Genomic DNA, 56365 nt, shown 5'->3' with positions numbered 1-56365 from the left:
GAACCGGCATGCTAGGTGTCTGCCGGGAACGTGGCTGTCGCCCGATCGGCGTCTCCGGCGTCGGTCACTGCTGACGCCAGCTGTCAGCAGGCCCGATTTAAAATGGCCCGTCGCACCCACACATGTAGCCGATGACCGACCGCTTCCAACTCGTTGCTCCGTACCAGCCCTCCGGCGACCAGCCGCAGGCGATCGCACGCCTGGCCGAAGGTTTCGAGGCCGGCTTGGCCGCGCAAACCCTGCTGGGCGTCACCGGTTCGGGCAAGACCTACACCATCGCCAACGTGATCGAGAAGGTGCAGCGGCCCACCATCGTGATGGCGCCGAACAAGACCCTGGCGGCGCAGTTGTATGGGGAATTCAAGGAGTTTTTCCCGCACAACGCGGTGGAATACTTCGTCAGCTACTACGACTACTACCAGCCCGAAGCGTACGTGGTGGCGTCGGACACGTTCATCGAGAAGGACGCCTCGATCAACGAGCACATCGAGCAGATGCGGCTGTCGGCGACCAAGGCGCTGCTGTCGCGCAGGGACTCCATCATCGTCGCCACCGTGTCGGCGATCTACGGCTTGGGCAATCCCGAGGACTACCTCAGCCTGCGGCTGATCCTGGCCAAGGGCGAGCGGATCGACCAGCGCAAGCTGATCCATCAACTGACCGAATTGCAGTACACCCGCAACGAAATGGAACTGCGCCGCGGTACGTACCGCGTGCGCGGCGAGATCATCGACGTGTTTCCGGCCGAGTCGGAAACCGAGGCGTTGCGCATCGAGCTGTTCGATGGCGAAGTGGACAACATGGCGCTGTTCGACCCGCTCACAGGCGAGACGATCCGCAAGATTCCGCGCTACACCGTCTATCCCCGCACGCACTACGCCAGCACCCGCGAGAGCGTGCTCAACGCTACCGAGACGATCAAGGCCGAGCTGAAGGAGCGGCTGGAAGTGCTGTACCGCGACAACAAGCTGGTCGAGGCGCAGCGGCTGGACCAGCGTACCCGCTTCGACCTGGAGATGATGGTGGAGGTGGGTTACTGCCAGGGCATCGAGAACTACTCGCGCCATCTCACCCGCCGCTTGCCCGGCGAGCCGCCGCCGACCCTGTTCGACTACCTGCCGCCCGACGGCATGCTGGTGGTGGATGAATCGCACGTCACCGTGCCGCAGCTCGGCGCCATGTACAAAGGCGACCGCTCGCGCAAGGAAACCCTGGTGGAGTTCGGTTTCCGGCTGCCTTCGGCGATGGACAACCGGCCGCTGAAGTTCGAGGAATGGGAGCAGCGGGTGCCGCGCGCGATCTACGTCTCCGCCACCCCGCGCGACTACGAGCTGCAGAAATCCGGCGACGCGGTGACCGAGCTGGTGGTGCGCCCCACCGGCCTGGTCGACCCGGAAGTGGAAGTGCGGCCGGTGCGTACCCAGGTCGACGACCTGCTCAGCGAGGCGCACAAGCGCATCGCCATGGGTGACCGCGTGCTGGTTACCACGCTGACCAAGCGCATGGCCGAGAACCTCACCGAATACCTGTCAGAGCACGACATCAAGGTGCGCTACCTGCACTCGGACATCGAGACGGTCGAGCGCAGCGAGATCATCCGCGACCTGCGCCTGGGCGAGTTCGACGTGCTGGTCGGCATCAACCTGTTGCGCGAGGGCCTGGACATGCCCGAGGTGTCGCTGGTGGCGGTGCTGGATGCGGACAAGGAAGGCTTCCTGCGTTCCACCGGCTCGCTGATCCAGACCATCGGCCGCGCCGCCCGCAACGTGCGCGGCAAGGCCATCCTGTACGCCGACAACGTCACCCGCTCGATGCGGGCGGCGATGGATGAAACCGCCCGCCGCCGCGAAAAGCAGATCGCCTGGAACCTGGAGCAGGGCATCGTGCCCACCACCATCGTGCGGCGCATCGCCGACATCATGGAGGGGGCGCGCAGCGAGGTCGGCAACCGCCGCGGCAGCAAGACCCGTGTCCGTGCCGTGGCCGAGCAACCGGCCGACTACGCCGGCCTCAGCGCTTCGCAGGCCGCCAGCATGCTGAAAAAGCTGGAGTCGCAGATGTACAAGCACGCGCAGAATCTCGAGTTCGAGGACGCCGCGAAGCTGCGCGACCAGATTCACCAGCTGCGCGAGCAATCGTTGCGTTAGCTTTTTTGCTTCCCTCCCTGCGGGGGACAAAACGGCAGGATTACCGTTTTGTGCGGCGCGAGCCGCCCGTAGGGCGAGTTGCATGGATGGCGCGAGTACAGCTGCCCGAAGGGCTGAAGGGGGCGCTTCTCGCTTGGAAACAAGATCAAAAGCGCCCCCATCCGCCTGCGGCACCTTCCCCCGCGACGCGGGGGAAGGAAGCGTCTGCTTCGCGTCAGTGCGCTGAAGCCGCCAGGCGCCTGGATTTTTACCTGCGTTTGGCGGCGCCTTGCCGTCGGTGCATGGGTTATTGTCGACCGCCGGCCGCTACCGTATACTGCGCGGCTCGCACGGCATGCCGTGGCGAGACGGGCGGTTAGCTCAGCGGTAGAGCACTACCTTGACATGGTAGGGGTCACAAGTTCGATCCTTGTACCGCCCACCAATACCCCGAACGGCGCGGCCCCACAGGCCGCGCCGTTTTTGTTTGTCCACGGAGCGTTGTCATGACCTATCTGTTGATCAAGTCGCTGCATCTGCTGTTCGTGATCGCCTGGATGGCCACGGTGTTCTACCTGCCGCGGATCCTGGTGAACCTGGCCGAAACCGCGAACGAACCGACAGTGCAGGCGCGGCTGCAGTTGATGGGGCGGCGTCTGTACAAGTTCGGCCACAACATGTTCGGCATGGCTTTCCTGTTCGGCGTGACCTTGTGGCAGGGCTGGCGGGTATTTCCGACGGCGCTGCCGAACGTCACCGCGGGCACGCACTGGATCGACGCCAAGCTGACCCTGGTGGCCATCCTGCTGGCGTATTTCATCTGGGCTGGCCGTGCCTTGAAGCGCAAGGCTGCCGGCGGCAACCTTCCATCGGCCCGGGCGCTGCGCTGGATCAACGAACTGCCGGTCTTGCTGCTGCTGGGCGTGATCTGGCTGGTGCTCGCCAAGCCGTTCTGATGCCTTGGCCCTGATGGTGGGAGCGACTTCAGTCGCGATGCCTTCGATCTCGGCAGCACCCGAAGGGCATCGCGGCTGAAGCCGCTCCCACAAGGGTTACGCGTAATACCCGCGATACCACTCCACGAAACGCGCCACGCCATCCTCGATCGAGGTGGCCGGCGCGTAGCCCACGTCGCGGCGCAGCGCGGAAACATCGGCCCAGGTGTCGGCCACGTCGCCAGGCTGCATCGGCAGCAGGTTTTTTTGCGTGGTGCGGCCCAGATTCTGTTCCAGCAGTTCGATGAAGCGCATCAGCTGCACCGGCTGGTCGTTGCCGATGTTGTAGACGCGATAGGGCGCGCTCGACGTGGCGGGGTTGGGCTTTTCGGCGTCATACGCAGGGTCAGGTTCGGCCGGATGGTCGAGCGCACGGATCACGCCTTCCACGATGTCGTCGATATAGGTGAAATCGCGGCTGTGGTGGCCGTGGTTGAACACGTCGATCGGCTCGCCCCGGCTGATCCGGTCGGCAAAAAGGATTGGCGACATGTCCGGTCGGCCCCATGGGCCATACACGGTGAAGAAGCGCAGGCCGGTGGTGGGAAGGCCGTATAGATGGCTGTACGTGTGCGCCATCAGCTCGTTCGCCTTCTTGCTGGCGGCGTACAGGCTCACCGGATGATCGACGGCATCTTCCAGCGCAAACGGCATCTTGCGGTTGGCGCCGTAGACCGAGCTGGACGAGGCGTAGACCAGGTGCCCGACCTTGCCATGGCGGCACGCTTCCAGGATGTTGACGAAGCCGACCAGGTTGCTTTGCACGTAGGCGCGCGGGTTCTGCAGCGAATAGCGCACGCCCGCCTGCGCCGCCAGATTCACTACCCGCTGCGGCTGGAACGCGGCAAACGCCTGATCCACCGCAGCAGCGTCGGCCAGGTCGGCGCGCTGGTGCGTGTAGTTCGGGTGATCGATGAAGCGCGCCAGCCGCGCTTCCTTCAGCGCCGGGTCGTAATAATCGTTGTGGTTGTCGAAGCCATAAACCTCGTCACCGCGATCCAGCAACCGTTGCGCCAGGGCGGCGCCGATGAAGCCGGCGGTGCCGGTAACCAGGATGCGCATGGAGGGGTCCGATGAGTGCAGGTTCGCTCATTCTACCGGCCCCTGCCCGCGCGGAGGGACGCATCGCCACGTGATCGCTCTACAATGTTTGCCTGCGTGCGGCCATTCAGGGGAATGCCATGATCGACAAGCTGCTCCAGCGTCGTCCGATGCTTGCCTGCATGCTCGCGCTTGCCCTGGTGGGCGGCTGCACAGCGCCTTCCGGCGCCCCGGCGGATGTGTCGTCAGCGCATTCGCACGACGTGAAGCTCGCTTATGTGGATTGGTCCAGCTGCTCCGACGCCACCCACGTGGTCAAGGCCGTGCTGGAGCAGGAGGGCTTTCGCGTAAAAACCGTCCTGCTGACTGGTGCAGCGATGTATTCGGCGCTGGCGCAAGGCGACGCCGATGCCACCGTGTGCGCCTGGTTGCCCAGCACGCACGCGGCTTATTACGCGCGTGCCCAGGACCGGTTGATCAACCTGGGGCCGAACATGGCCGGCACCCGGATCGGTCTGGTGGTACCTGATTACGTGTCGATCGACACGATCGATCAGCTGGCCGCGCACGCCGATCGGTTCGGCCACCGCATCGTCGGCATCGATCCCGACGCTGGCGAGATGGGCATTGCGCGCAAGGCGATCGAGACCTACCAGCTGCCGCTGAAACTCGTCGAAGGCACCGACGCCAGCATGGCAGCCGCGCTGGGGCGCGCGATCGGCGCGCGGCAGTGGATCGTGGTGACCGGCTGGACGCCGCACTGGATGTGGGCGCGCTGGAAGCTGAAATATCTGGCCGATCCCAAGGGCAGTTTCGGCGGTGCCGAAGACATCGACACGCTCGTGCGCAAAGGTCTGCAGCACGACAAGCCCAGGGCCTACACGATACTCGATGGCTTCCGCTGGACGTCGGCACAGATGCAGCAAGTGATGGCGACCGGTCGGCAGCCGGGCGCGGATGCCGACGAAAATGCCCGCGCATGGGTGAAGGCGCACCCGGAGCTGGTGTCCGGCTGGATCAGTGGCGGCGTTGACACCCGAACAGGTGCGAAGTAACTTTTTGGTCCCTTCGCGCCTGCCGTGGTGGCCTGCGGGTAACCGCCGGTCGAGTGTGTGACATGGACACTAGCAACGTTTCCGGTTGACCCCATCCTGCAAGGCAGTACCGAAGGGCGCGCTTTGCGCCCTTTTTCGTGGCCGTTACCCGGTCTGTTGCGGCCAGTGAGCACGCTTGCAGTCATACTTCGTTTTTCGATCCGCCACTGGGGCGGGTCATCAGGTGCCATCCATGATTGAGATCACGCTACCCGACGGCAGCAAGAAGCCGTTCGATCATCCCGTTACCGTGCAGGACGTGGCCGCCTCCATCGGCGCCGGCCTAGCCAAGGCCACGCTGGCCGGCAAGGTCGACGGCCAGCTGGTCGATGCCGGTTTTTCGATCGATCACGACGCCAGCCTGCAGATCGTGACCGACAAGAGCCCCGAGGCGCTGGAGATCCTGCGCCATTCCACCGCGCATCTGATGGGCCAGGCCGTGCAGCGACTGTTTCCGGGCGCGCAGGTGACGATCGGTCCGGTGATCGACAATGGCTTCTTCTACGATTTCGCCTACGAGCGCCCGTTCACGCCCGAGGATCTGCCGAAGATCGAGGCGGAGATGCACAAGATCGTGGCCGAGCAGTTGCCGGTGACGCGTACGGTGAAATCGCGCGACGAGGCGGTGGCGTTCTTCCGTGCACTGGGCGAGGAATACAAGGCCGAGATCATCGAGGGCATTCCCGCCAACGAGGATCTTTCGCTGTATTCGCAGGGCGAGTTCACCGACCTGTGCCGCGGTCCGCATGTGCCGAACACGGCCAAGCTGCGCTCGTTCAAGCTGATGAAGGTGGCCGGCGCGTACTGGCGCGGTGACTCCAACAACGCCATGTTGACCCGCATCTACGGCACCGCGTGGCTCAACGACAAGGACCTGAAGGCGTACCTGTTCCAGCTGGAAGAGGCCGAGAAACGCGACCATCGCAAGATCGGCAAGCAGCTCGACCTGTTCCACCAGCAGGAAGAAAGCCCCGGCATGGTGTTCTGGCACCCGAACGGCTGGGCGATCTGGCAGCAGGTCGAGCAGTACATGCGCGGCGTGTACAGGAAGAGCGGCTACCAGGAAGTGCGCTGCCCGCAGGTGCTGGACGTGTCGCTGTGGAAGAAGTCCGGCCACTGGGACAACTACCAGGAGAACATGTTCTTCACCGAGTCGGAGAAGCACACGTTCGCGCTGAAGCCGATGAACTGCCCGGGCCATGTGCAGGTGTTCAACACCACCTTGCACAGCTACCGCGAGTTGCCGATCCGCTACGGCGAATTCGGTGGCTGCCACCGCAACGAGCCGTCCGGCGCGCTGCACGGCATCATGCGCGTGCGTGCGTTTACCCAGGACGACGGCCACATCTTCTGCACGCCGGAACAGATCGAGCCGGAAGTTACCGCCTTCCACGCGCAGGCCATGCAGGTCTACGCCGATTTCGGTTTCGAGCATATCGACGTGGCGCTGGCGCTGCGTCCGGAAAAGCGCATCGGCGATGACGACGTGTGGGATCGTGCCGAGGCAGCGCTGCGCAGCGCGCTATCGGCCGCCGGGGTGAAATGGACCGAGCTGCCGGGCGAGGGCGCGTTCTACGGCCCCAAGATCGAGTACCACATGAAGGATTCGATCGGCCGCGACTGGCAGGTCGGTACCATGCAGGTGGATTTCATGATGCCCGAGCGCCTGGGCGCCGAATACGTCGACGAGCACTCGCAGAAGCGGCATCCCGTGATGCTGCACCGGGCCATCGTGGGTTCGATGGAGCGCTTCATCGGCATCCTGATCGAGCATCATGCGGGCTTGCTGCCCGCGTGGCTGGCGCCAGTTCAGGCGGTGGCGTTCAGCATCACCGATGCGCAAGCCGATTACGCCGCCCAGGTGACGCAAACCCTTGTCGACAAAGGTTTCCGGGTACAATCGGATTTGCGCAACGAGAAAGTCGGCTATAAAATCCGCGAGCATACGATGCAGAAAGTGCCTTACCTCCTCGTGGTCGGTGATCGCGAGAAAGAGACGGGGACGGTTTCTGTGCGTACCCGTTCCGGCGAGGACCTGGGCAGCATGCCGCTGGCCGACTTCATCGAACGACTGGAGACCGAAACCCGGCGCTGAGCCCGAACGCTCAGATTCGGCGGTCTTTTTCATCACTTCTTCTGGAGGATCGTGGTATCGCAACCACCGACAACAAGGGCAATCGTCGTAACCTGGAAATCCGTGTGCCGCGGGTGCGTGTCATCGGTGCCGAAGCGGAGCAGCTCGGTATCCTGACCCGTGACGAAGCGCTGGCACTGGCGCAGGAAGCGGGCATGGACCTGGTCGAGATCCAGCCCAACGGCGATCCGCCGGTCTGCCGCATCATGGATTACGGCAAGTTCAAGTTCGAAGCCCAGAAGAAGGCGCAGGCCGCCAAGAAGAAGCAGAAGCAGGTCGAGATCAAGGAAGTGAAGTTCCGCCCCGTCACCGACGTGGGCGACTACCAGATCAAGCTGCGCAACATGCTGCGGTTCCTCGAGGAAGGCGACAAGGTCAAGGTCACCATCCGTTTCCGTGGCCGCGAGATGTCTCACCAGGACCTGGGCCAGAACCTGGCCCGCAAGATCCAGGAAGACATCGGCGACAACGGCCAGGTGGAGTCCTATCCGCGCCTGGAAGGCCGCCAGATGGTCATGATGATCGGGCCCAAGAAGAAATAATCCCGCGCGACGAGGCCTCCTGGTCTTGTCGGCGCGACCTGTGGGAGCGGCTTCAGCCGCGATGCTCTTGCTCTGGAGGCTCCAGGACAAAGGCATCGCGACTGAAGTCGCTCCTACTGGTATCGGAGGTTCCAACTCCGTATAATCGCCGGTTCGACCCGCCTGGATGGGTCGTGCACCGATCGTGGCAGGACGGAAAGCGCAACCTGCGGTTGCCGCCAGATCAGTCAGAAACGGGGGTTTTCCCCACCCAAGGAGCAGTTTCATGCCCAAGATCAAGACCAACCGGGCGGCGGCGAAGCGTTTTCGCAAGACCGCGTCGGGCAAAATCAAGTGCGGTCACGCTTACCGGTCACACATCCTGACCAAGAAGTCGACCAAGTTGAAGCGCGGCCTGCGTGCCAAGAACCACCTGAAGGCGTGTGACGCCCCGGGTGTCGCCCGCATGTTGCCGTACTGAAGACGAGGAGATAAACCATGGCTCGTGTAAAGCGTGGCGTTACCGCCCGTCGTCGTCACAAGAAAATCATCGGTCGCGCCAAGGGCTACTACAACGCCCGTCGCAAGGTCTTCCGCGTTGCCAACCAGGCCGTCGTCAAGGCCGGTCAGTACGCGTACATCGGCCGCAAGCAGCGCAAGCGTCAATTCCGCGCGCTGTGGATCGTCCGCATCAACGCCGCTGCGCGCATGTTCGGCCTGTCCTACAGCCGCCTGATCAATGGCCTGAGCAAGGCCGGCATCACGGTGGACCGCAAGGTCCTGGCCGACATCGCCGTGCACGACATCAAGGCGTTTGAAGTGATCGCCGAGAAGGCCAAGGCCAGTCTGGCCGCTTGATCGTCGGACGCCTCTGCGTCAGCGCGATATGATGTAAAGCAAGCGGGGAGGAGGCTTTGGTCTCCTCCCCGTTTTTTTTGGTGGGGAATGGAGAATGGGGAATCGGGAATGGCAAAGCGCGGCCGTTCCGATTCCCGATTCCCGATTCCCATGACAACCCGGAATCGCATCGATGGATGATCTGGAAAGCCGCGCCAAGCAGGCGCTGGCCGATATCGGCAACGCTGCCACGCTCGACGCGCTTGACGCGTTGCGCGTAGGTCTGCTGGGCAAGAGTGGCATCGTCACTGCCGCGCTGAAGTCGCTGGGCGCGCTGGCGCCGGACGAACGCAAGGCACGCGGCGCCGAGGTCAACACGGTCAAGCAAGGGCTGGCCGACGCGCTGGCCGCGCGCAAACAGCAACTGGAGCAGGTGGAGCTTGATCGTCGCCTGGCCTCCGAGAAGCTGGACATCAGCCTGCCCGGACGCGACGGCGAGCGTGGTGGCATCCACCCGATCACCCGCGCGCTGGAGCGCATCGCCTCGATCTTCGCGCGGCTGGGTTACCAGCGTGCCGACGGCCCCGAGATCGAGGACGACTGGCACAACTTCGAGGCGCTGAATTTCCCGCCGCATCATCCGGCGCGCGCCATGCACGACACGTTCTATTTCGGTGATGGCCGCCTGCTGCGCACGCATACCTCGCCGGTGCAGATCCGCGCGATGGCCGGCCGCCAGCCGCCCATCCGCATCATCGCGCCCGGCAAGGTTTACCGCAGCGATTCGGACCAGACCCATTCGCCGATGTTCCACCAGATCGAGGGTCTGCTTGTCGATGAAACCTCGAGCATGGCCGATCTCAAGGGCACGCTGACGGAATTCCTGCGCGCGTTCTTCGAGCGCGATTTCGAGATGATGTTCAAGCCCACGTATTTCCCGTTCGTGGAGCCCGGCGCGGACGTGATCATCCGCTGGGAGCAGGAGGACGGATCGAGCCGCTGGCTGGAGGTGCTCGGCTGCGGCATGGTGCATCCCAACGTGCTGAAGAACGTGGGCATCGATCCGGAACGCTACACCGGTTTCGCGTTCGGCATGGGCGTCGAGCGCCTCGCCATGCTGCGTTATGGGGTGAAGGACTTGCGTGCGTTCTTCGAGAACGACCTGCGTTTTCTGAAACAGTTTGCTTAAACGGGAATCGGGAATGGGGAATGGGGAATCGTAAAAGCGGCCGCCGCGCCACGGCTTTTGCTCTTCCCGTTCACCACTCCCCATTCCCCATTCCCGGGTCCGAACAATGAATTTTTCCGAGAACTGGTTGCGTGAACTGGTCGAGATCGATGCCGATCGCGATACCCTGGTTCGCGCGCTGACGATGGCTGGCCTGGAGGTCGAGGACGTCACTCCCCTGGGCGAATGCCTTGAGCACGTCGTCGTGGCGCAGATCGTCGCCGCCGAAAGACACCCGCAGGCCGATCGCCTGCAGATTTGCCAGGTGGACGCGGGCTTGGGCCAGCCGTTGCAGATCGTGTGTGGCGCGCCGAATGCCCGCACCGGTATCAAGGTTCCGTTGGCGATGGTGGGCGCGAAACTGCCCAACGGCATGGCGATACAGACAGCGAAACTGCGTGGCGTCGAATCGAACGGCATGCTTTGCTCGGCCAAAGAGCTGGCGATCGATGCCGACGCATCCGGCCTGCTGGAATTGCCGTCCGATGCGCCGGTGGGGCAGCCGTTGGTCACCTATCTGGGCTTGCCCGATGCCAGCATCGAGCTCAGCCTCACGCCCAATCGCGCCGATTGCCTCAGCCTGCACGGCCTGGCCTACGATGTGGCGGCGCTGTTCGGTAGCGCCGTGAAGCTCCCCACTGCGGTCACGGTTCCCGTCAGCTCCGACGCACGCCGTGGGATCCGGCTGGAGGCAGGCAAGGATGCGCCGCGTTACCTGGGGCGCGTCGTCGAGGGTATCGATCCTTCCGCACGCACGCCGCTCTGGATGGCCGAGCGTCTCAGGCGCGCCCATCTGCGGCCGATCAGTGCGGTGGTCGACATAACCAACTACGTGATGCTGGAACTGGGCCAGCCGATGCATGCGTTCGACAACGACGCGTTGCATGGCGACATCGTGGTGCGCCATTCGCGTTCGGGCGAGACGCTGAAGCTGCTTGATGGCAGCGATGCCCGTCTCGACGAGGGCTTTGTGCTCATCACCGACGAGCAGCAGGTGCTGGCCGTTGCCGGCGTCATGGGCGGCCACGAGTCGCGTGCCACCGAGACCACGCGCAACGTCTTTCTGGAGTCGGCCCATTTCGCCCCGGCCGCGATCATGGGGCGCGCACGCAAGCTGGGCTTGCACACCGAGGCCTCGCATCGTTTCGAACGCGGCGTGGATCCCGAGTTGCCGCGTCGTGCCCTGGAGCGCGCCACCGAATTGCTTCTGGCGATCGCCGGCGGCAAGGCTGGCCCGATCCTGGTTGCGGAGAATATCGCCGACCTGCCGCGGCCCGCTCCGGTGGCGCTGCGCCGCGCACGGCTGAAACGCGTGCTCGGGGTGGATGTGGACGATGGCGAGGTGACGCGCATCTTCACCGCGTTGGGCATGCAGGTCACCATCCTTCCCGATGGCTGGCAGGTCATCGCGCCGAGCAGTCGCTTCGACATCGAGCGGGAGGAGGACCTGATCGAGGAAGTGGCGCGCATCTTCGGCTACGACAACATCCCCACGCTGCGCCCCAGCGGTGCGCTTGCGCTGGCGGTCGAGCCGGAAACGCGCATCGGCGAGCTGGCCTTGCGCGAGCAGTTGGCGGCGCGCGGTTATCACGAGGCAATCAATCTATCGTTCTTGCCACTGGAACTGCTGACGCGCTGGGGTTTCACCGACGAGCTGGTTTCATTGGCCAATCCGCTGTCGGCGGATCTGGCGGTGATGCAGCCTTCGCTGCTGCCCGGCCTGATCGAGGCCCTGCGCCACAACCGCGCACGCCAGCAGGAGCGGGTGCGGTTGTTCGAGGTGGCCCGCGTTTTCGCGGCGGGCAACCCGCCGCGGGAAACGCCGAGCCTCGCCATCGTGGCCTGCGGCAACGCTCGCGCGGAGCAGTGGGGCGAACCGTCGCGCGCGCTGGATTTCCATGACCTCAAGGGTGATCTCGATGCCCTGATCGCCTGGGGTGGCGAGCCGTCGCGGTGGTCGGTCGACGCCACCAGCCTGCCGGCCTGGTTGCATCCCGGCCGCGGTGCGCGGGTCATGCGCGATGGCAAGACGGTGGGTTACCTGGGCGCCCTGCATCCGCAGCTGGCCAAGGCGCTGGATCTGGGTGCCGACGTGCATGTGATGGAGCTGGCGCTGGAACCGTTGCTGGCGCGTCGCCTGCCGTTGGCGCGGGCTGTACCGCGGTTCCCCACGGTGCGTCGCGACATCGCCCTGGATTTGCCTGAGGAGGTGCGTTGGTCGCAGGTCGAGGAAGCGGTTCGGCAAGCCTTGGGCGAACGCCTGCAGGAACTGCGCCTGTTCGACCGCTACAGCGGAAAAGGCGTCGAGCAAGGCCGAAAAAGCCTCGCTATGGGCTTGATTTTACAGGACGCTTCACGCACGCTTACTGATGACGACGCGGACCGTTGCATACGAGAAGCGGTAGCTGCGTTGGAGCAAACATGCAAGGCAAAGTTGCGAGGATGAGATGGCGCTGACCAAGGCGGAGATGGCCGAGCGGCTTTTCCTCGACGTAGGCCTGAACAAACGTGAGGCCAAGGAATTCGTGGACGCCTATTTCGAGGTGGTCCGCGAAGCTCTGGAGAAAGGGGAGCAGGTGAAACTGTCGGGTTTCGGCAATTTCGATCTGCGGCTCAAGAACCAGCGACCGGGACGCAACCCGAAAACCGGTGAGGAGATTCCCATCTCCGCCCGCCGTGTGGTGACGTTCCGCCCGGGACAAAAGCTCAAGGTGAGAGTCGAGAGTTATGCTGGATCAGGGGAATAACACCGAGCTGCCCGCCATTCCGGCGAAGCGCTATTTCACCATCGGTGAAGTGGGCGAACTTTGCGGAGTGAAGCCGCACGTGCTGCGCTATTGGGAGCAGGAGTTTCCTGCCCTCAATCCGGTCAAGCGGCGTGGCAACCGGCGCTATTACCAGCGTCATGACGTGTTGATGATCCGGCAGATCCGCTCGCTGCTGTACGAAGAGGGTTTCACCATCACCGGCGCCCGTGCCCGGCTGGAAGGCCCGCAGGCGCGCATGGAGGCCAGCATTTCGCACCAGATCGTGCGTCAGGTACGGATGGAGCTGGAAGAAGTGCTGACGCTGCTGCGTCGTTGAAATTACGGCTACCGGGAACACCCCTGTAGCTGTTAGAATTCCGGTTCTGTCGGGGCGTAGCGCAGCCTGGTAGCGCACTACGCTGGGGGTGTAGTGGTCGCGAGTTCGAATCTCGCCGCCCCGACCAATCATTGAAACGACAACGGCACCCGCGGGTGCCGTTGTCGTTTCTGCGTGTCTGATGTCTTGGGCGCCTGTGCGAGCGGCTCTTGTGGGAGCGGCTTCAGCCGCGATGCTCTTTCCTCGGTCTACAGAACAAGAGCATCGCGACTGAAATCGCTCCTATACACAAGGTTGCCTGCAGCGCGCCTCAGTACAGGATGCGGGTGCGCAGCGTGCCCGGGATGGCGGCCAGTTTCGCCTTCAGCTCGTTCGCCTTCGCCTCATCGGCGGAGACGTCGATCACCACGTAACCCACCTGGGCGTCGGTCTGCAGGAACTGCGCGTTGATGTTGACGTTCTCGCCCGAGAACACATCGTTGATGCGCGACAGGATGCCCGGCACGTTGCGGTGGATGTGCAGCAGGCGGCGGCTTTGCGGATGTTCCGGCAGGCTCACTTCGGGGAAGTTCACGGCCGACAGCGTGGAGCCGTTGTCGCTGTAGCGGATCAGCTTGCTGGATACCTCGACGCCGATGTTGTCCTGCGCCTCCAGTGTGCTGCCGCCGATGTGCGGGGTGAGGATGACGTTGTCCAGGCCGACCAATGGCGACACGAACGCCTCGCCGTTGCCCTTGGGCTCGACCGGGAACACGTCGACGGCGGCGCCGGACAGATGGCCGCTCTTCAGCGCCTCGGCCAGCGCCTCGATGTCGACCACGCTGCCGCGCGACGCATTGATCAGCATGGAGCCCTTGCGCATTTTTTCCAGCTGCTCGCGGCCGAACATCATCTTGGTGGCGGGCGTTTCCGGCACGTGCAGCGTGACTACGTCGGAGCGCTCCAGCAGCTCGTCCAGGCTCGCCACGGCATGGGCATTGCCCATCGCCAGCTTCGCTTCGATGTCGTAGAACAGCACGCGCATGCCGAGGCCTTCGGCCAGCACGCCGGTCTGCGTGCCGATGTGGCCGTAGCCGATGATGCCCAGCACCTTGTCGCGCGCCTCGTAGCTGCCCACCGCCGACTTGTCCCAGCCGCCGACGTGGCATTGGGCGTTCTTGTGCGGGATGCCGCGCAACAACATGATCGCTTCGGCCACCACCAGTTCAGCCACGCTGCGGGTGTTGGAGTAAGGCGCGTTGAAAACCGGGATGCCCAGCTTGCTTGCCTCGACCAGATCGACCTGGTTGGTGCCGATGCAGAAGCAGCCCACCGCCATCAACCGCTTGGCGTGCGAAAGCACGTCGGCGGTCAGCTGGGTGCGCGAGCGCAGGCCGATGATGTGCGCATCGGCGATGCGCTCTTTCAGCTCGGCTTCGGGCAGGGATTTCGCATGCAGCTCGATCTGGCTGTAGCCTGCACGGCGGAAATTTTCGACCGCGGTGGCGCTGAGACCTTCCAGCAACAGCACCTTGATATCTTCTTTCGGGAACGAGGTTTGCATGAGAGCCCTTAGGGTAAATGGACGTCTATACTATGCCACGAATTTGTCCTTTTGTCGCAGCGCAGCACTGGACAGCCCCAACCCGGGCTGCCACGCTTCCGCTGACCACCTGGAATTCTGATGACTGATCTTCGCCTCGCCGGGCTCGCCGCCCGCCTGCCCGGACTGCGCCTGCTGTCGACCCCGGCGGAACTTGAATACTACGGACGTGACTGGACCCGCCGCTGGACGCCGGCGCCGCTGGCCATCGCGTTGCCCGCCAACATCGACGAAGTACAGGCGATCGTGCGCTGGGCCAACGAGGAGCGCGTGGCAATCGTGCCGTCGGGTGGACGCACGGGGCTTTCCGGCGGCGCCGTGGCTGCCAACGGCGAGCTGGTGCTGAGCCTGGAGCGCATGAACCAGGTGCTGGATTTCAATGCCGTGGACCGCACGCTCACCGTGCAGCCTGGCGTGATCCTGCAGAAGGTGCACGAGGCCGCGCAGGAGCATGATCTGATCTACCCGGTGGATTTCGCCGCGCGTGGCTCGTGTTCCATCGGCGGCAACATTTCCACCAATGCCGGCGGCATCCGGGTGATCCGCTACGGCAACACGCGCGAATGGATCGCCGGCCTGAAGGTCGTCGCCGGCAACGGCGAGTTGCTCGACCTCAACCGTGGCCTGATCAAGAACTCCAGCGGCTACGATTTCCGCCAGTTGCTGATCGGTTCCGAAGGCACGCTGGGCATTGTGGTGGAAGCCACTTTGAAACTTGCCGAGCCGCCGCCGCCGTCGCAGGTGATGCTGCTGGCATTGCCGGACATGGATGCCTTGATGCAGGTGTTTGCGCTGTTCCGCCAGCGCCTGAATCTGCAGGCATTCGAATTCTTCACCGATATCGCGTTGAAGCACGTGCTGGCCCACGGCGCGCAGCGGGCGATCGATGGTGACTACCCGTATTACGTGGTCACCGAGTTCGATGCGGCTGACGAGCTGGCGCAGGAGACGGCGCTGGCGGCGTTCGAGCACGCGATGGAGCAGGGGTGGGTCAGCGACGGCGCGATCGCGCAAAGCGAGAGCCAGGCGACCGCCTTGTGGCGCCTGCGCGAGGGCATCACCGAGAGCCTGGCCGCGCACAAGCCGTACAAGAACGATGTATCGGTGCGCATCAGCGCCGTGCCGGCTTTCCTGCACGAAATGCAGGACTTGCTGGGCCGCGAGTATCCGGACATCGAGGTGGTGTGGTTTGGCCACATCGGCGACGGCAACCTGCACATCAACGTGTTGCGTCCTGAGGATCTGGCCGAGGACGCATTCATCGCGCAGTGCGAGCACGTCACCAAGCTGCTGGCCGAAACGCTGCACCGCCACGGCGGCAGCATCTCGGCCGAGCACGGCATCGGCCTGGTCAAGCGCGCCTACCTGGAAAGCACCCGCAGTGCGGCGGAAATCGCCCTGATGCGCGGGGTGCGGCAGGTGTTCGACCCCAACGGCATCCTCAATCCCGGCAAGGTAATGACCGCCGGCTGAGCGCCATTGCCTGCGGCGCGCTGATTCTCGGGATGGTAGCCTGCGAGGCTTCATCGCCTCAGGAGTTGCCATGTCCCCGGAACGCCGTTCGCTGTACCCCGAGATCGAGCCGTTCGATCGCGGGATGCTCAAGGTGTCCGAACTGCATACGCTGTACTACGAGCAGTGCGGCAACCCGCATGGGAAGCCGGTGGTGTTTCTGCACGGCGGCCCGGGCGGTGGCACCAATCCCAAATGCCGGCGTTTCTTCGACCCGGCGGTCTACCGCATCGTGTTGTTCGACCAGCGCGGTTGCGGCAAGTCCACCCCGCACGCGGAACTGAGCGGCAATACCACCTGGGATCTGGTGGCCGATATCGAGCGCGTGCGCGAGCACCTGGGTATCGACCGCTGGCAGGTGTTCGGCGGCTCGTGGGGTTCCACGCTGGCGCTGGCCTACGCGCAAACGCATCCGGAGAAAGTCACCGAGCTGGTCTTGCGCGGCATCTTCATGCTGCGCCGGCAGGAGCTTGAATGGTTTTACCAGCACGGCTGCAACGCGCTGTATCCGGATGCGTGGGAAACCTATCTCGGCGCCATTCCCGAAGTGGAGCGCGGCGACCTGATGAGCGCCTACCATCGCCGCCTCACCAGCGCCGACGCCGACACGCGTGTCGCGGCGGCGCGCGCCTGGTCGGTATGGGAGGGCGCCACCAGTTTCCTGTGGCAGGACGCCACGCATATCCAGTCCAGCGCCGAGGACGAATTCGCGCTGGCGTTCGCGCGGATCGAATGCCATTACTTCGTGAACGGCGGCTTCTTCGAACACGACGACCAGTTGCTGCGCAATGTGGACCGCATCCGTCATATCCCCGCCGTGATCGTGCAGGGCCGCTACGACGTGGTTTGTCCGCTGCGCAGCGCGTGGGACTTGCATCGCGCATGGCCGGAGGCGGATCTGCGCATCGTGCAGGACGCGGGTCATTCTGCGTTCGAGCCCGGCAATCTGCATGAGTTGATCGAGGCGACCGACCGGTTTGGCCGCTGAGGGCTTTGCCGCCCTTTGTGGGAGCGGCTTCAGCCGCGATGCTCTTGTTTTTCGGGAGGCAAAAGCATGGTGGCTGAAGCCGCTCCTACAGGAACGAGGCGACTCCGGGTTAATCGTTCGGTGACAGCTGCTTGGTGCCAAAGATCTTGTCGCCCGCATCGCCGAGGCCGGGCAGGATGTAGCCATGTTCGTTGAGTCGCTGGTCGATCGAGGCGGTGTAGATCTCGATGTCGGGATGCGCCGCCTCGACGCGCGCGAGGCCTTCGGGCGCGGCGACCAGGAACAGGCCCTTGATGCGCGTGCAGCCGGCGGCTTTCAGCATGTCCACGGCGGCGATCAGGGTGCCGGCGGTGGCCAGCATCGGGTCGACGATCAGCGCGATGCGCTGGTCCATGCGGCCGCTGAGTTTTTCGTAGTAGGCGACCGGTTGCAGCGTGTCTTCATCGCGTTGCACGCCGACCACGCTGACCTTGGCCGAGGGGATCATGTCGAGCACGCCGGGCAGCATGCCCAGGCCTGCGCGCAGGATCGGCACGATGGTGATCTTCTTGCCCTTGATGCGGTGCACCCGCAGCGGCCCGGCCCAGCCTTCGATGGTTTCCTCGGCGGTTTCCAGGTCCTTGGTGGCTTCGTAAGTGAGCAGCGCGGCCACTTCGGTGGCCAACTCACGGAAATCCTTGGTACTGACGCCTGCGCGGCGCATCAGGCCCAGCTTGTGCTGGATCAACGGATGCCGGACTTCAACGATCTTCATGTGCGGGCGCCGTTTTGCGTGGCATTCGAGCTTAACCAAGCGGCCCCGCGCATGCACCTGCGCGGGGCCGTGGTTCATTCATTCAATGCGTGGCCGGCGCGGCCTTTTTCTTGAGGCAGGAGCTCATGAACGCCTTGCGCTCATCGCCTTTCTTGCCGGTCGCGCGCTTGTTGCAATCGGCCATGCGCTGCTGTTGCGCGGTGCGGTGCTTGACCGGCGGTGCCTCGGTTTTCGGCGCCGCGGCGAGGGTGCTGCCGGCGAACGCCAGCGCCGCGCTGGCGGCCAGTACACGCAATGAGATCGACATCCTTGAATCCTCCTTGTGACCGGCGGTTGCCGGCCACTGCGAGTCTGATTCGACGGAGGGGTGATGGCCGTGGGAAAAGCCTGATGGCGGCGCCGTATTCCGCAGCGTCGCCTTGTCGCCCGTCGCCGCGTTGCGACTCAGGCGGCCTTGTCCCCGGCGATGCGCGGCCCTTCCAGCAAGGCCTTGCGCACGCTGGCCACCACCAGATCCACCTCGGCGCTGGTGACCTTGAAATGCGGCGTGAAGCGCAGCGAATTGACGCCACCGTGGATCACGCCGACGCCGTGCTCGCGCAGGTATTCCTCGATCGAGCCGGCGCCGTAGCACTTGTATTGCGGCGCCAGCTCGCAGGAAAACAGCAGGCCGGTGCCTTGCACCTTGGTGATCAGGCCGCCCAGCTCGTCCTTCAGCGCGTTGAGCTTGTCCACGAATTCGCGACCGCGGGCGCGGATGTTTTCGCGCACCTCATCGGTCAGCTGGTCGAGCGTGGCCAGCGCCACGTCGAGCGCGCGCGGGTTGGCGGTCATGGTGTTGCCGTAGGTGCCCTTGCGGTAGAGCGCCGCGGTGCGCTCGGTCACCGCCAACACCGACAACGGGTATTGGCCGGCGTTGAGCGCCTTGGAGAACGTCTCCATGTCCGGTGGCGGCAGCTCCTCGAAGCCGGGGTAGGCGGTGATCGACAGCACGCCATGGGCGCGCAGGCCGGCCTGGATGGAGTCGATCAGCAACAGGCTGCCGTGCGCCTCGGTCAATGCACGCGCGGCCTTGTAGAACGCGGGGGTGACCGCGCGGCCGGGGTCGCCTTCACCCATCACCGGTTCCAGGAACATCGCCTCGATGAACCAGCCATGCTGGTCCGCTTCGGCGAATACTTGTTCCAATTGCTCCACGTCGTAAGGCGCCACGGTGAGCACGCTGTCCTCGTGGCGATAGCTGGCGAGGTTCTGCTGGTAGGCCTTGCGGCTGGAATCGGAATACAGCGCCGGCCGGTCGGTGCGGCCGTGGAACGCGCCTTTCACCGCCACCCGCTTGATCGTGCGCCCGGCATGACGCGCGCCGGCGTCGGTCATCAGCTTGGCGTTGACGTCCGCGATGCGGCAGGCCAGCGTCACCGATTCGGAGCCGGAATTGAGGCACAGGTAGCGCGCGTACGGATTGCCGCCGCGGCGACGGCCCAGCTCGTCATCCATGGCCTGCGTGAAGCGCCATTGCGACACGCTGGGCGACATCACGTTGGCCATCACCTGCGGCCGCGCCAGCGCCGCCAGGATCGCGGGGTGGTTGTGGCCGAAACCCAGCATGCCGTAGCCGCCGTTGTCGTGCAGTACGGCGCCCTTCAGGGTCACCACCCACGGTCCGCGCGCGGCGGCCGGTAGATACGGGTTGATGGCGTCGTCCGGGTAGAAGTTGACGAAGCGGGCCTGCGCCCGGGTCAGTTGATCGCCCTCGTCCAGCTTCAGGAAATCGGCCATGTCGGTGCGCAGCTCGCGATGGCGCGCCACCGCTTCGGCGACCGCTTCGGCCAGCGCGGGATCGTTGGCCGCCATGCGCTCGATGCTGGCGTCATCCAGGCCGGTGGTCCGCGGCTTGCCGCCGAATTCGCGCAGCTCGCGCAACTGATCGATCACGCCCATCTGAACTACTCCGTCGATCCGCTGGCCGACGGTTGCCCGGAGTGGCCAGTGGGTGAATACGTATCGGGAAGGGATACGCGGTAACCGGCATTTCCGAGCTTGTTTTTCTGCGTCAGCAGCCAGGTTTCGCGGGGAAAAACCGACATCGTTCCCGGCAGGATAACGTGCGCCGCAGGCGCCCGGTACCCCCGCATGACGTCTGTCACGGGTGATGGCTGACGCCGTCAACTGCCCGGAAATTCTTGTGCCGTGCACGATAAATCACCCTCACGGAGATCGTCATGGACCTTGCCTCACGCCCCGTTGCACGCCTTGCGGGCGCCACCCGGCGCTACGGACAGCAGACCGCGCTGGATGCCGTGGATCTCGTGGTGCAGCGCGGCGAATTGCTGGCCTTGCTCGGCCCCAACGGGGCCGGAAAAACCACCGCCGTCGGTCTGCTGCTGGGGCTGGCGCGGGCCGATGCGGGCACGGTCGAGCTGTTCGGGATGGATCCGCAGCGCATCGGGGCACGCCGGCGCATCGGCGTGATGCTGCAGAGTGCCGAGCTGCCGCCGACCCTGCGCGTGGGCGAATTGCTGCGACTGACGGCCAGCTACTACCCCGCGCCGCGCCGCCTGGAGGAAACCGCCGCCATGGCCGGCATCGGCGACCTGCTGCGGCGTCCCTACGCGAAACTCTCCGGCGGCCAGCAGCGGCGCGTGCAATTCGCGCTGGCGGTGTGTGGCCGGCCCGAGCTTCTGTTTCTGGATGAGCCCACCGTGGGCATGGATATCGATGCGCGCCAGAAACTGTGGGCGGCGATCCGTCAGTTGATCGCCGAAGGTTGCTCGGTGCTGCTGACCACGCATTACCTGGAAGAGGCCGAGGCACTGGCCGATCGCGTTTGCGTGATGACGCGCGGCCGCGTGATCCACGAAGGCACGGTCGACGCCTTGCGCGCGCGGGTGGCGCTGCGACGCATCCGCTGCGCGAGCACGTTGTCGATCGACACCTTGCGCGCCTGGCCGGAGATCGCCGACGTGCAGCAGGACAACGAGCGCCTGCACATCACGGCCGCCGATGCCGAGGCGGTCGTGCGCCGCCTGCTGGCGGCCGACCTGCAATTGCGCGAACTGGAGGTGCAGCGCGCCGGCCTGGCCGAAGCGTTCACCGAACTCACCCGGGATGCCGCCGAAACAGCCGGCACCGACCAACGCGAGGCCGCCTGAATGGAAATCGCCCTGTCTGCCCATGCCCACGCCATGCCGCGTCGCCGTGTCATTGGCGCGTATCTCGAAGAAGCGCGCAGCGAGTGCCTGCGTTACATGCGGGCGCCCGGTTTCATGCTGCCGATCATGCTGTTTCCGGCGATGTTCTACCTGCTGTTCGGCGTGTTGATGGCGAAATCGAACGGTGCCGATGCGGCGCGCTACCTGCTGGCCAGCTATGGCGTGTTCGGCGTGATGAGCCCGGGCCTGTTCGGCTTTGGCGTGTCGCTGGCGCTGGAGCGTGATGGTGGCCTGCTCACTTTCAAGCGCGCGCTGCCGATGCCGCCGGGCGCGTATCTGCTGGGCAAGATGCTGATGGCGATGGCCGCTGCGGGCGTTGTCATCCTGCTGTTGCTGGCGATGGCGTTCTCGCTGGGACATGTGACCTTGAGCCTGGCCCAGGCCGCGGCGCTGCTGCTTACCGGTGTGCTGGGCGTGCTGCCGTTCTGCGCGCTGGGCATGTTCGTGGGCACGCTGATCAAGGGGCAGGGCGCGCCGGGCATGCTGCAGCTGATCTATCTGCCGATGTCGTTCATGTCCGGCTTGTGGTTTCCGCTGCCGATGCTGCCGAAGTTTCTGCAGCAGATCGCGCCGGTGTGGCCGGCCTATCACCTGGACAGGTTGGCGCTGGCGTCGGTGGGGATGAACGACGAGCCGCTGGCGGGCCATCTGATGGTGCTGCTGGGTGTCACTGCGGGCTTCACGCTGCTGGCGGCGCGGCGTCTGCGCCGGCACGGTTGAAGTAGCATGGCAAGGCTCGAACGCTCGGCGAGGGAGGCGGCATGAATCGACGCATTGCGGCATTTTTTCTGCCGGCACCGGACTCGCTGGCGGCGGCTGCCTTTCGGCAGGGCAAATCGCCGTGGGTGCATGCCGTGCACCTGCTCTGGTCGTTCTGGTTGTTTGTCACGCCGTTGTGGAGCAGCGAGGGTTGGAACACACGCTGGCTGGTCTGCACCCTGGTCAGCTACCCGGTGTTTCTTCTGCTGTATTACCAGAGTGTGGTGGCGCCCCGGTCGATGGCGCGCGGCTATGCGCTGGCGATGGTGCTGCTGAGCATGGTGCTGGTGCCGTGGTATCCCAGTGGCCTGACCTATTTCGTTTATGGCTGCGTGATGCTGCGCGTGTGCCGCATGCGGTTCTATTCGTACCTAGGGTGGTTGACGGTGCTCAACGCGACCCTGCTGCTGGAAACGTGGCTGCTGCAGTATCCGTGGCAGGCCATATTCACCATCCCGGTGACTTCGTTCATCGTCGGCATCGTGATCAACGCGGAGCGCGTCAACGAAGAGAAGGATGCCCAACTGCAGCTCTCCCACGACGAGGTGCGCCGGCTGGCCGCGACCGCCGAGCGCGAGCGCATCGGACGGGATCTTCACGACCTGCTGGGCCACACGCTGTCGCTGATCACCTTGAAGCTGGAGCTGTCGCGCAAGCTGTTCGACCGCGATAGCGAGGCGGCCCGGCGCGAGATCGAGGATGCCGAGAAAGTCGCGCGTCACGCCCTGGCCGAAGTGCGCAGCGCGGTAACCGGTATCCGCACCGCCGACCTGGCCGCCGAACTGGCATCGGCGCGGCTGCTGCTGGCGTCCTCGATGGTGCATCTGGATTACGGTTCGCCACCGGCATTGCCCGGCGAGATCGAGCGCGGCCTGTCGCTGGTGCTGCGCGAGGCGGCCACCAATATCGCGCGTCACGCCGCGGCCAGTCGCGCGCGGATCGAGTGGGTGCACGAACACGCCCGCATGTGCATGCAGGTCAGTGACAACGGGCGCGGCGGCATCGACAGCGACGGCAATGGCTTGAGCGGCATGCGCGAGCGGGTGCGGGCGCTGGGCGGCACATTGACGATCGACTCGCCGCGAGGCCGGGGCACGTGCCTGAAGGTGAGCGTGCCGGTGCCCACACTGCGCCTGGTGGAGACATCGTCCGCGTTTACCGACGCGACGCCAGACCATACCGCCACCGCTTCGGAGCAACCGGCCGCATGAGCATCCCCCGCTTGTCGAACTCGAACGCCTCCATCGCCCCACGCCACGCTGCCAGCCGCGGAGTCGCGGCATGATCCGCATCCTGCTGGCCGAGGACCAGGCGATGGTGCGTGGCGCGCTGTCGGCCCTGCTCGGGCTGGAATCAGACATCGAGGTGCTGGGCTCGGCGGCCGATGGCGAAGCCGCCTGGCGTGAGCTGCAGCGATTGCGGCCCGACGTACTGGTTACCGACATCGAGATGCCCGGCCTGACCGGGCTGGAGCTGGCGCAGCGCATCCAGCGCCAGGAGCTGCCGATCAAGGTGGTCATCGTCACCACCTTCGCGCGCCCTGGCTTCCTGCGCCGCGCGCTGGATGCGGGCGTATCGGGTTATCTGCTGAAGGACGCGCCGGCGGAGAACCTGGCCGAGGCCTTGCGCACCGTGCACCGCGGTGGTCGGGCGATCGATCCGCAACTGGCGCTGGAAGCGTGGTCGGAGGCTGACCCGTTGAACGACCGCGAACGCCAGGTATTGCGTCTGGCCGGCGAAGGCCAGGCCGCGGGCGACATCGCCACGCAACTGAATTTGTCGCACGGCACCGTGCGCAATTACCTGTCCGAGGCGATCGGCAAGCTGGGCGTCAACAACCGCATCGAGGCCTATCGGCTGGCGCGTCAGAAGGGCTGGCTTTGAGGTTGGCGCGGGGGCGCATTTGTTTCCGGGCGTGCCGGCCGTCGCCGGCTGCGGGATAATGTCCTGTTTCCCGCCACGCGCGGGCGTTACCCGAGTCCCCAAGTGAAGAAGTCCGATTTCGATTTTGAATTGCCGCCCGAGCTGATTGCGCAGGCGCCGCTGGCCGAGCGCTCCGCCAGCCGCCTGCTGCTGCTGGACGCCTCCGCACCCGCGCTGCAGGACCGCATGTTTCGCGAGTTGCCGCAGATGTTGCAGCCGGGTGATCTGCTGGTGTTCAACGACACGCGGGTATTGCCTGCGCGCCTGTTTGGGCACAAGAGCACCGGCGGCGCGGTGGAGATCCTGATCGAGCGCGTCACCGGTGCGCATGAGGCCACGGTGCAACTGGGTGTCAGCAAGAAGCCGAAGGTGGGCGGCCGCATCGAACTGGCCGATGGCAGCCACGCGGTGGTACTGGGGCGCGACGAGGGATTCTTCCACCTGCGTTTCGAGGCGCCCGAGCCGCTGGAAAAACTGCTGCTCAAACTGGGTGAAATGCCGTTGCCGCCGTATATCGCGCGGCATCCCGACGCCAGCGACCTGGAGCGCTACCAGACCGTCTACGCGCGCGAACCCGGCGCCGTGGCGGCGCCCACGGCGGGCCTGCATTTCGACCAGGCCACGCTGGACGCGCTGCGCGAGCGCGGTGTTGATGCCGGCTACATCACGCTGCACGTGGGTGCCGGCACCTTCCAGCCGGTGCGCGAGGACAATCTCGAAGACCACCACATGCACCGCGAGTGGCTCAACGTGGGCGCGCACCTGATCGAGCAGATCCGCCGCACCCGTGCCGCCGGCGGGCGGGTGATCGCGGTGGGCACCACGGTGGTGCGCGCACTGGAAAGCGCCAGCAAGGATGGCCAGTTGCATCCGTTCGCGGGCGAGACGCAGATCTTCATCTTCCCCGGCTACACATTCACCAGCATCGATGGCCTGCTGACCAACTTCCACCTGCCGCAATCCACATTGCTGATGCTGGTGTCGGCGCTGGCCGGGCGCGAGGTGATTCTCGACGCCTATCGCCACGCGGTAGCGGAGCGCTACCGGTTTTTCTCCTATGGCGATGCGATGCTGATCCTGCCGCGCCCGGCGGGTGCCGGCTGATCAGGCCGGAAACGCCTGGTCCAGCCAGGCCGGTACCGGGATAGCTTTTTCGCGCAGGAACGGCGGGTTGAACAGCTTGGCCTGATAGCGCGTGCCGGCGTCGGCCAGGATGGTGACGATGGTGTGGCCCGGGCCCAGTTCGCGCGCCAGCCGGATCGCGCCGGCCAGGTTGACGCCGCTGGAGCCGCCGGCGCACAGGCCTTCCTCGTGCAGCAGGCGATGCACCAGCGGTACCGATTCGTCATCCGGAATCGACCAGGCCAGGTCGATCGGCGCGTCAGCGAAGTTGGCGGTGATGCGGCTGGAGCCGATGCCCTCGCTGATGGAGTTGCCGCTCGCCAGCAGTTCGCCCGCGTTGATGAAGTGCGCCAGCGCCGAGCCGGCCGGGTCGGCCAGCGCAATGCGCACGGCCGCGTTGCGCGCTTTCAGCGCGCGGCCCACACCGGCCAGCGTGCCGCCGGTACCGGCGGCGCAGACGAAGCCGTCGATCCTTCCCGCCGTGTCCTCCCAGATTTCCACGCCGGTGGTGGCTTCGTGGTAATCGCGGTTGGCGGTGTTGTCGAACTGGTTGGCAAACCACGCGCTGCCGGGCTTGGCGCTGTTCAGCGCCTCGGCGTAGGCGCGGGCGTGATGCGCGTAATGGTTGGGGTTGCTGTACGGCACGGCGGGTACCAGCCGCACGTCAGCGCCCGAAACCCGCAAGGTGTCGATCTTCTCGCGGCTCTGCGTCTCCGGCATGAAGATCACCGTGCGATAGCCGCGGCTGGCACCGATCAGGGTCAGGCCGATGCCGGTGTTGCCGGCGGTGCCTTCCACGATGACGCCACCGGGCAGGAGTTCACCGCGCTGTTCCGCATCGAGGATCAGGCCCAGCGCAGTGCGGTCCTTGATGGAGCCGCCGGGGTTGAGCAGCTCGGCCTTGGCCAGGATATGGCAGCCGGTCAGTTCGGAGGCGTGGCGCAGGCGTACCAGCGGGGTGTGTCCCACGCTGGCGGAAAGGTCGGGACTAATGCTCATGAGCGGTGTGGCCGTGACGAAAGTTTTCATTGTGATGCATGTTCAAGGCAACGCCTTAACGATTGTGCCCCCACCCGCAGGGCGGATGGAGGCACGGGTGTCACGCAGCGATCGCGTTCAGGCGGCCGGCGGCGGCACCAGGCGCAGGTAGGACTTCAGGGTCTTCCAGCCGTTCGGGTAGATGGCCTTGGCCTCTTCGTCCGACACCGACGGGGCGATGATCACGTCTTCGCCAGCCTTCCAGTCGACCGGGGTGGTCAGCTTGCGGCCATCGGTGAGCTGCAGCGAATCGAGGATGCGCAGCACTTCGTCGATGTTGCGGCCGGCGCTGGCCGGGTAGGTCAGCACGGTGCGCACTTTCTTCTTCGGGTCGATGAAGAAGATCGAACGCACGGTGGCGGTGGAATCGGCCTTCGGATGGATCATGCCGTACAGGCCGGCGACCTTGCGCTCCTGGTCGGCCAGCAGCGGGTAGTTCAGCGCGGTGCCGCCGACATCCTGGATGTCCTTGGCCCAGCCGTGATGATCGTCCACGGAGTCGACCGACAGGCCGATCAGCTTGGTGCCACGGGCGTCGAATTCACCCTTGCGGCGGGCGAACGCGCCCAGCTCGGTGGTGCATACCGGGGTGAAATCCTTCGGGTGGGAGAAGAACACCACCCAGTTGTCGCCCGCGTATTCGTAGAAATTGGTCGACCCGGCGGTGGAGTCGATGGTGAAGTCGGGGGCGGTGTCGCCAAGCTGAAGGCTCATGGAAAGGTTCTCCGGTAGTTGGTGCCAACGAGGATGCGTCTACGGGGCGTCAAAGGCTAATGGCATGTTCGAATAAACATATATGCGTTTAGATGTTTAGACGGCTATTGACAGCACCCTATAAAGCATTTAGTGTGCGCTTCACTCATCGAGACCGGCGGAGGGACAGGCCCTTGGATGCCGGGGCAACCTGCGAGGATGTATTTCGCGACGGTGCCAACTCCTGCGGAGGTGCCGGATCGGCATCAACCGGTAGATGGGCGTCATGCGTAACCGGCGATTCCGCCTGTTGCGCCGGGCGGCCCTTCCGGTCTTCGCAAGACGATGATGATCGGAGATCCGCATGACCCGCCAGCCCGAAATCAGCCCGGCCCACACTGCCTCCATCGTGGAGTTTCCGGCGACGCGTGCGCGTGGCGAGCTCGGTGCGCAGCGCAGCAGCCGGCGACTGACGCTGACCCCGAAGTACGGTAACGGCCCTTGTGAAGTCGACGTGCGCTACCTGTGGTGCGGCGCGGCCGATGCGCCGACGGTTGTGGTGCTGGGCGGCATTTCGGCCAACCGCGACGTCACCTCGCTGGATGAGGCCGGCAAGCCCGGTTGGTGGCAGTCGCTGGTATCCGCCGGCGGCGGCGTGGATCTGGATCACTACCGGGTGCTGGCCATCGACTGGCTGACCCCGAACGAATTGAACGCCCAGGCGGTATCCAGCGAAGACCAGGCCGACGCGCTGGCCGCGTTGCTGAAGGCGCTGGGCATTACCCAGTTGCATGCCTTCGTGGGCGCTTCCTACGGCGCGATGACCGCGTTGGCGTTTGCCCAGCGCCACCCACGCGAGGTGGGGCGGCTGGTATTGCTGGCCGGTGCCCATCGCTCGCACCCGTTGTCCACCGCCCAGCGCAGCGTGCAGCGCGGCATCGTGCGCATGGGCCAGTCCACCGGCCAGGTGGATCAGGCACTGTCGCTGGCGCGTCAGCTGGCGATGACCACCTACCGTGGCAGCGCCGAGTTCGGCCGCCGCTTCTCCGGTGAGCCGCAGTGGCGTGGCGACCGCTTTCATTTCCCGGTGGAGGATTACCTCGACCATGCCGGCCAGCGCTTCGTGGAGCGCTTCGACGCCGACCGCTTCCTGGCCCTGTCCGAATCGATCGACCTGCACGAAGTGGCGCCCGAACAGGTCCACGCGCCGTCCACGCTGATCGGCTTTCCGTCGGACCGGCTGGTACCGCTGGCCGATCTGTGCGAGCTGCAGCGTCGGCTGCACGGGCCGGCCACGCTGGAAGTGGTCGAGTCGCCGTACGGCCACGACGCGTTCCTGAAAGAGCCCGAACAACTCGTGCCGCTGTTGCGCCAGGCGCTGCGATGAACGCCGCCACGGACTGCCCGCCTTCAACCTTTTGCGCACCTGCCGCTACACCCGTAATCCGGAGAACCCCATGAGCGATACATCCGCCCCCAGCACGCGCGCGGTGCGTGCCGGCATCGAGAGCGACACCCAGCACGGCGCCGTGGTGCCGGCGCTGCACCTGTCCAGCAACTACAGCTTCGCCGGGTTCGGCAACAAGCGCGTCTATGACTACTCGCGCAGCGGCAATCCCACGCGCGACCTGCTGGGCAATGCGCTGGCCGAGCTGGAGCAGGGCGCGGGCGGCGTGATCACCTCCAGCGGCATGTCGGCGGTGGCGTGCGCGCTGGAGCTGGTGCCAGCCGGCGCGAAGGTGTTGGCGGCGCACGATTGCTACGGTGGCACCTGGCGCCTGCTGGATGCCTGGGCGAAGAAGGGCCGTTTCACCCTCGAGTTCGCCGACCTCACCGATCCGGCGGCACTGGCCCGCGGCCTGGCCACCAAGCCGGCGCTGGTGTGGGTGGAGACGCCGTCCAACCCGCTGCTGCGGATCACCGACGTGCGCCACGTCACCCAGGCGGCGCATGCGGTCGGCGCGCTGGTGGTGGTGGACAACACCTTCCTGTCGCCGGCGCTGCAGCAGCCCTTGCTGCTGGGCGCGGACGTGGTGCTGCACTCCACCACCAAGTACATCAACGGCCACAGCGACGTGGTCGGTGGTGCGGTGGTGGCGCGCGATGCGGCCGTGTTCGAGCAGTTGAAGTGGTGGGCGAACTGCAACGGCCTCACCGGCGCGCCGTTCGACAGCTACCTCACCTTGCGCGGCTTGCGCACGCTGTCGGTGCGCCTGCGCCAGCATCAGGAAAACGCCGCGCGCATCGCCGAACGGCTGGAGGCGCACGGTGCCGTGCGCAAGGTTTACTACCCGGGCCTGGCGAGTCACGCCGGGCATGCGCTGGCGACGCGCCAGCAGCAGGGCTTCGGCGCGATGCTGAGCTTCGAGCTGGATGGCGACCTGCAGCAGGTCGAGGCCTTCGTCAACGGCCTGGAATATTTCTCGCTGGCCGAGTCGCTGGGTGGCGTGGAAAGCCTGGTGGCCCATCCCGCCTCGATGACCCATGCCTCGATGGCGGCGGAGGCACGGCACGCGGCCGGCATCGCCGACAGCCTGCTGCGCCTGTCCGTGGGGATCGAGGACGGTGACGATCTGTTGCGCGATCTCGATGGTGCGCTGGAACGCGCCCAGGCGGTGCTCTCCAAACGTCGGGTCAGCGCATGAGTGTGCCGGCCACTGACGCATCACCGTTCGCCCATCGCAAAACGTCCGATATCGCGCTGGTGCTGCTGGGCACCGGCGTGGTGGGCGGCGCCCTGCTGGAGCTGCTGAAAACCCCGGTGGCGAAACACGTACGCCTGATCGGCGTGGCCAATTCGCGCCAGCAGCAGATCGACGCGGACGGCATCGCTTCGCGCGAATTGAACGGCTCCTGGCAGCAGCATGGCCAGCCGCGTGATGACGACGCCCTGCTCGCGGCGCTGGACGCCAGCGGCAGTGAGCTGAGGGTCGTGGTCGACGCCACCGCCTGTACCACGCTGGCCTCGCGTCACGCCGACTGGCTGGCACGCGGCTATCACGTGGTCACGGCGAACAAGTCGCTGGCCGGCGGCCATCTTTCCGGCTGGCGCGCGCTGCAGACGGCCCGTGCCCATGGCGGCAGCTATGGCGATGCCGCCACCGTCGGCGCCGGCCTGCCGGTGATCTCCACGCTGCGCCGCCTGCTCGGCTGCGGCGACAGCCTGCTCACGCTGGAAGGCGTGTTCTCCGGCTCGCTGTCCTACCTGTTCAACCAGTACAACGGCAGCCAGCCGTTTTCCGCGCTGCTGCGCGACGCGCGCAAGCTCGGCTACACCGAGCCCGATCCGCGCGCCGATCTCTCGGGCGAAGACGTGGCACGCAAGCTGCTCATCCTGGCCCGCAATGCCGGCTTCGCGCTGGGCAGCGAAGAGGTGGACGTGGAGAGCCTGGTGCCCGAATCCCTGCGCGATCTGGACACCGAGCAGTTCCTGACCCGCCTGGAAGAACTCGACGCGCCGCTGGCCGCCCGCCATGCCGATGCGCAATCGCGCGGCAACGTGTTGCGCTACCTGGCCCGTCTCAACCAGCGCGGTCGCGCCCGCGTGGGTCTGGTGGAAGTCGCCGCCACCCATCCGGCCGCCCGCCTCAACGGCACCGACAACCAGTTCGCCCTCACCACTACCCGCTACAACACCACGCCGCTGGTGATCCAGGGCCCCGGCGCCGGGCCGGAAGTGACGGCGCAGGCGCTGCTGGGCGACGTGTTGGCGTTGGGCTGAGCCCCGCCGCGAGCGTCTTTGTAGGAGCGCACCCGGTGCGCGATGCCATTCTGCCACACGCCCACGGAAAGGATTTTCGATGGGGCATATGGCAAGGAGCATCGCGCACAGGGTGCGCTCGTGCAGGGGGCCTCGACTAGCCGCGGGTTATGACTCGTGATCCCGGTGAAGGGGTTGTTCGAGGGATTGTCCACAGGCAAAGAGCCGCTCCCGCGCAAGGCGGGAGCGCTTCGTCAGAACTCAGAACGTGTAGCGCACCCGGCCGTACCAGTAGGCGCCGTTGTTGCCGATCGGCGAGATCACGTCGTACGGGAAATTCTCCGCGTAGTTGATGTCGCTGTTGGAGCGGGTCGGGTACTGGTTGGTGAGGTTGTAGCCGCCCAGCGCGAGGGTGAAGCGAGGCGTGGCGTGGAATGCCAGCTCGGCGTCGAGCTGCCAGCGCGCCGCGTAAGTCTGCGTCGGCTCGTAACCGTCGCCGAAATCGAACACGCGGGTGGTGGCGCCCTGGCGGATCACCCGGCCCAGCAGTCCCCAGCGCGCGGTGTCCCAGCGGGCGCTGAACGAGCCGCACTGGCGTGGCGCGGCGTCGGTCAGCGTGTTGCGCTCCTCGTCGCCGAACAACACGTTGCCGGTGCCGATTGCTGTCAGTTGCGCCGGCGTGTCGCGCACTTTGCGGATATCGGTCTTGTTGTGGCTGTACGCGGCAGTCAGCAGCAATTGCCCGCCGGCCAGCGGCGTACGGTAGTTGCCCACCAGTTCGGCGCCGCGGGTGCGCGTGTCCACCGCGTTGGTGAAGAACGCCACGCTCTGCACGCCCGGTACGCCGAACTGCTGCAGGATGTAGTCCTCCAGGCCGTCGCTGCGGATGGTTTGCGACAGGGTGACGCGGTTGTCGATGCTGATCTGATAGACGTCCAGGCTGGCATCGAAGCCACCGCCAAGCTGCGCGGTAAGGCCCAGGCTGAAGTTGCGCGATTTCTCCGGCGTCAGCGGCACCGCGCCCAGGCCGCGCGCGATCGGGTTGTTCACCGACAGGGTGCGGCCGGTGACCAGCTTGCCGTCGGCGCCGTAGCCGGTGCTGGTGGACTCGAAGCCGATCTGGCTCAACGACGGTGCGCGGAAGTTGTTCGAGGCCGCGCCACGCAGCGCGAAGCCCGGAACGAATTCCCAGCGGGCGCTGAGCTTGCCGCTCCAGTTGCCGCCGAAGTCGCTGTAATGCTCGTAGCGGGTGGCGGCATCGACGAATACGTGATCGGTGAGGTCGCTGGAAACTTCCGCGTATACCGCCTTGACGCGGCGCGAAAGATTGGCCGCATCCTGTGGCTGCAAGCCACCGCCGGCCTGTGCGCCGGCCGGCGCGCCGAGTGCCGGACCGACCGCATAAGAGGCCGGGTCACCCGGATGGGTGACGAAGGTTTCGCGGCGGAATTCACCGCCCACGGCGAGGGTGAACGCACGCTCGCCCACGTCAAAGGCGCGGTTGGCGTCGAAGTTGGCGCTGCCCTGGTTGAAGCGGTAGCTGCCGATGTGGAACGCGGTGGGGCTGTCCGCACCCAGCGAGGCGTTGAGCGAATGGCGCAGGTCGTAATCGAAGGCATTGCTGCCCCAGTTGACGCTGCCGTCGTAGCTCCACTCGCCGGCAGTGCCCTTCACGCCGGCCGCCGTTTGCACGTCGCGATTGTGGCCCAGCGATTCGGGCCGATAACCCTCGGGATAGATCGAGGGAATGTTGGCGCTGCTGTCCGGGTAGCGGAAATAGTTGTCGCCGATGGTGTGGCGCTGGGTATAAGTGCCGAACCAGTACAGTTTGGCCGTGTCGCCCAGCGGGATCTCGCTGTTGAGCCAGCCGTTGTAGCTCTCGCTCTGCGGGTCGCCGGCCGCGTAGTTGCGTTGGCCGCGCAGGGCCAGGTTGGCCGGCGTGGGATCGGCCAGCCAGTCCGGTACGGTGTCCAGGCCGGCGCGGTTGGTGGCGTCGTGGTGGGTCACTTCCACACCTGCGCGCAGGAAGCCGCTGCCGCCCAGTCGGGTGCCGAAATTGGCTGCACCGTAGCTGCTCTGGCCGTCGGTGATGGTTTGCTGGCTGGGGGCGAAATAGGTGTGGTTGGCGCCGTAGCTGCTCTCCAGCTCGCCGCCTTCGGGCGAATCCTTGAGGATGATGTTGACCACGCCTGCGATGGCGTCGGAGCCGTATTGCGCACCGGCGCCGTCGCGCAGCACTTCGATGCGCTTGATCGCGCTGATCGGGATCGCGTTGAAATCCACCGGCGTGGTGCCGCGGCCGATCTTGGTGTCGGTGTTGACCAGCGCCGAGGTGTGGAAACGCTTGCCGTTGACCAGCACCAGCACCTGGTCGGGCGAGAGCCCGCGCAACTGCGCGGCGCGCACGTGGTCGGAGCCGCCGGAGTTGGACTGCCGCGGGAAGTTGAACGAGGGCAGCAGGGTGGCCAGCGCCTGGCCGAGCTCGCCGTTCAGTGCGCCGGCGCTGCGCAGGTCGTCAGGTGTGAGTACGTCGATCGGCACCGGTGATTCCAGCGCGGTACGGCTGCTGGCGCGCACGCCAGTCACCACCACTTGTTGCAGCGTCTGGGCCTGGCTGGCGTTCGCCTGCTGGGCGTGGACCGGTAAGGCGGCAAGGCCGGCCAGCAGCACGGCGGTGTACAGGCGGTGGTGCCGCGGGAGAACGGGGGCGAAGGACATGAGCGTTTCCTTGGATGGTGCGGGGCCATCGACGGGGAAGCGATGGCGGGGATGCGGGTAGGGGAGGCGACGCCCGGACGTCGCAGAGGGGCTCAGCGACAGCAACAGCGCCGCGACGTCATGCACTGGTGCATGGGCGGCTTTTTGTGGCGATGATGGTGATGCATGTCGTGCGGATCCCTGGGGTAGCTGCATCGCGGGCGAGAAATAGGTGTTGCCTCGCGGTGCCGTAGCTGCCAATACTCTATCGCCAAACCCGTCTATACGTATAGACGTCCAAATGATCATCGGGAATGTGCTAATGAAATTTCGTTTGTTTTCGGCTCTTTTGCTGTCGGCGCTGTTGGCGGGTTGCGCGACGCAACCGGGCGTCGCGAATGCCGTCCTGCACGGCGATGCCGCGCATCCGGCGCAGACGCAGGGCTGGGTCGATACACGGCTGTACTTCGGCCTGGGCCTGGCCGACCAGCCGCAACAGGGCATCAGCGAGCAGGCTTGGCGGGAGTTCCTCGACCACGAGGTCAGCACGCGCTTCCCCGACGGGCTCAGCGTGATCGACGTCTACGGCCAGTGGCAGGGCAAGCAGCAGACCAGTCCCGAGCGGCTGCGCTCGAAGATGCTGGTGATCGATTACCCGGACACGCCGGCCAACCGCGCCAAGGTCGAGGCGATCCGCGCGGCGTGGAAGCAGCGCACCGGTGACCAGTCGGTACTGCGCGTGACGCAGCCGGCCGACGTGTCGTTCTGAATCGCCCCTCCACCTGCAGGCTTCCCTCGTGACTACTTCTCGCAACCGCTGGTTTGCTCCCGGCGACCTCAATGGCTTCCTTGGCCTGGTGGTAGACAACCTGTCCATCATGGCCTTTCTCGCCACGGCGCTGATCGGCATTTTCGGCTTTCCCGCGGACATCGTGTTTTTGCGCATGTTTCCCGGCACCGCGTTCGGTGTGCTGCTGGGCAACCTCGCCTATACCGCGATGGCACGCCGGTTGGCGCGGCGCAACGGGCGCGACGATGTCACCGCGATGCCGCTGGGGCTGGATGCGCCCACCAGCATCGGCATGGCGCTGCTGGTGCTGGGGCCGGCCTTCCTCGGCTTCAAGCATGGTGGCATGGACGAACATGCCGCGGCGATCGCCACCTGGCAATTGGGCATGGCCTCGTTGGTGGTGATGGGCGTGTTGAAGTTCGTGTTGTCGTTCTTCGGTGCGATGGTGCAACGGCACGTGCCACGCGCCGGCCTGCTCGGCTCCATCGCCGGCATTGCACTGGTGCTGATGGGCTTCCTGCCGCTGGTGGAGATCCTCAAGATCCCGGTGGTGGGCTTTGCCGGGCTCGGCGTGGTGCTGTACGCGCTGGTGGCCAGGGCGCGCATGCCGTTCGGGCTGCCCGGCGTGCTGGTGGCGTTCGTGGTCGGCGCGTTGCTGTATTACGTACTTGGTCCGCTGGGCTGGCTGGGCGCTGGCTATCACGCACCGGCGGCGTGGCAGTGGCGTTTCGCGCTGCCGTGGCCGACGCTGCAATGGGTGAACGGGCTTGCCTACGTGGTGCCGTACCTGCCGCTGATCCTGCCGTTCGGCCTGTTGATGGTGGTGGGCGGCATCAACGTCACCGAGAGTGCGCGCGCGGCCGGTGATGATTATTCGACCCGCGACATCCTGCTGGTGGAGGCGTTGGCCACGCTGGCGGCGGGTTTCTGCGGCGGCGTGGCGCAGACCACGCCGTACATCGGCCAGCCCTCGTACAAGGCGATGGGCGCGCGCAGCGGTTACACGCTGCTTACCGGCATCGTGATCGGGCTGGGCGGCATCTTCGGCTACTTGTCCAACCTGGTCGAGCTGCTGCCGCTGCCGGTGCTGGCGCCGATTCTGGTTTTCGTGGCCATCGGCATCACCGTGCAGGCGTTCGAGGCCACGCCGGTGCGTTACGCCGCGGCGGTGGTGTTCAGCTTTTTCCCGGCGATCGCGCGGATGCTGACGATCAAGCTCAGCGATCCGACCTATGTGTCGCCGGAGCATTTTGCGCAGTTGTTCAACGACGGCACACACGGCATTTCCGAGCTGGCGGTGATCACCGTATTGGGCAACGGTTTCATCATCACTTCGATGATCTGGGCGAGTTTCGTGGTGGCGCTGATCGACGCGCGCCCGTTGCGCGCCGCATTGATCCTGCTGCTGGGCGCGGTGCTGAGTCTGTTCGGGGTGATCCATTCGGTGGAACTGTCCGGCGGCATCTACCTGCCGTGGCTGCTCGACGTGCCGCTGCAGGGCGTGGTGTGGCAGTTCGCCGGGGCCTACCTGGTGCTGGCTGTGGTGCTGGTGTTGCTGTCGCTGGGCGACGCGCGGCGCAGCGCCGGTGCGGCACGCTGAGACGCAAACGCGCGGCTCGTGGCCGCGCGTTTGCGTCGATCGGAAGGGGTACGACTCAGTGTCCGGTAATCCGCTCGGCCGTCTCCTCGTCCGGCGGTACCAGCGGTGCATTCGGATCGAGGCGCGCTTCCAGTTGCGCCGCTTCCACCGATGGCGTGCGCCAGCCGCTCTTCACGCCCCACTGGTAGAACACCAGCCCGATGCCCGCCACCACCACCAGATCCCAGCCGTAGGGCAGGTAGCCCTTGCCGCCGAACGTGGTGCTGCCGGCCCAGGAGACCAGCGCCAGCGTGGGCAGGTAGAACACCAGCCACCAGGCGCCCTTCATCTGCCGCCCGAAATCGTGCCAGCCGGACTTGGCCTGGTAATAGAAATACACCGGCAGCGCGACCACCATCAGCAGGATGATTTCACCGGTCAGCGGCCACTTGGCCCAATACAAAAGCTCGGTGGACATGATGAAGGCGATGCCGGCCAGCACCGACAGGCCGGCCAGGCGCAGCGGGCGGTTCAACTCCGGCGCGGTACGGCGCAGCGTCATCACGCTGACCGGGCCGGTAAGGTAGGAAATGATGGTCGCCACCGATATCACCGCCGCCAGCGAACCCCAGCCGCGGAAGAAAAACAGGAACAGGAACGACACCCCCAGGTTCACCCACATCGCCGGGCGCGGTATGCCCCATTTCGGGTGCACGCGACCCAGGATGCTCGGCAGCGTGCCGTTGCGCTCCATGCCGTAGAGCATGCGCGCGGTGGTGGCGGTATAGGTCATGCCGGTGCCGCTGGGGCTGACCACCGCGTCGATGAACAGCAATGTCGCCAGCCACTGCATGCCCAGGATGATCGCCAGGTCCGCGAACGGCGAGCTGAAGTTGATCCCGTGCCAGCCCACGTCGGCCAGCATCTCGCGCGGCACCGAGCCGATGAACGCCACCTGCAGCAGCACGTAGACCACGGTTGCCAGCCCGATCGAGCAGACGATGGCGAACGGGATGCTCTTGCCCGGGTTGCGCGCTTCACCGGCCAGGTTCACCGGGCTCTGGAAGCCGTTGAAGCTGAACACGATGCCGGCGATTGCCACCGCGGTGAGGATCGAGGGGAAGTCGGTCTCGTGCAGTTCGCCGTGGATGCCCACGGCGAAGTTCTCGGCATGGAAACCGCTGGCGATCAGCAGCACCGCGGTAAGCGCGGGGATCACCAGCTTGAACAGCGTGATGGCCGTATTCGAGCGCGCAAACAGCTTCACGCTCCAGAAGTTGAACAGGAAATACATCACCACCAGCGCCGCCGCGATCAGCAGGCCATTGGTGCTCAGCTCGCCGTGGCCACCGGGCATCTGGTGGTACAGATCCTTCGCCCACTGCCACTTCCACGACGACATGTACTGCGCCGAGGCCTCGGCCTCCACCGAGATCACCGAGACGATGGCGATCCAGTTCGCCCAGGCCGCGATGAAACCCACCAGCGAGCCGTGCGAATAATGGCCGTAGCGCACCATGCCGCCGGATTCGGGGAACATCGCGCCCAGCTCGGCGTAGGTCAGCGCCACCGTCATGATGATCGCCGCGCCGATCACCCAGGCCCAGATGGCGCCCGGCCCGGCGATCTGCGCCGCCCGCCACGCCCCGAACAGCCAGCCCGAGCCGATGATCGAGCCCAGGCCGGTAAGCATCAGGGCGAATGGCCCCACATCGCGGCGGATCTGGCTGGCTTGGGACATGGAAGCTCCTGTGCGGGCGCTGACGCCAAAAAAAGAGTCCGATGGTTGCAGAGTCACGCGACGGCTGTCATCTACCAGTGGTCATGGGCGGTCGGGACGTTGCCTGGGCACGACGCGGCGTGGCAGGGGCTGATGCAAGTCATGGCAGCTATCGGTGGAGCGGCAGATAGTGGTGACCTCGTCGCGCGCTGGTGGTGCTTCCATGTCTGTCTGGTATCCCTGGATCGTTCTGCTCCATCTGGCCTGCGCCATCATCTTCGTGGGCGCGGTGGCGTTCGAGGTGCTGGTGGTCGAGTCGCTGCACAAGCGGTTCGACACGGCCACCATGCAACGCATCGAACAGGCGGTGATGGCGCGGGTGCGGCGCTTCATGCCGGTGGTGGTGATCCTGCTTTTCGTCAGCGGCGGCGTGCTGTTCGACATCCGCTGTGACGGCTTTGCCTGCGTGGGTTCGCGCTTCGGCAACTGGTTGCTGCTGAAGGTGGTGCTGGCGTTCGCCGTGCTGGGCGTGTTCGTCAATGCGATGTGGGCGATGCGCCATGGGAAGATGGACGTATGCCGCTTCAAGCACACGCATCGCGTGGTGCTGGCATTGATGGTCGGCATCGTGTTTCTCGCCAAGACCATGTTCTACTTGTAACGATTCATTCCCCAAGGAGCTTCACATGTCCAACGTCACCTTTCATGGCAAGCCGATCAGCGTCAATGGCCAGTTTCCCGCCGTGGGATCCGCCGCCCCGGCATTCACCCTGGTAGCGGGTGACCTTGCCGACGCCACGCTGGCGAGCTTCGCCGGCAAGCGCAAGGTGCTCAACATCTTCCCCAGCGTGGACACGCCGACCTGCGCGGCTTCCGTGCGCCACTTCAACGAATCGGCCAGCAAGCTCAACAATGCCGTGGTGCTTTGCATTTCGGCCGACCTGCCGTTCGCGCAGGCGCGATTCTGCGGCGCCGAAGGCCTGGACAAGGTGGTCAACCTGTCGCTGATGCGCGGCCGCCAGTTCCTCAATGACTACGGCGTGGCAATCGCCGAAGGCCCGCTGGCGGGCCTGGCCGCACGTGCCGTGGTGGTGCTCGACGAGCACGACAAGGTGCTGCATGCCGAACTGGTCGGCGAGATCGGCAACGAGCCGAACTACGACGCCGCACTCGCTGCACTGGCGTGATCGAGCCGCCCGCTGATTACGGGCGACCTGTAGGAGCGACTTCAGTCGCGATGCTTCTTCTTTTGATGCCCGTTCTTTTGGGAACTCACAAGCAAGAGCATCGCGACTGAAGTCGCTCCTGCAAACAAAGCCAGATTTACTTCGGGGATGACCGCCCTCAGCGGTTGGCGCCCACCACCGGCACGCCAAAAGCGTGCCCTTCCGGATGCAGGCCCAGGCCGAACTTCAGGCTGCGTCCGATGCGCTGCGCATAGTCGAGCATCTGTGCGGCATTCGCCTCGTCGAGTTCCTCGCCACAGGTTTCCTGCCACAGCTCAAGCCAGCGGTCGAAGTGACGTGCCTGGATCGGGTGCGGCCGGTGCGCCGCCATCGGGTTGCCGCGATAGCTGCCCGCACGCAACGCCACCGACGCCCAGAACGAGGTCAGCAGGCGTTTGTGTTCATCCCAGTCGTCCACGGCGGCGTTGAATATCGGGCCGATGTCCGGGTCGCGTCGCACCTTTTCGTAGAAATGGTCGACCAGCGTGGCCAGGAGGGGTTCGTCCAGTGCGGCAGATGGATTCATGCGATTCGAGACTTGAAATGATGAAGGGCGCGCGGCAGAACCGCGCGCCCGGATGGAAGGCTTGGTACTTGTGCCGAGCTTACTTGCTCAGGCTCAAGGTGCCCTTCATCAGCGCGGCATGGCCAGGGAAGGTGCAGAAGTAGGCGTACTGCTCACCGGCCTTGAGCTTCGACACGTTGATCGTGGCCGTGTCGGACTGGCCGCCACCAATCAGCTTGGTGTGCGCAATGATGCGGGCATCACCCGGCTTCTCGTAGCTGTTGGCCGCGCCGGCCTTCATGCCGTCGGCGATGACGCCCGATTCGTCGGCACTGTGTGCCAGCACCCAGTTGTGGCCCATCGCGGTGACGGGCAGCTTGCCGGTGTGCTTGAGCGTCACGGCGAACGTCTTGCAGGTCTTCGGCACGGTGATGGTTTTGACGTTGAACTGCATGGCGTCGTTGGCTTCGACGGTGGTGGTGCATTCGGCGGCCATCAGCGGGGTGGACAACAGGCCGAGCAGGGCAATCGCGATCAACTTGCGCATGGGGAATTACTCCAGCAGAGGGGACATGGATAAACTGCAGGCCGATTGTGCCCCCGCCGCGCAGGCGTCGGCACTGACTTGGATCATCGCCGTGCGGCAAGCCGTACGCGACACTGTCGCTGCCAGATGAGGTAAACCTGATGACGCACGTAGTCACCGAAAATTGCATCAATTGCAAACACACCGATTGCGTGGAGGTGTGTCCGGTGGACTGTTTCCACGCCGGACCGAATTTTCTGGTGATCGATCCGGACGAATGCATCGACTGCACGCTGTGCGTGGAGGAGTGCCCGGTGGGTGCGATCTTCCCCGAGCTGGACGTGCCAGCCGGGCAGGAAGTATTCCTCGGCATCAACGCGGAGCTGGCGCGCGAGTGGCCGGTGCTGACCAGCAAGATCCCCGCGATGGACGACGCCTCCAAGTGGGATGGCGTGCCGGACAAATTGCCGCTGTTGAAGCGGAGCCTGGACGAGGGGTAAGTGAAGATGAGTGAGCAGCGAGAAAAAGCGGCGACGAACGCCGGCTCCTCGCTCACTTCTCACTCATCTCCACTCAGTTCGCGCGCTTCACAAAAAAAGCCGGGCAATGCCCGGCTTTTCCATGGAGCAGCACGCAGACGTCAGCCCGCCACGACCCGCACCATTTCCAGGCACTTGTTCGAGTAGCCCCACTCGTTGTCGTACCAGCTGACCAGCTTCACGAAGGTGCTGTCCAGCGCGATGCCGGCGTCGGCGTCGAACACCGAGGTGCAGGTTTCGCCGCGGAAGTCGGTGGCCACGACCTTGTCTTCGGTGTAGCCCAGCACGCCCTTCAGCGCGCCTTCGCTCTGCGCCTTCATTTCAGCGCAGATCTCGGCGTAGGTCGCGTCCTTGAGCAGCTCGACGGTGAGGTCGACCACGGAGACGTCGGCGACCGGCACGCGGAAGCTCATGCCGGTGAGCTTCTTGTTGAGCTCGGGAATCACCACGCCCACGGCCTTGGCCGCGCCGGTGGAGGACGGGATGATGTTTTCCAGGATGCTGCGACCGCCGCGCCAGTCCTTGTTGCTGGGTCCGTCGACCGTCTTCTGGGTGGCGGTGGCGGCGTGCACGGTGGTCATCAGGCCGCGCTTGATGCCCCACTTGTCGTTGATCACCTTGGCGATCGGCGCCAGGCAGTTGGTGGTGCAGCTGGCGTTGGAGATGATCGCCTCGCCCTTGTAGGTCTTGTCGTTGACGCCGTAGACGAACATCGGCGTGTCGTCCTTCGACGGTGCGGACAGGATCACCTTCTTCGCGCCCGCATCGAGATGCTTCTGCGCGGTTTCCTTGGTCAGGAACAGGCCGGTGGATTCGAGCACCACGTCGGCGTTCACTTCATTCCACTTCAGGTTGGCCGGATCGCGTTCCTGGCTCAGGCGGATGGTCTTGCCGTTGACCACCAGATGGCCATTCTCGATCTTGACGTCGCCCTTGAAGCGACCATGCACGGAGTCGTAGCTCAACATGTAGGCGAGATAATCCGGCTCGAGCAGGTCGTTGATTGCCACGATCTCGATGTCGTTGCCGAAGTTCTGCACGGCTGCGCGCAGCACGTTGCGACCGATGCGGCCGAAGCCGTTGATGCCGACCCTGATGGTCATGAGAGAGCGTCCTCCGTTGCGAAGATGGATGGCTGCCGCGGGGTACGGCGCCGGTGTTTCAGCCCTCGAATCTTACAATGAAAGCACTGTTCCTGCGGAGGGAGATTCGCCTTGTGGCAGACTTCCGCGTTTGCGCGAGTGCCCGTGATGTCGCGACCTATCCTCTCCCTCCTGCTGGCGTCGGCCATGTTTCTGGCCGCGCCGTCCGCCCGGGCGTGGGGGCCGCTGGGACACAGCGTGGTGGCCGAACTGGCGCAACGCCAGCTGAGCCCCGCGGCCGAAAGGGAGGTGGAGCGGCTGCTGGCGCCGGAGCACACCACGCACCTGGCCGACGTGGCCAACTGGCCCGACCAGGTCCGCAACGACCCCGCGCTGCGGGCGTTGTGGAAACGCACAAGTCGCTGGCACTACATCAATTTTTCCAGCGACCGCTGCCACTACGTGGCGCCGCGCGATTGCCCGAAGGGCGAGTGCGTGGTGGCCGCGCTGGCGCGGGAAGTGCAGGTGCTGGGCGATCGTTCGCAGCCCGATGCGGTGCGGCGCGAAGCGCTGAAGTTCGTGGTGCATCTGGTGGGTGACGTGCACCAGCCGCTGCACGCCGGTTACCGGCCGGACCGCGGTGGCAACCAGTATCAGGTGCAGTTCGAGGGCAAGGGCAGCAACCTGCACAAGGTGTGGGATTCCGGCCTGCTGGGTACGCGCCACTTGCGCTGGCGGGATTACGCCAACCTGCTGGATTCGCGATCGCCGGTGACCTTGCCGCGGCCGATCGCTCCGCTGGACAACCCGTACGCGCAATGGGCCGAGGAGTCGTGCCGGCTCACCGCCGCAATGGACTTCTATCCATCCAGACGGCGAATCGGGTCGGCCTATGTGGACCGGAACCTCCCGCTTGCCGAACGGCGTTTGCGCGTGGCGGGAAGGCGGTTGGCCGAGGTCTTGAACCGTCATCTGGGTGACGTCGTCACGCAACATGCGCACAAGCATTGATATGGGGACGAAGAGTTCTGGTAATCTGAATCGATGACTACCGAACCCCAATCCCGCCGTACCCGAATCGTCGCCACGCTCGGCCCCGCCACCGATGCTCCCGGCATGCTCGAACAGATCATCGCCGATGGCGTGGACGTGGTTCGACTCAACCTTTCCCACGGTCAGCCCGACGACCATCGCGCACGCGCCGCCGCGGTTCGCGTCGCTGCCGCCAGCGCCGGTCGCGAGGTCGGCATCCTGGCCGATCTGCAAGGCCCCAAGATCCGCATCGAGAAATTTGCCAACGGCCCGATCGAACTGGTCAACGGCGCATCCTTCGTGCTGGATTGCCGCCCCGACGCACCCGCCGGCAACGACCAGCGCGTCGGCGTCAGCTATTACGGCCTCCCCAATGATGTGCATGCCGGCGACGTCCTGTTGCTGGACGACGGCCTGCTGGCCTTGACGGTGCTGGAAGTGGTGGGCGCCGAAGTGCGTTGCCAGGTGCTGATCGGCGGCCGCCTGTCCGACCGCAAGGGCCTCAATCGCCAGGGCGGCGGGCTGTCGGTGACAGCGCTGTCGGACAAGGACAAGGCCGACATCAAGCTGGCCGCCGAGATCGGCGCCGATTTCCTGGCCGTGTCCTTCGTGCGTTCGGCCGACGACATGCACCAGGCGCGTCGCCTGCTGCACGAAGCGGGCGGCAACGCCTCGCTGGTGTCCAAGATCGAGCGTGCCGACGCGATCCCCGTGCTGGGCGAGATCATCGACGCCTCCGACGTGGTGATGGTGGCGCGCGGTGACCTGGGCGTGGAAATCGGCGACGCCGAACTGCCGGGCCTGCAGAAGAAGATCATCCGTGAATCGGTGCAGCGCAACCGCGCGGTGATCACCGCCACGCAGATGCTGCAGTCGATGGTCTACGCGCCGATCCCCACCCGCGCCGAAGTGCTGGACGTGGCCAACGCGGTGATCGACGGCACCGATGCGGTGATGCTGTCGCAGGAAACCGCTGCCGGCGCGCATCCGGACAAGGCTGTTCAGGCGATGGTGCGCATCTGCCTGGGCGCCGAGCGCCAGTTCGAACCCAAGGACGACCTCACCACTGCCGGCCACCGCCTCGATCGCACCGATCAGGCCATTGCGCTGGCCGCCATGCTGGTGGCCAAGCAGCTGGGCGTGCGCGCGATCATCGCGCTGACCGAGTCGGGCGCCACCGCGCAGTGGCTGTCGCGCTACCGCACCGCGGTGCCGATCTACGCGTTGTCGCCGTTCGACGATGCGCGCCGACGCATGCTGGTGCTGCGCGACGTGAAGCCGGTGGAATTCAACCATGCCGGCCAGAACCTCGCCGCCTCCGCCCGCGCCGCCGTGCAGTTGCTGTTCGACCAGGGCAAGCTCAGCGAGGGCGATCGCGTGGTGGTCACCCACGGCGACCATGTTGGCCTCGGCGGTGGCACCAACACGCTGAAACTGCTGGCGGTCGGTACCGGCGGCATGGTGGAAAGCCTGCGCGACCTGTAACGACCAAGTGCGATTTCTACACATGCCCGCGGCTACACTGCGGGCATGCGGTTGCATCCCTGGAGGTTGTCATGAAGTCGTCATTCCGCCCGTCCCTGACCATCGTGCTGCCCGTACTGATGGCGCTGTTCTCCGTGCCGTTGCTGGCACAGACGCAGATGCGCAAGCTCGATCCGCAGAATCTTTACCGCTACTGGATCCTGCTCAATACCCAGATCAAGCTGGATGCCCCGAACAGCGGGCTGAACCTCGACAAGCCCGGCTGTGCCGCCGTGACCTACACGGTCGGCTCGGACGGCGTGCCGCTCGATGTGACCCTGGTCAAACTGATCCCCAAGAGCGATCTGGGCCCGATGGCGGTCAACGCCGTCGCCAATTTCCGCTACGGGCCGTCGTTGACCAACCGCAACGCCGAGCCGATATCCACGTATTACATCGTGCCGTTCAACGCGCCCGAGGACAAAGCGGCGCGGAAGCAGGTAGTCGACGCCTGCGTGTTGCCGGGATACAACGGCCAGCATTGACACGGCTGCCTTCCCGCAGGCGAGTCACCCTCGTGCAACTGGCCTATAATGGCGAGCTCTGAACCGTACCGGCGCGCATGTTGGTGCGGCATCGTCCCTCGTGCGGTTTGTCGCCGCCGCGTTCCACGGAGTCGCCATGAGTATTGAAGATCTCGAAAGCATCGCCCTGGCCATGGTCGCGCCCGGCAAGGGCATCATCGCCATCGATGAGTCGACCAAGACGATCGGCAAGCGTCTGGCCGCCGTCGGCGTCGAGAGTACCGAGGAAAGCCGACGCGCCTATCGCGAAATGCTGCTGACCACACCCGCTCTCGGCGAACATATTTCCGGCGCCATCCTGTACGACGAGACGATCCGTCAGTCCACGAAGGATGGCGTGCCGTTCACCACGGTGATGAAGAAGGCCGGCATCATTCCCGGCATCAAGGTCGACAAGGGAACCGTGCCGCTGGCCGGGTTTCCGGGCGACGTGGTCACCGAAGGGCTCGACGGCCTGCGCGAGCGGCTGCAGGAATACGCCAAGCTGGGTGCGCAATTCGCCAAGTGGCGGGCGGTGATCAAGATTACCGAGGACACCCCCAGTTCCACCGCCATCGAGGCGAACTGCCACGCGCTGGCGCGCTATGCCGCGCTGTGCCAGGAGGCCGGCCTGGTGCCGATGGTCGAGCCTGAAGTGCTGATGGACGGCGACCATTCCATCGACGTCAGCTATGAGGTGCACGAAGCCGTGCTGCGCAGCCTGTTCAACGCGCTGTACGAGCAGAACGTGATGCTCGAAGGCACCATCCTGAAGATCAGCATGGTCATTCCGGGCAAGGACAGCGACGAGCAGGTCGACGCCGAGGAAGTGGCCGATGCCACCGTGCGGGTGCTGAAATCCTGCGTGCCGGCGTCGTTGCCGGGCATCGTGTTCCTTTCCGGCGGCCAGACCGATGCGCAAGCCACCAGCCACCTCAACGCGATCAATCACATCGGCCCGCATCCGTGGCCGCTGTCGTTCTCGTACGGCCGCGCCATGCAGCAGGCTGCACTGACGCTATGGGCGAAAGACCCGAAGGCGAACACGGCCGGCGCGCAGAAGATCGTCCATGCCCGCGCCCGCGACAACGGCCTGGCGGCACTGGGCCGCTGGAACGGCTGACGCAAGCGGATCGCCACCAGGACATGAACGAAAGAGGGCACCGCAAGGTGCCCTCTTTCGTTGCGATGACGCGGTGGCGTCAGGGCGCCGGACTTAGAAGCGGTACTCGGCGCTGACCGAGAAAATCCGCGTGCCAAGCTCGTACACGTCCTTGTCGATCTTGTAGTAATCGAAGTTGCCGCCCACGCTCCAGTGGCGGTTGATGTCGTAACCCGTGCCCACGCCGGCGTACCAGCCCAGTGACTGCTCGCTGGCGCGGAACGTGTCCGAGCTGCCGTCGTCATAGGCGATGCGCGCCTTGGCGTGCAGCTTCCACAGGAAGGCGCCGCCCCGCGCGGAAATGTACCAGTGGCTGGTCGGGTTGAAATGGCCGTTGAGGCCCAGCGTCCAGCCGTCGCCGGACAGTTTCACACGGTCGCCGAAGTCGTCGCTCTCGCTGATGCTGCCGAGGTTGGTGTAGCCGACCTCGAAGCCGAGGATGCGCTGGTCGCGGTAGCCGGCGTTGACGATGAACGCGGTGTCGGTTTCGGTACCCGAACCGAAGTCGTCGACCTCTGCACTGTAGTGCGAGCTGCCGACATTGCCGTTGACGAACCACCCGTTGGGCTGTTCGGCATGGGCGGTCGCGACGAAGGCCATGCCGCTGGCGGCGATGGCGAGGGGGAGTAGGTGTTTACGCATGGGGATATGGACCCTCCTGATGGTCCGATCAATCCGATGAGCCGCTTCTGCGGCGACGCGATTGTAACGGCTGGCCGGGTCCGGGGAAAAACGCGGGCAAAAAGAAAGGCGCCTTGCGGCGCCCTTCTTCCTGTCGTCCGTGCAACAGGGTGAATCGAATCAGAAGCGGTATTCCGCGCTGACCGACACCATGTCCGTGCTCAGGTCGACGCGGTCCTTCTTCGCGTCGTAGTAGTCGTAGTTCAAGCCTACGCTGACGTTGTTGTTGAAGTCGTAGCCGAAGCCGGCGCCGGCGTACCAACTGGTGTCATCCAGACCCTTGCGGACCGGGTTCTCGTTGTTGCTCAGGCCGTGGCCCTTCCAGCCGTAAATGCCAGTGCGGGCGCTGACGTACCAGTTCGGGGTGACGTTGAAGTGACCGTTCACGCCAGCCGTCCAGCCGTGCAGCTGCGACTTGCCGTCTTCCACCACCGGGTCGTCATTGAAGACGTTCTTGGCGTGGATGTTGCCCAGGTCGTTGTAGCCAACCTCGACGCCCAGTGCGACAGAAGGGTTCACCGACCAGCGGTAACCACCGTTGACGGCATAGCCGGTGTCGTTGTCGTCGTACGGGCCGTGGTTGATCGAGGTCTGGCCGACGTTGCCGTTGACGAACCAGCCGCCGTTCTGCGTGGGCGCACTCTGCGCAAAGGCTGCGGGTACGGCAACCAGGCCGGCAGTGGCGAGGGCGAGGGCAAGCAGACTCTTGTTTTTCATGGATATCTCCAGTGTTTTTTTTGTGGCAGGCGACCCATTGGGGGAGTGGTCGCTGCGGGCGCGCGCCATGGGGGCGACGACACCTGCCACTTAGATGGTGCTGCGGTCCGGAGATTCAATACCGACAAGTTCAGTATTAAGTCTGGGTTAATCCGCGGCGAGAAGAGGCGCGGCGGCCCGCGCCGCGCCTCTTCGGGGCATCACCGGTCAGAACCGGTATTCAGCCGATACCGTGGCGGTATCCGAGCTAAAGCTGATGCCGTGCTTCTTGGCGTGGTAGTAGTCGTACGCCAGACCCAGGCTGAAGTTGTTGTTGAAGTCGTAGCCCACGCCGGCACCCGCGTAGTAGTCGACCTTTTCCAGCGAGTGACGGTTGACGTCCTGGTTGTTGTAGCCGTGGCCCTTCCAGCCGTACACGCCGGTGCGGCCACTGACATACAGCCCCTGCCACACGTTGATGCGGCCGTTGACGCCGGCGGTCCAGCCGCGCAACGCGTTGCGGCGACCGGTGAGGTTGACGTTGTCGCTGTTGAAGGCGTTCTTCAACCGGAAATTGCCCAGGTCGTTGTAGCCGATATCAACGCCAAGGCCGACGTCCTGGCCGACCTTCCAGCGGTAGCCGCCGGTCAGTGCGTAGGTGGTCGGGTGATCGTTGTACGGGCCTTGCGCCACGTGGGCCTGGCCAACGTTGGCACCGATGAACCAGTTGCCGCTGCCGACAGCCTGGTTCGGCTGGTAGTTGCCGTTCGCGGACGTCGGGGTGCTGCTGGAAACAGAGTCGTCCTGCGCAAATGCGGGCAGGGCGCAAAGAGACGCGGAGGTAATCGCCAGGGCTAGTAGTGTTTTTTTCATGAGGGAACTCCTGCGTATAACCAATGCATCGTCGGGTTGGGGAAAGCCCGATGACGACCCACGGAATCCGGGGGCGGGTGCATTGAACAGGCCCGAGCCTGAAGCGCGCCGATATGTCCTGACCAAAAATTAAGGCCGAATTAATGTTTGGCCTTTCAGCCGTCCAAAACTGCGCATCCCGGAGAGCGCGACAGTGACAAGCTGAATCAGCGATAATGGGATTTTGCCCGCCCCGGAGAGAACCTGATGCCCACCCGTCGTGAACTAGCCAATGCTGTGCGTGCCCTGGCCATGGATGCCGTCGAGGCGGCCAAGTCCGGCCATCCGGGCATGCCGATGGGTATGGCCGACATCGCCGAGGTGTTGTGGAACGATTTCCTGCAGTTCAATCCGGGCAACCCGGGCTGGTTCAACCGCGACCGCTTCGTGCTCTCCAACGGCCACGGCTCGATGCTGCAGTACGCGCTGCTGCACCTGTCCGGCTACGACCTGCCGATCGACGAGCTGAAGCACTTCCGCCAGCTGCATTCGAAGACCGCCGGCCATCCGGAATACGGCCACACGCCCGGCGCCGAAACCACCACCGGTCCGCTGGGCCAGGGCCTGGCGAACGCCGTGGGCTTTGCGCTGGCTGAAAAGATTCTGGCGGCGCGCTTCAACCGGCCCGGCCACGATATCGTCGATCACCACACCTATGTGTTCCTCGGCGACGGCTGCCTGATGGAAGGCATCTCGCACGAAGTCGCCTCGCTGGCCGGCACCTGGAAGCTGGGCAAGCTGGTGGCGGTGTATGACGACAACGGCATCTCCATCGATGGCGAAGTCGAAGGCTGGTTCACCGACAACACGCCCGCGCGTTTCGAAGCCTACGGCTGGAACGTGATCCGCGACGTCGACGGCCACGACGCCGAGGCGGTGAAGAAGGCGCTGGCGCAGGCCACCGCGCAGAGTGAGCGCCCCACGCTCATCTGCGCCAAGACCATCATCGGTTTCGGCGCGCCGAACAAGCAGGGCAAGGAAGAAAGCCACGGTGCCGCGCTGGGCAAGGACGAGATTGCCGCCGCACGCGTGCAGTTGCAGTGGAACCATGCGCCGTTCGAGATCCCGGCCGACATCTATGCCGGTTGGAACGCGCGCGACAAGGGAATCGCCCGCGAACGCAGCTGGGACGAGGCGTTCGCCGCCTACGCCACGGCACATCCGGAGCTGGCGGCCGAGCTGAAGCGCCGTTTGTCCGGCGAACTGCCGCAGGATTGGGCCGAGAAGTCGCAGGCATATGTCGCCAAGCTGCAGGCGGAAGGCCCCGAGGTGGCTTCGCGCAAGGCTTCGCAGATGACCCTGGACGCCTATGGTCCGCTGCTGCCCGAACTGTTGGGTGGTTCCGCCGACCTGGCCGCCTCCAACCTCACCAAGTGGAAGGGCAGCCTCGACGCCGGCAACGGCAACAGCTCCGACGGCAAGGGCAACTACGTCTATTACGGCGTGCGCGAATTCGGCATGACCGCGATCGCCAACGGCCTGGCGCTGCATGGCGGCTTCATTCCCTACGACGCCACTTTCATGGTGTTCTCCGATTACGCCCGCAACGCGGTGCGCATGAGCGCCTTGATCCCCGCGCAAGCCATCCACGTCTACACGCACGACTCGATCGGCCTGGGCGAAGACGGCCCCACCCATCAGCCGGTGGAGCACATGGCCAGCCTGCGCCTCATCCCGAACAACCACGTGTGGCGTCCTTGCGATGCAGTGGAGTCGGCGGTGTCGTGGAAGGCCGCGATCGAGCGTCGTGGTGCGCCGTCATGCCTGGTGTTCTCGCGCCAGGCTCTGAAACATCAGCAGCGCGATGAGCAGCAGCTGGCGGACATCCGCCGCGGCGGCTATGTGCTGTCCGATCCGGCGGACACGAAGTTCCAGGTGATCCTGATCGGCACCGGCTCCGAGGTGGAGCTGGCGATGGAAGCCTCGCGCGCGCTGGCACAACAGGGCATCGCCGCCCGCGTGGTGTCGATGCCGTGCACCGACGTGTTCGACGAACAGCCGCTGGAATACCGCGAAGGCGTGCTGCCGGGCTGGTGCCGCGCCCGCGTGGCGGTGGAAGCGGCCAGTGCCGACTTCTGGGCCAAGTACGTCGGCTTCGACGGCGAGGTGATCGGCATGAACACCTTCGGCGCCTCCGCACCCGCGCCGCAGCTGTTCGAGCACTTCGGCATCACCGTGGCGCACGTGATCGAGGCCGCCAAGCGCGTGGTGGGCTGAACCTGGCGCGCCCCACGGGGCGCGTTGTTTTTTTGTAGGAGCGACTTCAGTCGCGATGCTTTTCGGCCACGTCTGCCAGAGGCATCGCGACTGAAGTCGCTCCTACAGACAAGCCGCAATCAGGCGTTGGCTGTGGCCTGCTGCTCCTGGAACGCCCTGGGCGTGCAACCCAGCTCCCGGCGGAACACGGTGTAGAGGTATTGCACCGAGGTGAAGCCGCAACGCACCGCGATGTCGGCCATCGACGATTCGCCCTGCCGCAACAAATCCTGTGCGATCTCCAGCTTGTGCCGCAGGATCTCCTGGTGGACGCTGCGTTTCAGCGTGCGCCGGAAATGCTCCTCCAGCAGCGAGCGCGACACCCCCACGTAATCAGCCACCTGCTCGGTGCGGATGCCAAGGCAACCGTACTGGCGGATGTAGTGGCGCGCGCGCATCACGTACGGGCTGCACACCGACTGGTACATGCTGGATGCACCCACGTGCAGATTCTCCGGCGGCACCAGCACGCGGGTGTCACTGCAGTCGGCGCCATGCAGCATGCGGTGCAACACATGCGCGGCGGTACGTCCCATTTCCTCGGTGCCCTGTTGCACGGAGGTGAGCGGAATACGGCTGAGCATCCGCGTCAGCGGGTCGTTGTCGATACCCACGATGGCCACCTCGTCGGGCACCGGGATGTCGGCCATCATGCAGGCCTGCAGCAGCTGCCGTGCGCGTGCATCGGTCACCGCCAGCACGCCGATCGGCTTGGGCAGGGATTGCAGCCAGGCCATCAAGGCCTCGGTGGCGTCGCTCCAGCCGGCGGCGGTGGTGGCATGGCCGTGATAGATGAAACCCTCGAGGCCGTCGCGCCGGAGCATCGCGTCGAAAAGCCGTTCCCGCTCCTCGGCCCAGCCGGGGATGTTGGGCGCCAGCGGCAGGGAATAGAACGCGAAGTTCTGCAGGCCCTGCTCGATCAGATGGTCATAGGCCAGCCGCACCAGCGCGGCATTGTCGGTCGCGATGTACGGCAAGCCCTTCGGGTAGCGCGACGCATCGGCATAGGAGCCACCGACGGCGACCACCGGCACGTCGACCTGGCGCAACGCCGTATAGATCGGGTCGTCGACGGCGGTGATGATGCCATCGCCGCACCACTCGATCAGGTCGGTCGCCCGGCAGTGGAAATCCTCCTGCATGAACAGGTCCCAGCTGACCCGGGTGGACGCCAGATAGTTGCCGATGCCGGCGATGACCTGGCGATCGAATGCCTTGTTCGCGTTGAACAGCAACGCGATGCGATGGACGCCGTGTGGGTGGCTCATGGGTTCACCTTGGAGGAGCCGCCTCGAAGGTAGCCCCGTACCTGGCGTGCGCCGTATACGCGCACGTGTTGCAGCCGGATTTCCCGAGGCTAGCACGAGTGCAACGCACGACCGTGGTGCGCTGCGGCGTGCGCACAAGAAGAAATGTGGCCCATCTGGGCGATTTCGTCATTGCATGCCGCGGCGCAGCACCGGCACCATGATCGTTTCCGGGCTGCGCCGCCGGGTTCGGTAGCGGTCCATGCGCCGCTGCGAAGCTGGTGCGGGAAGGTCACCCGGGCCGCGCGCGCAGGCGTCGTGGGTGGATACGGGACCGCTCGATGGTGGGGGCTACGCGAACAGCCACTGATAGCGCTACCATCGGCGGGGAAGTGTGTCGCCGACGATGACGGTCGCGAGCATCGTCGACCACGCTGCCCGGTGTTTCGATCACCGTGCAGTGGCGTAGCTGGGACGGCATGGACGGCCAAACCGGGTGACGACGGCAAGGGTGCAGTGCCGCCGCTGCGGTTGTTGGCGTGAAGCCCAAGCTCCTACTATGGGCGGCGGCGTGCCGTTGTCCGTGACATCCACATGGCCGAAAGGCTGGGGTACCCATGAAATCCTCGAACAAGCGAGTGACGGAGCAAGCATGAAACTGACGACCTTACGTGCGCTGGGAGTGCTGCTGTGCCTGGGCCTGGCGGGCCTTGCCAGCAGCTGCACGCAGAGCAGCAAGAAACCCACCCTGATCGGCTTCAGCATCGACGACATGCGACTGGAGCGCTGGGCGCGCGATCGCGACTTCTTCGATGCCGCCGCCACCAAGCTCGGCGCCAAGGTACTGGTGCAATCGGCCAATGGCAGCGAGGAGCGCCAGGTGGCGCAGATCGAGAACATGATCTCGCGCGGCGTGGACGTGCTGGTGATCGTGCCGCAGAACTCCAAGGTGCTGGGCAACGTGATCCGCGAGGCGCATCGCAACCACGTCAAGGTGGTGTCGTACGATCGCCTGATCCTCAACGCCGACGTCGACGCGTACATCTCCTTCGACAACCTCAAGGTCGGCGAGATGCAGGCGCAGGGCGTGGTCAACGTCAAGCCGAAGGGCAACTACTTCCTGCTCGGCGGCGCGCCCACCGACAACAACGCCAAGATCCTGCGCCAGGGCCAGATGCAGGTGCTGCAGCCGCTGATCGACAAGGGCGACATCAAGATCGTGGGCGACCAGTGGGTGCCGGACTGGAACCCGACCCGCGCGCTGGGCATCGTGGAAGATGCGCTCACCGCCAACGCCAACAACATCGATGCCATCGTGGCCTCCAACGACGCCATCGCCGGCGGCGCCGTGCAGGCGCTGGCCGCGCAGCGGCTGGCCGGCAAGGTGGCGGTGTCCGGCCAGGACGCCGACCTGGCCGGCGTCAAGCGCGTGGTCGAAGGCACCCAGACGATGACGGTGTACAAGCCGCTCGACCAATTGGCCACCCAGGCGGCCAAACTGGCAGTGGACCTGGCCCGTGGCGACAAGCCGGCCTACAACTCGCATTACGACAATGGCGAGAAGTCGGTCGACAGCATCCTGCTGCAGCCGGTCGCGCTGACCCGCGACAACGTCGACAAGGTGATCACCGACGGCTTCTATACCCATGCGCAGGTCTATGGCAACTGAGTCCGCCGCCCGCGCCGGGGAGAACGGCGACTGCCTGCTGGACATGCGCGGCATCCGCAAGATGTTCGGCAGCTTCGCCGCTGTCGACGGCGTCGATCTGCAGGTGCGCGCGGGCGAATGCCTGGGTCTGTGCGGCGAAAATGGCGCCGGCAAATCCACCCTGATGAAGGTGCTGTCGGGCGTCTATCCGTATGGCAGCTACGAGGGCGAAATCCTGGTCGATGGCGTGCCGCTGCAGGCCCACACGGTGGCCGACAGCGAGCGCGCCGGCATCGCCATCATCCATCAGGAATTGATGCTGGTGCCTGAGCTCAGCGTCACCGAGAACATCTTTCTCGGCCGCGAGATCCGCCGCTTCGGCGGCCTGATGGATTACCCGGCCATGCACCAGCGCGCCGAAGCGCTGCTGCGCGAGCTGGGCATCGAAGGCATCAATGTGGGGCAGCAGGTGCTGCACTACGGCAGCGGCCACCAGCAGCTGATCGAGATCGCCAAGGCGCTCAGCAAAGAGGCGCGGCTGATCATTTTCGATGAGCCATCGTCCTCGCTCACCGCCACCGAAACCCGCACCCTGTTGTCGATCGTGGCCGATCTCAAGCGCCGCGGCGTGGCCTGCGTGTACATCTCGCACAAGCTCGACGAAGTGGCCGAGGTATGCGACCGCATCACCGTGATCCGTGACGGCAAGCACATCGGCACGCGGTCGATGGCCGAGCTCGACACCGCGCAGATCGTCACCATGATGGTGGGCCGCGAACTGGGCCAGATGTTCGAGCGCAAGCCGCACACCATCGGCGAGGTGGTGCTTGAAGCATCGAACGTCACCTGCCTGGACGTGATGAACCCCAAGCGCAAGCGCGTCGATGACGTGTCGCTGCAAGTGCGCAAAGGCGAGATCCTGGGCATCGCCGGCCTGATCGGTGCCGGTCGCACCGAGCTGGTGTCGGCGATCTACGGCGCCTATCCAGGCACGTGGAGCGCGGAGTTGCGCATCGAAGGCAAGCCGGTGCACATCCGCAGCCCGCAGGCGGCGGTGGCCGCCGGCCTGTGCATGGTGCCGGAGGATCGCAAGCGCGATGGCATCGTGCCGCTGATGGGCGTGGGGCCGAACATCACCCTGAGCGTGCTCGACCATTACGCACGCGGCGGCGTGATCGACGGCAACCGCGAAGCGCATGCGTTCCATCACGAGATGAAGCGGCTCAACGTGCGTGCCAGCAGCCCCATGCTGCCGATCGCCAGCCTTTCCGGCGGCAACCAGCAAAAGGCGGTGCTGACCCGCATGCTGATGCCCGATCCCAAGATACTCATCCTCGACGAGCCCACCCGCGGCGTGGACGTGGGCGCCAAGCAGGAAATCTACCGGCTGATCTTCGACCTTGCATCGCGCGGCATGGCGATCATCGTGGTCAGCTCCGAAATGCCCGAGGTGCTCGGTCTCAGTGACCGCGTGCTGGTGATGGCCGATGGCCGCATACGTGGCGACTTCATCAACGACGGATTGCGCCAGGAAGACCTGCTGGCCGCCGCGCTGGAATTGCCGCACAGGATCGATAACGCATGAACGCTTCCGTGAATGTTTCCCCCGCGCCCTCCGGGCAGAACCGAATGCCGGGCTCGACCCGCGTCCGGCAGTTCTTTTCGCAATACAAGATCGTGGCGCTGCTGGTGGCCGTCGCGCTGATCTGGGCGTACTTCTCGTACGCCACCAACGGCGCCTTCCTCACCTCGCGCAACATCTCCAACCTGTTCCGGCAGATGTCGATCACCGGCATGCTGGCACTGGGCATGGTGTTCATCATCATCGCCGGCGAAATCGACCTTTCCGTCGGTTCGCTGCTGGGGCTGCTGGGCGGCGTAGCCGCCATCCTGGACATCAGCCAGCACCTGCCGCTGCCCGTCACGATCCTGCTGGTGCTGCTGCTGGGCGCCCTGGTCGGCACCTTCAACGGTCTCTGGGTGACATGGCTGAGAGTGCCGTCATTCATCGTGGGCCTGGGCGGCATGCTGGCGTACCGCGGCGCGCTGCTGGGCGCCACCGGCGGCTCCACCATCGCGCCGTCATCCGACGCCTTCGTGGTGATCGGCCAGGGCTACGTGTCGCCGGCCACGGGCAATGTGCTGGCGGTGTTGATCCTGGCCCTGCTGGCCTTCGTCACCTGGCGCCGACGCACCGCGCGCCAGCGCCTGGAGTTGAAGGTCAGCCCGGTCTGGATGGATGCCGCCAAGCTGGTCGCGGCCGCCGTGGCGCTGTTTGTATTCGTGCACGTGCTCAACGATTACGGCGGCATCCCGGTGCCGGTGCTGTTGCTGCTGGGCCTGCTGGCGGTGTTCTCGTTCATTGCCACGCAGACCGTGTTCGGACGTCACATCTACGCCATCGGCAGCAACATTGAAGCCACGCGCTTGTCCGGCATCAACGTCGATCGCGTGCGCCTGGCGGTGTTCGCCCTGATGGGTGTGATGTGCGCCTTCGCTGGCCTGGTCAACACCGCCCGCCTGGCCGCGGGCTCGCCCTCGGCCGGCATCAACGGCGAACTCGACGCGATCGCCGCCTGCTTCATCGGCGGCGCCTCGATGCGCGGCGGCGTGGGCACGGTGCATGGCGCGCTGGTGGGCGTGCTGGTGATGGCCAGCCTCGACAACGGCATGTCGATGATCGACGTGGATGCGTACTGGCAGATGATCGTTAAAGGCCTGATCCTGGTGCTGGCCGTCTGGGCCGACGTAGTCTCCAGCGGCGCCCGCCGCTGACGCACCCCTGTAGGAGCGCACCCTGTGCGCGGTGCTCTTGTTGTAAGCTTTTTTACTTTCATGCAGCCTTAAAGCAAGAGCTTTCGATCGCCTACGGCGCTCGAGTCACTTTCTCTTTGCGTGCTCAAAGAGAAAGTAACCAAAGAGAAAGAGCACCCCGCTTACGCGCTTTCCGGGCATCCTGCCCGGAAAGTCCGCGGACGGGCTGCGGGGTTTGTCGACAGCACATCCTGTGCTGACGCCAAACTGGCTTGCATCCATGCAAGCCACCCTTCGGGGTCTTCCTCCGCCCGCCCGCCGCTTCTGAGGGGCCCCGGGTAGAGCAGCGCGCCATCGTGGCGCGCACTCGGTGCGCAGCGGCGTTGCCGCTACGAGAGCGTCGCGGCGTGGGTTTTTGATGTTCCTCTTACTTCCGATCACCCTGAGCGTAGCCGCGCAACGGCGGAGTCGAAGGGTGAAGTCGAGCGGCCCTTCGACTTCGGCCTTTGGCCTACGCTCGGGGAGAACGGCTGAGGTGAGCAACTTCTGCTTCTGCTTCTGCTTTCGCCTTTGCCCTGGCTCCATCCCGAGTACGGGCCAGGATGGCCCGTCGCTCTACCCGGGGCCCCTGTGCGGCGGTGAGGCGGGGCCGACAAGGCCGCGCAGCGGGAGTCGACATGGATGTCGACTCCTTTTCGCCAGGGCAGGATGCCCTGGCGAAAAGCCCGACCCCGACTCACGGACTTGCCGCCCATGGATGGGCGGCAAGCGCCAAGCGGGGTGGCCTTCTCTTTTGGTTACTTTTCTCTTGGCCACGCTGTATGGACCGGAGACATGGGTAACACACGTGCCAGGACATGGGTAACAGTTTAGGCGGTGTCGCGTAGGTCGACTTGCGTTAGCCGATGGTGAGAAAAATAGAGCGCATAGACACCGTCTTGTG

At 65.2% G+C, this 56365-nt stretch carries 50 protein-coding genes, 2 tRNA genes and 1 riboswitch; of the genes, 36 read left to right on the top strand and 16 right to left on the bottom strand.

Features of this window, described 5'->3' with window-relative positions; all coding sequences use genetic code 11:
• Window positions 1-131 precede the first annotated feature (131 nt).
• The 3 genes from uvrB to ACFPK0_RS15690 all read left to right on the top strand — a co-directional run bounded on the left by uvrB (window position 132) and on the right by ACFPK0_RS15690 (window position 3082).
• Entirely contained in the window at window positions 132-2147 is a 2016-nt protein-coding gene (gene uvrB, locus ACFPK0_RS15700) for an excinuclease ABC subunit UvrB (protein ID WP_056085491.1), read from the top strand.
• Between the two features lie 349 nt (window positions 2148-2496).
• Window positions 2497-2571, top strand: a tRNA-Val gene (locus tag ACFPK0_RS15695).
• Window positions 2572-2632: 61 nt separating this feature from the next.
• A complete protein-coding gene (locus tag ACFPK0_RS15690) occupies window positions 2633-3082 on the top strand; it encodes a CopD family protein (protein ID WP_056608482.1) in 450 nt (149 codons plus the stop codon).
• A gap of 96 nt (window positions 3083-3178) precedes the next feature.
• Here ACFPK0_RS15690 and ACFPK0_RS15685 read toward each other — a convergent pair whose 3' ends face one another.
• The gene (locus ACFPK0_RS15685) at window positions 3179-4183 is read right to left on the bottom strand and encodes an NAD-dependent epimerase (protein ID WP_377342037.1); all 1005 of its coding nucleotides are present in this window, start codon (window positions 4181-4183) and stop codon (window positions 3179-3181) included.
• Window positions 4184-4302: 119 nt separating this feature from the next.
• Here ACFPK0_RS15685 and ACFPK0_RS15680 point away from each other — a divergent pair, with 119 nt between their 5' ends.
• The 10 genes from ACFPK0_RS15680 to ACFPK0_RS15635 all read left to right on the top strand — a co-directional run bounded on the left by ACFPK0_RS15680 (window position 4303) and on the right by ACFPK0_RS15635 (window position 13187).
• Window positions 4303-5217: a glycine betaine ABC transporter substrate-binding protein gene (locus ACFPK0_RS15680; RefSeq protein ID WP_377342035.1), complete on the top strand. Its 915-nt coding sequence runs from the start codon at window positions 4303-4305 to the stop codon at window positions 5215-5217.
• Between the two features lie 232 nt (window positions 5218-5449).
• A complete protein-coding gene (gene thrS, locus ACFPK0_RS15675) occupies window positions 5450-7351 on the top strand; it encodes a threonine--tRNA ligase (RefSeq protein ID WP_377342033.1) in 1902 nt (633 codons plus the stop codon).
• A 56-nt stretch (window positions 7352-7407) separates the two neighbouring features.
• The gene (infC, locus tag ACFPK0_RS15670; protein ID WP_377342163.1) at window positions 7408-7932 is read left to right on the top strand and encodes a translation initiation factor IF-3; all 525 of its coding nucleotides are present in this window, start codon (window positions 7408-7410) and stop codon (window positions 7930-7932) included.
• 265 nt (window positions 7933-8197) lie between these two features.
• Window positions 8198-8392: a 50S ribosomal protein L35 gene (gene rpmI / locus ACFPK0_RS15665; RefSeq protein ID WP_007080321.1), complete on the top strand. Its 195-nt coding sequence runs from the start codon at window positions 8198-8200 to the stop codon at window positions 8390-8392.
• A 17-nt stretch (window positions 8393-8409) separates the two neighbouring features.
• Entirely contained in the window at window positions 8410-8769 is a 360-nt protein-coding gene (gene rplT / locus ACFPK0_RS15660) for a 50S ribosomal protein L20 (RefSeq protein ID WP_056085486.1), read from the top strand.
• Between the two features lie 172 nt (window positions 8770-8941).
• Window positions 8942-9937 carry a phenylalanine--tRNA ligase subunit alpha gene (gene pheS, locus ACFPK0_RS15655; RefSeq protein WP_056085485.1) on the top strand — a complete coding sequence of 332 codons (996 nt, stop codon included), beginning with the start codon at window positions 8942-8944 and terminating at the stop codon, window positions 9935-9937.
• Window positions 9938-10043: 106 nt separating this feature from the next.
• Window positions 10044-12422 (top strand): phenylalanine--tRNA ligase subunit beta, encoded by a 2379-nt coding sequence (pheT, locus tag ACFPK0_RS15650; RefSeq protein WP_377342029.1) that lies wholly within the window; start codon window positions 10044-10046, stop codon window positions 12420-12422.
• Between the two features lies 1 nt (window position 12423).
• Window positions 12424-12723 carry an integration host factor subunit alpha gene (gene ihfA, locus ACFPK0_RS15645; RefSeq protein ID WP_007080317.1) on the top strand — a complete coding sequence of 100 codons (300 nt, stop codon included), beginning with the start codon at window positions 12424-12426 and terminating at the stop codon, window positions 12721-12723.
• Window positions 12704-13060: a MerR family transcriptional regulator gene (locus tag ACFPK0_RS15640; protein ID WP_007080316.1), complete on the top strand. Its 357-nt coding sequence runs from the start codon at window positions 12704-12706 to the stop codon at window positions 13058-13060. Before ihfA ends, ACFPK0_RS15640 begins: the two co-directional genes overlap by 20 nt.
• 50 nt (window positions 13061-13110) lie before the next feature.
• Window positions 13111-13187 (top strand) — tRNA-Pro (locus tag ACFPK0_RS15635).
• A 183-nt stretch (window positions 13188-13370) separates the two neighbouring features.
• Here ACFPK0_RS15635 and serA read toward each other — a convergent pair.
• Complete coding sequence (gene serA / locus ACFPK0_RS15630; RefSeq protein ID WP_056085483.1) at window positions 13371-14603, bottom strand: phosphoglycerate dehydrogenase; 1233 nt, start codon at window positions 14601-14603, stop codon at window positions 13371-13373.
• A 120-nt stretch (window positions 14604-14723) separates the two neighbouring features.
• Between serA and ACFPK0_RS15625 the strand changes: the two genes are divergently transcribed.
• Both ACFPK0_RS15625 and pip read left to right on the top strand, forming a co-directional pair.
• A complete protein-coding gene (locus ACFPK0_RS15625) occupies window positions 14724-16115 on the top strand; it encodes an FAD-binding oxidoreductase (RefSeq protein WP_056085482.1) in 1392 nt (463 codons plus the stop codon).
• Window positions 16116-16185: 70 nt separating this feature from the next.
• Window positions 16186-17142, top strand: coding sequence for a prolyl aminopeptidase (gene pip / locus ACFPK0_RS15620; protein WP_056085481.1), 957 nt, complete (start codon window positions 16186-16188; stop codon window positions 17140-17142).
• Window positions 17143-17251: 109 nt separating this feature from the next.
• Here the strand turns inward: pip and upp are convergent, their stop codons facing one another.
• The 3 genes from upp to ACFPK0_RS15605 form a co-directional block, all read right to left on the bottom strand.
• The gene (gene upp / locus ACFPK0_RS15615; RefSeq protein ID WP_377342025.1) at window positions 17252-17896 is read right to left on the bottom strand and encodes a uracil phosphoribosyltransferase; all 645 of its coding nucleotides are present in this window, start codon (window positions 17894-17896) and stop codon (window positions 17252-17254) included.
• 82 nt (window positions 17897-17978) lie between these two features.
• Window positions 17979-18203, bottom strand: coding sequence for a PsiF family protein (locus tag ACFPK0_RS15610; protein ID WP_082520302.1), 225 nt, complete (start codon window positions 18201-18203; stop codon window positions 17979-17981).
• A 137-nt stretch (window positions 18204-18340) separates the two neighbouring features.
• On the bottom strand, window positions 18341-19837 hold the full coding sequence (locus ACFPK0_RS15605; RefSeq protein ID WP_377342022.1) for an aminotransferase class III-fold pyridoxal phosphate-dependent enzyme: 1497 nt from the start codon (window positions 19835-19837) through the stop codon (window positions 18341-18343).
• Between the two features lie 281 nt (window positions 19838-20118).
• On the opposite strand from ACFPK0_RS15605, the gene ACFPK0_RS15600 reads away from it, so the two are divergent.
• The 5 genes from ACFPK0_RS15600 (at window position 20119) to queA (ending at window position 24894) form a co-directional block, all read left to right on the top strand.
• Complete coding sequence (locus ACFPK0_RS15600) at window positions 20119-21048, top strand: ABC transporter ATP-binding protein (RefSeq protein WP_377342020.1); 930 nt, start codon at window positions 20119-20121, stop codon at window positions 21046-21048.
• Window positions 21049-21828 carry an ABC transporter permease gene (locus ACFPK0_RS15595; protein ID WP_377342018.1) on the top strand — a complete coding sequence of 260 codons (780 nt, stop codon included), beginning with the start codon at window positions 21049-21051 and terminating at the stop codon, window positions 21826-21828.
• A 41-nt stretch (window positions 21829-21869) separates the two neighbouring features.
• Window positions 21870-23078, top strand: coding sequence for a sensor histidine kinase (locus ACFPK0_RS15590; RefSeq protein ID WP_377342016.1), 1209 nt, complete (start codon window positions 21870-21872; stop codon window positions 23076-23078).
• A 70-nt stretch (window positions 23079-23148) separates the two neighbouring features.
• Complete coding sequence (locus ACFPK0_RS15585) at window positions 23149-23751, top strand: response regulator transcription factor (protein WP_377342014.1); 603 nt, start codon at window positions 23149-23151, stop codon at window positions 23749-23751.
• Between the two features lie 102 nt (window positions 23752-23853).
• Window positions 23854-24894, top strand: a complete 1041-nt coding sequence (gene queA, locus ACFPK0_RS15580) for a tRNA preQ1(34) S-adenosylmethionine ribosyltransferase-isomerase QueA (protein ID WP_056085474.1) — start codon at window positions 23854-23856, stop codon at window positions 24892-24894.
• On the opposite strand, the gene ACFPK0_RS15575 is transcribed toward queA, so the two are convergent.
• Together ACFPK0_RS15575 and ACFPK0_RS15570 are read right to left on the bottom strand one after the other, a co-directional pair.
• Entirely contained in the window at window positions 24895-25911 is a 1017-nt protein-coding gene (locus ACFPK0_RS15575; protein WP_377342012.1) for a cysteine synthase A, read from the bottom strand.
• 117 nt (window positions 25912-26028) lie between these two features.
• A complete protein-coding gene (locus tag ACFPK0_RS15570; protein ID WP_056085473.1) occupies window positions 26029-26664 on the bottom strand; it encodes a peroxiredoxin in 636 nt (211 codons plus the stop codon).
• A gap of 142 nt (window positions 26665-26806) precedes the next feature.
• A riboswitch (SAM riboswitch) is annotated at window positions 26807-26927 on the top strand.
• A gap of 80 nt (window positions 26928-27007) precedes the next feature.
• Here ACFPK0_RS15570 and metX point away from each other — a divergent pair.
• The 3 genes from metX to ACFPK0_RS15555 all read left to right on the top strand — a co-directional run bounded on the left by metX (window position 27008) and on the right by ACFPK0_RS15555 (window position 30364).
• Window positions 27008-28030, top strand: a complete 1023-nt coding sequence (metX, locus tag ACFPK0_RS15565) for a homoserine O-succinyltransferase MetX (RefSeq protein WP_056085472.1) — start codon at window positions 27008-27010, stop codon at window positions 28028-28030.
• A 70-nt stretch (window positions 28031-28100) separates the two neighbouring features.
• Window positions 28101-29288 carry a cystathionine gamma-synthase gene (gene metB, locus ACFPK0_RS15560; protein WP_056085471.1) on the top strand — a complete coding sequence of 396 codons (1188 nt, stop codon included), beginning with the start codon at window positions 28101-28103 and terminating at the stop codon, window positions 29286-29288.
• A complete protein-coding gene (locus tag ACFPK0_RS15555; RefSeq protein WP_056085470.1) occupies window positions 29285-30364 on the top strand; it encodes a homoserine dehydrogenase family protein in 1080 nt (359 codons plus the stop codon). Before metB ends, ACFPK0_RS15555 begins: the two co-directional genes overlap by 4 nt.
• Before the next feature lie 240 nt (window positions 30365-30604).
• On the opposite strand, the gene ACFPK0_RS15550 is transcribed toward ACFPK0_RS15555, so the two are convergent.
• The gene (locus ACFPK0_RS15550) at window positions 30605-33061 is read right to left on the bottom strand and encodes a TonB-dependent receptor plug domain-containing protein (protein ID WP_056085469.1); all 2457 of its coding nucleotides are present in this window, start codon (window positions 33059-33061) and stop codon (window positions 30605-30607) included.
• Between the two features lie 301 nt (window positions 33062-33362).
• Here ACFPK0_RS15550 and ACFPK0_RS15545 point away from each other — a divergent pair, with 301 nt between their 5' ends.
• Window positions 33363-33809, top strand: a complete 447-nt coding sequence (locus tag ACFPK0_RS15545) for a DUF3574 domain-containing protein (protein ID WP_056085468.1) — start codon at window positions 33363-33365, stop codon at window positions 33807-33809.
• Between the two features lie 28 nt (window positions 33810-33837).
• Window positions 33838-35430 carry a hypothetical protein gene (locus tag ACFPK0_RS15540; RefSeq protein WP_056085467.1) on the top strand — a complete coding sequence of 531 codons (1593 nt, stop codon included), beginning with the start codon at window positions 33838-33840 and terminating at the stop codon, window positions 35428-35430.
• A 55-nt stretch (window positions 35431-35485) separates the two neighbouring features.
• Here ACFPK0_RS15540 and ACFPK0_RS15535 read toward each other — a convergent pair whose 3' ends face one another.
• Window positions 35486-37150 carry an APC family permease gene (locus ACFPK0_RS15535; protein WP_056085466.1) on the bottom strand — a complete coding sequence of 555 codons (1665 nt, stop codon included), beginning with the start codon at window positions 37148-37150 and terminating at the stop codon, window positions 35486-35488.
• A gap of 202 nt (window positions 37151-37352) precedes the next feature.
• On the opposite strand from ACFPK0_RS15535, the gene ACFPK0_RS15530 reads away from it, so the two are divergent.
• Both ACFPK0_RS15530 and tpx read left to right on the top strand, forming a co-directional pair.
• Entirely contained in the window at window positions 37353-37790 is a 438-nt protein-coding gene (locus ACFPK0_RS15530; protein ID WP_056085465.1) for a CopD family copper resistance protein, read from the top strand.
• Between the two features lie 25 nt (window positions 37791-37815).
• Window positions 37816-38316: a thiol peroxidase gene (tpx, locus tag ACFPK0_RS15525; RefSeq protein WP_056608436.1), complete on the top strand. Its 501-nt coding sequence runs from the start codon at window positions 37816-37818 to the stop codon at window positions 38314-38316.
• Window positions 38317-38473: 157 nt separating this feature from the next.
• Here the strand turns inward: tpx and ACFPK0_RS15520 are convergent, their stop codons facing one another.
• On the bottom strand, window positions 38474-38881 hold the full coding sequence (locus ACFPK0_RS15520; protein WP_377342006.1) for a group III truncated hemoglobin: 408 nt from the start codon (window positions 38879-38881) through the stop codon (window positions 38474-38476).
• 79 nt (window positions 38882-38960) lie between these two features.
• Window positions 38961-39407, bottom strand: coding sequence for an azurin (gene azu / locus ACFPK0_RS15515; protein WP_056085462.1), 447 nt, complete (start codon window positions 39405-39407; stop codon window positions 38961-38963).
• A gap of 140 nt (window positions 39408-39547) precedes the next feature.
• On the opposite strand from azu, the gene fdxA reads away from it, so the two are divergent.
• Window positions 39548-39886: a ferredoxin FdxA gene (fdxA, locus tag ACFPK0_RS15510; protein ID WP_377342004.1), complete on the top strand. Its 339-nt coding sequence runs from the start codon at window positions 39548-39550 to the stop codon at window positions 39884-39886.
• Window positions 39887-40026: 140 nt separating this feature from the next.
• Here the strand turns inward: fdxA and gap are convergent, their stop codons facing one another.
• Window positions 40027-41028 (bottom strand): type I glyceraldehyde-3-phosphate dehydrogenase, encoded by a 1002-nt coding sequence (gene gap / locus ACFPK0_RS15505; protein WP_056085460.1) that lies wholly within the window; start codon window positions 41026-41028, stop codon window positions 40027-40029.
• A gap of 147 nt (window positions 41029-41175) precedes the next feature.
• Here gap and ACFPK0_RS15500 point away from each other — a divergent pair, with 147 nt between their 5' ends.
• The 4 genes from ACFPK0_RS15500 (at window position 41176) to ACFPK0_RS15485 (ending at window position 45189) form a co-directional block, all read left to right on the top strand.
• The gene (locus ACFPK0_RS15500) at window positions 41176-42018 is read left to right on the top strand and encodes a S1/P1 nuclease (RefSeq protein WP_377342002.1); all 843 of its coding nucleotides are present in this window, start codon (window positions 41176-41178) and stop codon (window positions 42016-42018) included.
• 33 nt (window positions 42019-42051) lie between these two features.
• Window positions 42052-43524 (top strand): pyruvate kinase, encoded by a 1473-nt coding sequence (gene pyk / locus ACFPK0_RS15495; RefSeq protein ID WP_056085458.1) that lies wholly within the window; start codon window positions 42052-42054, stop codon window positions 43522-43524.
• Between the two features lie 71 nt (window positions 43525-43595).
• The gene (locus ACFPK0_RS15490; RefSeq protein WP_056085457.1) at window positions 43596-44048 is read left to right on the top strand and encodes an energy transducer TonB; all 453 of its coding nucleotides are present in this window, start codon (window positions 43596-43598) and stop codon (window positions 44046-44048) included.
• Between the two features lie 136 nt (window positions 44049-44184).
• Window positions 44185-45189, top strand: coding sequence for a class I fructose-bisphosphate aldolase (locus tag ACFPK0_RS15485; RefSeq protein ID WP_377341999.1), 1005 nt, complete (start codon window positions 44185-44187; stop codon window positions 45187-45189).
• Window positions 45190-45282: 93 nt separating this feature from the next.
• On the opposite strand, the gene ACFPK0_RS15480 is transcribed toward ACFPK0_RS15485, so the two are convergent.
• From ACFPK0_RS15480 to ACFPK0_RS15470, 3 genes are all read right to left on the bottom strand, one after another.
• On the bottom strand, window positions 45283-45870 hold the full coding sequence (locus ACFPK0_RS15480; RefSeq protein WP_377341997.1) for a porin family protein: 588 nt from the start codon (window positions 45868-45870) through the stop codon (window positions 45283-45285).
• 159 nt (window positions 45871-46029) lie between these two features.
• Window positions 46030-46626: a porin family protein gene (locus tag ACFPK0_RS15475; RefSeq protein ID WP_056608422.1), complete on the bottom strand. Its 597-nt coding sequence runs from the start codon at window positions 46624-46626 to the stop codon at window positions 46030-46032.
• 207 nt (window positions 46627-46833) lie between these two features.
• Complete coding sequence (locus ACFPK0_RS15470) at window positions 46834-47478, bottom strand: outer membrane beta-barrel protein (protein ID WP_056085453.1); 645 nt, start codon at window positions 47476-47478, stop codon at window positions 46834-46836.
• A 246-nt stretch (window positions 47479-47724) separates the two neighbouring features.
• On the opposite strand from ACFPK0_RS15470, the gene tkt reads away from it, so the two are divergent.
• Entirely contained in the window at window positions 47725-49734 is a 2010-nt protein-coding gene (gene tkt, locus ACFPK0_RS15465) for a transketolase (protein WP_377341993.1), read from the top strand.
• Between the two features lie 119 nt (window positions 49735-49853).
• On the opposite strand, the gene ACFPK0_RS15460 is transcribed toward tkt, so the two are convergent.
• Window positions 49854-51041, bottom strand: a complete 1188-nt coding sequence (locus tag ACFPK0_RS15460) for a XylR family transcriptional regulator (RefSeq protein WP_377341991.1) — start codon at window positions 51039-51041, stop codon at window positions 49854-49856.
• Window positions 51042-51672: 631 nt separating this feature from the next.
• On the opposite strand from ACFPK0_RS15460, the gene xylF reads away from it, so the two are divergent.
• Genes xylF through ACFPK0_RS15445 form a run of 3 tightly spaced genes read left to right on the top strand, consistent with a single transcriptional unit; the run spans window position 51673 to window position 55443 of the window.
• The gene (gene xylF / locus ACFPK0_RS15455; protein WP_377341988.1) at window positions 51673-52689 is read left to right on the top strand and encodes a D-xylose ABC transporter substrate-binding protein; all 1017 of its coding nucleotides are present in this window, start codon (window positions 51673-51675) and stop codon (window positions 52687-52689) included.
• Entirely contained in the window at window positions 52667-54253 is a 1587-nt protein-coding gene (locus ACFPK0_RS15450; RefSeq protein WP_417715063.1) for a xylose ABC transporter ATP-binding protein, read from the top strand. Before xylF ends, ACFPK0_RS15450 begins: the two co-directional genes overlap by 23 nt.
• A complete protein-coding gene (locus tag ACFPK0_RS15445) occupies window positions 54250-55443 on the top strand; it encodes a sugar ABC transporter permease (protein WP_156458439.1) in 1194 nt (397 codons plus the stop codon). Before ACFPK0_RS15450 ends, ACFPK0_RS15445 begins: the two co-directional genes overlap by 4 nt.
• Window positions 55444-56365 lie beyond the last annotated feature (922 nt).

Source organism: Rhodanobacter ginsenosidimutans (assembly GCF_042655685.1).
Lineage (GTDB): Bacteria > Pseudomonadota > Gammaproteobacteria > Xanthomonadales > Rhodanobacteraceae > Rhodanobacter > Rhodanobacter ginsenosidimutans.
The sequence above is the reverse complement of the archived record's forward strand: the minus strand, read 5'-3'. Positions and strand labels throughout refer to the sequence as shown.

Bases quoted from the DNA above. Each gene is read 5' to 3' on its own strand.
- uvrB (WP_056085491.1), top strand. From the start codon at position 132: ATGACCGACCGCTTCCAACTCGTTGCTCCGTACCAGCCCTCCGGCGAC.
- ACFPK0_RS15690 (WP_056608482.1), top strand. From the start codon at position 2,633: ATGACCTATCTGTTGATCAAGTCGCTGCATCTGCTGTTCGTGATCGCC.
- ACFPK0_RS15685 (WP_377342037.1), bottom strand. From the start codon at position 4,183: ATGCGCATCCTGGTTACCGGCACCGCCGGCTTCATCGGCGCCGCCCTG.
- ACFPK0_RS15680 (WP_377342035.1), top strand. From the start codon at position 4,303: ATGATCGACAAGCTGCTCCAGCGTCGTCCGATGCTTGCCTGCATGCTC.
- thrS (WP_377342033.1), top strand. From the start codon at position 5,450: ATGATTGAGATCACGCTACCCGACGGCAGCAAGAAGCCGTTCGATCAT.
- rpmI (WP_007080321.1), top strand. From the start codon at position 8,198: ATGCCCAAGATCAAGACCAACCGGGCGGCGGCGAAGCGTTTTCGCAAG.
- rplT (WP_056085486.1), top strand. From the start codon at position 8,410: ATGGCTCGTGTAAAGCGTGGCGTTACCGCCCGTCGTCGTCACAAGAAA.
- pheS (WP_056085485.1), top strand. From the start codon at position 8,942: ATGGATGATCTGGAAAGCCGCGCCAAGCAGGCGCTGGCCGATATCGGC.
- pheT (WP_377342029.1), top strand. From the start codon at position 10,044: ATGAATTTTTCCGAGAACTGGTTGCGTGAACTGGTCGAGATCGATGCC.
- ihfA (WP_007080317.1), top strand. From the start codon at position 12,424: ATGGCGCTGACCAAGGCGGAGATGGCCGAGCGGCTTTTCCTCGACGTA.
- ACFPK0_RS15640 (WP_007080316.1), top strand. From the start codon at position 12,704: ATGCTGGATCAGGGGAATAACACCGAGCTGCCCGCCATTCCGGCGAAG.
- serA (WP_056085483.1), bottom strand. From the start codon at position 14,603: ATGCAAACCTCGTTCCCGAAAGAAGATATCAAGGTGCTGTTGCTGGAA.
- ACFPK0_RS15625 (WP_056085482.1), top strand. From the start codon at position 14,724: ATGACTGATCTTCGCCTCGCCGGGCTCGCCGCCCGCCTGCCCGGACTG.
- pip (WP_056085481.1), top strand. From the start codon at position 16,186: ATGTCCCCGGAACGCCGTTCGCTGTACCCCGAGATCGAGCCGTTCGAT.
- upp (WP_377342025.1), bottom strand. From the start codon at position 17,896: ATGAAGATCGTTGAAGTCCGGCATCCGTTGATCCAGCACAAGCTGGGC.
- ACFPK0_RS15610 (WP_082520302.1), bottom strand. From the start codon at position 18,203: ATGTCGATCTCATTGCGTGTACTGGCCGCCAGCGCGGCGCTGGCGTTC.
- ACFPK0_RS15605 (WP_377342022.1), bottom strand. From the start codon at position 19,837: ATGGGCGTGATCGATCAGTTGCGCGAGCTGCGCGAATTCGGCGGCAAG.
- ACFPK0_RS15600 (WP_377342020.1), top strand. From the start codon at position 20,119: ATGGACCTTGCCTCACGCCCCGTTGCACGCCTTGCGGGCGCCACCCGG.
- ACFPK0_RS15595 (WP_377342018.1), top strand. From the start codon at position 21,049: ATGGAAATCGCCCTGTCTGCCCATGCCCACGCCATGCCGCGTCGCCGT.
- ACFPK0_RS15590 (WP_377342016.1), top strand. From the start codon at position 21,870: ATGAATCGACGCATTGCGGCATTTTTTCTGCCGGCACCGGACTCGCTG.
- ACFPK0_RS15585 (WP_377342014.1), top strand. From the start codon at position 23,149: ATGATCCGCATCCTGCTGGCCGAGGACCAGGCGATGGTGCGTGGCGCG.
- ACFPK0_RS15575 (WP_377342012.1), bottom strand. From the start codon at position 25,911: ATGAGCATTAGTCCCGACCTTTCCGCCAGCGTGGGACACACCCCGCTG.
- ACFPK0_RS15570 (WP_056085473.1), bottom strand. From the start codon at position 26,664: ATGAGCCTTCAGCTTGGCGACACCGCCCCCGACTTCACCATCGACTCC.
- metX (WP_056085472.1), top strand. From the start codon at position 27,008: ATGACCCGCCAGCCCGAAATCAGCCCGGCCCACACTGCCTCCATCGTG.
- metB (WP_056085471.1), top strand. From the start codon at position 28,101: ATGAGCGATACATCCGCCCCCAGCACGCGCGCGGTGCGTGCCGGCATC.
- ACFPK0_RS15555 (WP_056085470.1), top strand. From the start codon at position 29,285: ATGAGTGTGCCGGCCACTGACGCATCACCGTTCGCCCATCGCAAAACG.
- ACFPK0_RS15550 (WP_056085469.1), bottom strand. From the start codon at position 33,061: ATGTCCTTCGCCCCCGTTCTCCCGCGGCACCACCGCCTGTACACCGCC.
- ACFPK0_RS15545 (WP_056085468.1), top strand. From the start codon at position 33,363: ATGAAATTTCGTTTGTTTTCGGCTCTTTTGCTGTCGGCGCTGTTGGCG.
- ACFPK0_RS15535 (WP_056085466.1), bottom strand. From the start codon at position 37,150: ATGTCCCAAGCCAGCCAGATCCGCCGCGATGTGGGGCCATTCGCCCTG.
- ACFPK0_RS15530 (WP_056085465.1), top strand. From the start codon at position 37,353: ATGTCTGTCTGGTATCCCTGGATCGTTCTGCTCCATCTGGCCTGCGCC.
- tpx (WP_056608436.1), top strand. From the start codon at position 37,816: ATGTCCAACGTCACCTTTCATGGCAAGCCGATCAGCGTCAATGGCCAG.
- ACFPK0_RS15520 (WP_377342006.1), bottom strand. From the start codon at position 38,881: ATGAATCCATCTGCCGCACTGGACGAACCCCTCCTGGCCACGCTGGTC.
- azu (WP_056085462.1), bottom strand. From the start codon at position 39,407: ATGCGCAAGTTGATCGCGATTGCCCTGCTCGGCCTGTTGTCCACCCCG.
- fdxA (WP_377342004.1), top strand. From the start codon at position 39,548: ATGACGCACGTAGTCACCGAAAATTGCATCAATTGCAAACACACCGAT.
- gap (WP_056085460.1), bottom strand. From the start codon at position 41,028: ATGACCATCAGGGTCGGCATCAACGGCTTCGGCCGCATCGGTCGCAAC.
- ACFPK0_RS15500 (WP_377342002.1), top strand. From the start codon at position 41,176: ATGTCGCGACCTATCCTCTCCCTCCTGCTGGCGTCGGCCATGTTTCTG.
- pyk (WP_056085458.1), top strand. From the start codon at position 42,052: ATGACTACCGAACCCCAATCCCGCCGTACCCGAATCGTCGCCACGCTC.
- ACFPK0_RS15490 (WP_056085457.1), top strand. From the start codon at position 43,596: ATGAAGTCGTCATTCCGCCCGTCCCTGACCATCGTGCTGCCCGTACTG.
- ACFPK0_RS15485 (WP_377341999.1), top strand. From the start codon at position 44,185: ATGAGTATTGAAGATCTCGAAAGCATCGCCCTGGCCATGGTCGCGCCC.
- ACFPK0_RS15480 (WP_377341997.1), bottom strand. From the start codon at position 45,870: ATGCGTAAACACCTACTCCCCCTCGCCATCGCCGCCAGCGGCATGGCC.
- ACFPK0_RS15475 (WP_056608422.1), bottom strand. From the start codon at position 46,626: ATGAAAAACAAGAGTCTGCTTGCCCTCGCCCTCGCCACTGCCGGCCTG.
- ACFPK0_RS15470 (WP_056085453.1), bottom strand. From the start codon at position 47,478: ATGAAAAAAACACTACTAGCCCTGGCGATTACCTCCGCGTCTCTTTGC.
- tkt (WP_377341993.1), top strand. From the start codon at position 47,725: ATGCCCACCCGTCGTGAACTAGCCAATGCTGTGCGTGCCCTGGCCATG.
- ACFPK0_RS15460 (WP_377341991.1), bottom strand. From the start codon at position 51,041: ATGAGCCACCCACACGGCGTCCATCGCATCGCGTTGCTGTTCAACGCG.
- xylF (WP_377341988.1), top strand. From the start codon at position 51,673: ATGAAACTGACGACCTTACGTGCGCTGGGAGTGCTGCTGTGCCTGGGC.
- ACFPK0_RS15450 (WP_417715063.1), top strand. From the start codon at position 52,667: ATGCGCAGGTCTATGGCAACTGAGTCCGCCGCCCGCGCCGGGGAGAAC.
- ACFPK0_RS15445 (WP_156458439.1), top strand. From the start codon at position 54,250: ATGAACGCTTCCGTGAATGTTTCCCCCGCGCCCTCCGGGCAGAACCGA.